Here is a 53,991-nt window from a genome sequence, read left to right as displayed (position 1 = left end):
CGACCCGGATCGGGCTCGAACCGACGACCCCCAGCGTGACAGGCTGGTGCTCTAACCAACTGAGCTACCGGGCCATATGGTGGAAGTTAACGGGCTCGAACCGCTGACCCTCTGCTTGTAAGGCAGATGCTCTCCCAGCTGAGCTAAACTTCCACATATGGAGCGGCCGACGAGGCTCGAACTCGCTACCTCCACCTTGGCAAGGTGGCGCTCTACCAGATGAGCTACGGCCGCACATTCCATTTGTTTGTACCGGGCTTTCGTCCGGCGACGTTGGTTATTATACCGCACACTCCGGCAGTTGTCAACCACAAATTTACATTTTTTCAAAAAAGAATGTCTTTTTGCTCTGATACGTTCTTTTTTATCTTGCGTGCGGCGAGGACTCCGCCCTTTTCACCCTGTTTCGCACGGCTGTGTGCACGAATAAAATACAGTTGCTTTCTATTTTACAAACTATTATAATAAAGAGGACGCTTTGTCAAACGGAAAATGCACCCGCGCGGGTGCAGCTTCCATTTATAGAAAAGAAAAAGGAATTGCCAGCAAAAAGGAGCTAACGCAATGTATAAGATCACTGAAAAGGTCGCGCTGAACCCCACCGTGACAAAGATGGTCATCGAAGCCCCGCTGATCGCCAAAAAGGCAAAGCCGGGTCAGTTCATCATTGTACGTCCGTTTGAGGACAGCGAGCGCATCCCCCTGACTGTGGCCGGTTACGACCGCGAAAAGGGCACTGTAGATATCATCTTCCAGATCGTGGGCGGTACCACCATGGAGCTGAACAGCCTGAACGCAGGCGATTGTGTCCACGATTTTGTCGGCCCGCTGGGCCGCGCCACCGAGACCGAGGGTCTGAAGAAGGTGTGCGTTGTGGGCGGCGGCGTGGGCTGCGCCATTGCACTGCCCATTGCCAAGGAACTGCACGATCAGGGCTGTGTGGTGCACAGCGTGATCGGCTTCCGCAATAAGGATCTGCTGATCCTTGAGGACGAGTTCAACGCCTGCAGCGACGAGCTGCGCATCATGACCGACGACGGCAGCTACGGCACAAAGGGTGTGGTCACCGCTGCGCTGGACGAGCTGGTAGCTGCCGGCAACCAGTACGATCTGGTCATCACCATCGGCCCGCTGATCATGATGAAGTTTGTGGTCAAGACCTGCCAGAAGCACGGCCTGAAGAGCATCGTTTCCATGAACCCCATCATGATCGACGGCACCGGTATGTGCGGCGGCTGCCGCCTGACCGTGGGCGGTCAGACCAAGTTTGCCTGCGTGGATGGCCCCGACTTTGACGGCGATCTGGTGGATTTTGACGAGGCAATGGCACGCGGCACCATGTACCGCCCGTTTGAGGCACACGCCCGTGAGGCAGCCTGCAACCTGTTCAAGACTCAGGAGGGAATGTAAAATGGCTTTCAATATGGACCCCAAAAAGTGCCCCATGCCCACGCAGGACCCCAACGTCCGCAACAAGAACTTTAAGGAAGTGGCTCTGGGCTACACCGCCGAGATGGCTGTGAACGAAGCCAAGCGCTGCATCGGCTGCAAGAACAAGCCCTGCCAGTCCGGCTGCCCCGTGGGTATCGACATCCCGGAGTTTATCGCTCACGTTGCAGAGGGCGACTTTGAAGCCGCCTATCAGGTGATCAACCGCTCCTCTTCCCTTCCTGCCGTCTGCGGCCGTGTCTGCCCGCAGGAGAGCCAGTGCGAGGGCAAGTGCACCCGCGGCATCAAGAACGAGCCGGTGGCTATCGGCCGTCTGGAGCGCTTTGTAGCCGACTGGCACCGCGAGAACGTGCACACCGCACCCATCGTACCCGAATGGAACGGCCATAAGGTGGCCATCATCGGCGCAGGCCCTGCCGGTCTGACCGCCGCCGGCGATCTGGCTAAGCTGGGCTATAAGGTGACTGTTTACGAAGCTCTGCACGTTGCAGGCGGTGTGCTGATGTACGGCATTCCCGAGTTCCGTCTGCCCAAGGCCATCGTCCAGCAGGAGATCGACGGCCTGAAGAAGATGGGCGTGGATTTTGAGTGCAACATGGTCATCGGCAAGGTGCTGACCATTGACGAGCTGATGGGCGAGTACGGCTACGAGGCCGTGTTCGTAGGCTCCGGTGCCGGTCTGCCCCGCTTTATGAACATCCCCGGCGAGAGCCTGAAGGGCGTATACTCTGCCAACGAGTTCCTGACCCGTTCCAACCTGATGAAGGCTTACCTGCCCACCAGCAAGACCCCCATCCGTACCGGCAAGAAGGTTGCCGTTGTGGGCGGCGGCAACGTGGCTATGGACGCTGCCCGCAGCGCCCTGCGTCTGGGTGCCGAGAGCGTGTATATCGTATACCGCCGCGGCATGGCTGAGCTGCCCGCCCGTAAGGAAGAGGTGGAGCACGCTGAGGAAGAGGGCATCATCTTCAAGACCCTGTGCAACCCCGTTGCCATCCACCCGGACGAGGACGGCTTTGTGCACTCCATGACCTGCATTGAGATGGAGCTGGGTGAGCCGGATGCTTCCGGCCGCCGCCGTCCCATTGAAAAGCAGGGCAGCGAGTTTGAGCTGGCCGTGGATACTGTGATCATGAGTCTGGGCACCAGCCCCAACCCGCTGATCCGTTCCACCACCCCGGGTCTGGAGACCAACAAGCATGGCTGCATCGTGACCGAGGGCGACGAGGGCAAGACCAGCCGTGACGGCGTGTACGCCGGCGGCGACGCCGTGACCGGTGCTGCTACCGTCATCAAGGCCATGGGTGCCGGTAAGGCAGCTGCAAAGGCCATGGACGAGTACATCCGCAACAAGTAACAAATAGCAATAAGGGCGCTGCACATTTACTGTGCAGCGCCCTTTTTCAGCGCAGATCTTGTTATGAACAGAGTAGGCCCGGAAAGTCTGCGGACTTTCCGGGCCTACATTTTCACGGGATGGACACTGCCGAAAACGGCATCTGTTTTAATGTACGCCAGCCAGTTCCTTTACGGGGCGGCCGGTACGGGTCATTTCGATCTTGCGGGATTTATCGTAGCAGTAGCGGATGATGGCCTGCCGCCGCACGATACCGATAAAGCTGCCCCGGTCATCCACCACCGGGACAAAGTTCTGGTTCATGGCGGCTTCCACCAGCTCATCCATGCTGGTGGTCACCGTGACGGCCTTGTAGTCCCGCTTATGCGCAAACTCTGAGATGGGGATGTCCTCGGCGGCTTCCAGATCCAGACCATGGTATTTTTTCAGTCCCCACAGGATATCGCCTTCGGTCAGCGTGCCCACATATTCGCCCTTGCGGTTCAGCACCGGAATGGAGGCGTAGCGGTTGTTTTCCCACTTTTCCAACGTCTGCCGGAGGGTAAAGTCATCGTAAACGTACATCAGATCCTGCTTTGGGGAAAGAAAAAAGAGAATGTTCATGCCAACAACTCCTATCGCATTTTTTGCAGGCAATACCTGTTGGAACGGTCAGCCTGCGCTATGTAATGTGCCGTGCGTCCGGCGTATTCCGGGAAGTATCATGGGAAAAGGGGGCTGGCAGCCCCTTTTCTTCTTTGTTTCTATTTTAGCACTTTTTCATAGACAAAGAAAGCCAGGCAAGGAAGCTTTTATAATTTATTCACAGATTGTTTTTCTTTATTTGTCATACTTTCCGTCCTGGTGGGTTCTGCACAGCCTGCCTTCAGCATACCACGTCCGCTGCGCAAAGCAGCGCGAGGGCTGTCGAGGGCAGTTCTCCCTTTTTTCTTTACAAAAATGATGCAAAAGAAGCGCAAAAAGCAGTAAATCCAACAATTTGAACTGTACAACCACGGTGCAAAGTTGTATAATAGGGTGGGTGTTTATCTGAGGCAAGCTTCGTTTTGCGCAGCCAATGCCCCCGACCCTTGCGTGTATTTTTATGAAAAATAACATAAAGGAGCAGAGCGACTATGATCACTTCCCGTTTCCCGCTTGGGAATGTCAGCTTTACTGATGGGTATTTTTCCACTCTGGTGGGTGAAGCCACCAAACAGTGCTACGGCGTTGCTGCCATGGCTCCCCGTGATATGACTGACGCTGTGAAAAGCATGGTATACGGTTCCGATTACCCGGAAAAGGGTGTGCGCGTGACCCAGCAGAATGGGCGTCTGGTCATCGAGCTGCACATTGCCGTCAGCTACGGTCTGAACATTTCCACCGCCGCCCGCAGCATCTCCCACCGCGTTAAGGACGAGGTGGAGCAGGCCACCGGGCTGAAGGTCGCCCGCGTGGTGGTGTCCGTGGATGACGTCATCGCCTGATTTGTCTGCAAACCCGAGCCGGGATTTTCCGGCCAGTTACTAAGGAGTAAGAACAATGATTTCTGGTAAGATCCTGCGCGACGCCATCATTTCCGGCGCCAACAACATTAACAACCAGCGTTCCCGCGTGGACGAGCTGAACGTTTTCCCCGTGCCGGATGGCGACACCGGCACCAACATGGGCATGACCGTGGGCGCTGCCGTGCGTGAGCTGGAAGCTCTGGACGACAGCTGCACCGTGGGCGAAGCTGCCAAGACCGCCGCTTCTGCCATGCTGCGCGGTGCGCGCGGCAACTCCGGTGTTATCACCAGCCTGCTGTTCCGCGGCTTCTCTAAGGCTTTGGAGGGCAAAAAAGAGGCTGACGCTGCCGATATCGTGGCTGCCCTGCAGAAGGGCGTTGAGGGTGCCTACAAGGCCGTGATGAAGCCCACCGAGGGCACTATCCTGACCGTTGCCCGCGTTGCTTCTGAGGAAGCCGCTGCCAGTGATGCCGCAGATGTGCCCGCCCTGTGGGACGTGGTGCTGACTGCCGGTCAGAAGGCACTGGAGGACACCCCCAACCTGCTGCCCGTGCTGAAGAAGGCCGGCGTTGTGGACGCAGGCGGTCAGGGCATTATGGTCATCTTTGAGGGCATGGGCAAGGTGTTCCATGGCGAGGCCATTATTGCCGGCGGCGAAGCTGCCCCCAACAAGGCAAAGCTGTCCACCGAGAATGCCGGTAAGGGCGTGTTCACCGACGACCTGATGAAGGTGGAGGACATTACCAACGGCTACTGCACCCAGTTCCTCATCAACAAGAACGAGGGTGCCAGCGCCGCCAAGATGCGTGCCTTTGCAGAGTCCAACGGCGACAGCGTGGTGTGCATTGAGGATGATGACGTCATCAACCTGCACGTTCACACTGCCGACCCCGGCAAGATCCTGAGCGAGGCCATCAAGTACGGCTACCTGACCAACTTCAAGATCGAGAATATGCACGAGCAGTTCCTCGCCCGCCAGAAGCAGGGCAAGAGCCTTGAAAAGCAGGCTTCTGCCGAGAAGGCTCCCTCTCAGGCCAGCGAGTTCATCTACGCCGCCGTGGATCCCAGCCGCGACTACGGCTTTGTGGCTGTTGCCGCCGGTGAGGGTCTGAAGGCTGTGTTCACCGATCTGGCAGCAGACGCTGTGGTGTCCGGCGGTCAGACCATGAACCCCTCCACCGAGGATATTCTGGCAGCCATCCAGAGCGTGCCTGCCAAGACCGTGTTCGTGCTACCCAACAACAAGAACATCATCATGGCTGCCGAGCAGGCACAGAAGCTGGCTGACCGTCAGGTGGTGGTGCTGCCCACCCGCACCGTGCCCATGGGCATTACCGCACTGCTGAACTTTGACCCCTCTGTGAACGCTGAGACCAACACCATCAACATGATGGCTGCTGCCGACAAGGTGTCCACCGGTCTGATCACCTACGCCGCCCGCGACAGCGAGTACGACGGCAAGCGCATCCGCAAGGGCGAGATCATGGCGCTGGAGAACGGCAAGATCGTTTCCACCTCCACCGATATCACCAAGGCCACCTACCGTCTGGCACGCAATATGTGCAAGAAGGATTCCAGCTTCGTCACCATCATTTCCGGCTGTGATGTAAGCGATGAGGACGCCGAGAAGGTTACCGAGATCGTAAAGGCAAAGTGCCCCAACCATGTGGAAGTAAGCCACATCCGCGGCGGCCAGCCCGTTTACTACTATATGATCAGCGTGGAGTAAGCATTCCCCTGCCCTGATTTGACATTATCACAAAACACAAAGAGACTGCTGCATGGTACTCCGTGCGGCAGTCTCTTTTTCTGGCGAAAAAGCAAGTCGGGAAGTTCCGCAGAACTTCCCGACTTGGAAATTATAAAAAATTCTTCCGCTGAAAATGCCCAAAGCGCACGCGGCGGGCATTCAAAATCGTCCAGACCTGATAAAAGGCCGCTGCACAAAATCTGTGCAACGGCCTTTGTTTCTCAGAAAAAGCTTACCTGACTGCTCTCGGGCAGGTCGCCCAGTGCGCCCACCTGACGCAGACGGTCCAGAATGCCGCTGCCCACGCCGGAGGCCTGCTGCAGCTCTTCCACCGAGATATATTCCTCTCCGTGGATGGTCACCCGCTCCAGAGCCTCGGCAGCGGCACCGCCGAGGCCCTTCAGGGCGCTGAAGGGCAGGCGCACCTTGTCGTCCTCCACCACATACTTGGAGCCGCGGCTCTTGCCCAGCTCGATGGGCAAAAACTCGTACCCACGGCTCAGCATCTCGTTGACCAGCTGCAAGCTGACCAGCACATCCTCGTCCTTGGCATTCTTTTCCTCTTTCAGGCGGCGCTTGACCGCTTCCATGTGGGCGCGCGCCACGGCAGCGCCGCCGATGGCGGCTTCGTAGTCGATATCATCGCCGCGCACGGTAAAATACACCGCATAGAACGCCTGCGGCTTGTAGATCTTGTACCACATCAGACGGATAGCACTCATCAGGTAGGCCACAGCGTGAGCCTTGGGGAACATATACTTGATCTTGCGGCAGCTCTCGATGTACCAGTCCGGTACCTCGTGCTCCCGCATGGCTTCCTCCCAGCCCGGCTGGAAGCCGCCCTTGGCCACCTTGCCCTTACGCACGGCCTCCATGATATCAAAGGCCATCTTGGGCTCCAGCCCCTTGCGCAGCAGGTACAGCATGATGCTGTCACGGCAGCCGATGACCTCTGCAATGGTGCAGGTTCCGCTGCGGATCAGTTCGTCCGCGTTGCCCGTCCACACGTCCGTGCCATGGGACAGACCGGAGATCTGGATCAGCTCCGAGAAATTTTTAGGCCGTGCTTCTACCAGCATTCCGCGCACGAAATTCGTGCCCATTTCCGGGATGCCGAAGGTACCGGTTTGGCTGTCGATCTGCTCCGGGGTCACGCCAAGCGCTTCCGGGCTGGTCAGCAGGCTGTACACCTTGGGGTCGTTCATGGGGATGCTGTCCACCGGGATGCCGGTGTATTCCTCAAAATACTTGTAGAAAGTGGGCATATCGTGGCCCAGCTCGTCCAGCTTGAGCAGGGTGTCGTGCAGGTACTTGAACTCGAAATGGGTGGTCAGCAGACCGCCCGCCACGTCATCCGCCGGGTGCTGGATGGGGCAGAAATCGTAGATCTCATAGGTGTCCGGCACAACGACCATGCCGCCGGGGTGCTGGCCGGTGGTACGCTTGACGCCGGTACAGCCCAGCGTCAGGCGGTTCTCCTCGGCGTGGTTCACGGTGCGCTGCCGCTCGTCCAGATACTTTTTAACGTAACCATAAGCGGTTTTATCCTGAATACCGGACACCGTGCCGGCCTTGAACACATTGGCCTTGCCGAACAGCTCCTCGGTGTAGCGGTGCACGTTGGATTGGTACTCGCCGGAGAAGTTCAGGTCGATATCCGGTTCCTTATCGCCGTAGAAGCCCAGGAAGGTCTCGAAGGGAATGTCGTGGCCGTCCACCAGCATCCGGGTGCCGCAGTGGGGACAGTTTTTATCCGGCAGGTCAAAGCCATCGTCCACGCTGCCATCGGTGATGAACTCGCTGTGCTTGCACTTGGGGCAGCGGTAGTGGGGCGGCAGACTGTTCACCTCCGAGATGCCGGAAAAGTGCGCCACGGCAGAGGAGCCGACCGAGCCACGGCTGCCCACCTGATAGCCGCCCGCATTGGAGTAGGCCACCAGCTTGACCGCAATGACGTACAGAACCGCGTAGCCGTGGCCGCAGATGGAATCCAGCTCCTTTTGCAGCCGCTTTTCCACGATCTCGGGCAGGGGATCGCCGTAATCCCGCTTGGCGTGCTCCCATGTGGCATCGCGCAGCTGCTGCTCTGCACCCTCGATGCTGGGCGGGTAGGTGCCCCGGGGGATGGCGCGCACGTTGTTGTCGATCATGGCGGCGATCTTGCGGGGGTTCTTCACCACCACCTCGTAGGCTTTTTCCTTGGGCAGATAGTAGAACTGCGCCAGCATATCCTGCGTGGTGCGGAAGAACAGTGGCGGCTGGTTGTCGGCATCCTTAAAGCCGTTGCCTGCCTGCAATACGGCGCGGTAGATCGCATCCTCCGGCTCGGTAAAGTGCACGTCGCCGGTAGCAATGACCGGCTTGTGCAGATCCTCGCCCAGCCTGATGACGGTACGGTTGAACTCCTTGATCCGCTCCTCGCTGTCCACCTTGCCATCCCGCACCATATAGGCGTTGTTGCCCAGCGGCTGGATCTCAAGGATATCGTAATAGGCGGCGATTTTTTTCAGTTCTTCGTAGCTGGTGCCGTCCACGATGGCGCGGTACAGCTCGCCCGCTTCACAGGCGCTGGTGAGCAGCAGGCCGTCCCGGTACTTGTTCAGCAGGCTGCGGGGCACGCGGGGCTTTTTGAAGAAGTAGTTGACGTGTGCTTCACTGACGATCTTGTACAAGTTTTTCAGGCCCATCTGGTTTTTGACCAGAATGATGAGGTGATAGTATTTCTTTTTCAGCACCTCGCGGTTGCCGCCAAGGCCGGTGTTGATCTCACTGACCTTCGTCACCTCTTTTTCCGCAAGGTCGTTCAGCATCACGCAGAAGATACGTCCCAGCGCAGCGGAGTCCTCGCAGGCGCGGTGCGCTTCGTAGGCAGGCAGTTCCAGATGCTTATTGATGGTTCCCTGTTTATAGTTGTGCAGACCCGGGTACATGGTCTGTGCCATGGTCAGAGTGTCGATATAGGTAGGTTCCAACTTGACGCCGCTGCGCTTGGCAGCTGCCCGTAAAAAGCGCATATCAAAGGCATGGACGTTGTGCCCCACCAGAATGCGGTCGCCCGCAAAGGCAAGAAAGGCTTCCAGCGCTTCCTTTTCACCGGGCGCATCCGCCACCATCTCGTTGGTGATGCCGGTCAACTCGGTGATCTTGGGGGTGATGGGCTTGCCGGGCTTGACGAAGGTGTCGAACTCCTCCACCACCTCGCCGTTGCGGATGATGACCGCGCCGATCTCGGTAAGGTACTCCACCCCAGGATCAAGACCGGTGGTCTCGGTGTCGAACACGCAGAACTCGCCGTCCAGCGGCTGATCCTTTACGCCGTAGACGCAGGGCACCATGTCGTCCACAAAGTAGGCTTCGCACCCGTAGATGAGCTTGAAATCCGGGTCTTTTTTGTGGATGTCATCGGCTGCCAGCATGGCTTCCGGGTAGCCCTGACACACGCCGTGGTCGGTGATGGCAATGGCGGGGTGTCCCATGCGGTGCGCCAGCTTGACGATGCCGCCGGGGTCGCAAAAGCCGTCCATGCTGGAAAGCTTGGTGTGCAAATGCAGCTCCACCCGCTTTTCCGGGGCAGTATCCTCCCGCTTTTTGCGCTCCACGATCAGCACATCGTAGGGGTATACGATGTAGTCGTGCTCGTATTTATCGTAGGAGCAGTCGCCCCGCACGATGACTGTGCTGCCCTTGCTGATGCCCTCCCACTTGGAGCAGTCCTCCCCTTCCTGTGCGCGGACCTTCAGGTTGATAGAACCGGTGTAGTCGGTGATGGACACGGTGTAGATCTTGCGGTAGTTGCCCTTGACCTCGGTAAAGAACACATCGCCCCAGATCATGCACTTGCCGCCCTCGCCGCCCAGATCCTTGAGAGGCGTAAGGTTTTTGGGGGTAAACATTTTGCCGTGGAAGATGGTGACAGGCTTGTCCGTAAGGTTGAGTCCCTCCACCTTGATGGACGGTGCGGTATTTTTTTTCTCAAACTTGACCACCGGCGGTGCGATCTTGCGCTCCAGCTTTTCTTCCATTTGCTGCTGCTCAGCCGCAGTCACCGCGCTTTGCAGCGTCACCTTGGGGGTAACGCCGGTATGCTCAGCAATGCGCTTGGCAAGCAGCTCCTCAAAGCCCATCTCCTGCAAAAACTTTGTGCCGTGGCACACCCCCACCGTGATGTTCTGCCCGGTAATGGAGATGCTGCTCCTGTCCAGAAAGCCGTTGATGGGCACGCCGTCCCGCTTCATGTCCTCCAGCAGGGTGCGCAGGGCGTGCTCGTCCAGCATGGCATAGCCGAACAGGTTTTTGATCTTCAGCTCAAAGCCCTCATAGTCCGGCTGCAGGGAAGCCAGCAGGCGGGCGCAGAGGTTCTGATCCAGCGGGGCGGCGCTGCGCAGAGTAAACTCGACCTGCCGGTCCTGCCGCAGCATCCGGGCGTGCTCCACGATCACCTGCCCGAAGCAGGCCGCAAAATCCGGGTCCGCCATAAACTGCGGCCACAGCTGGGAAACAAGTGGTTTCACAAATGGTACTCCTTTTTGGTGGGTTCTTTACAGCACAAACTGCCGCACCCGTTTTTGCAGGTGTGGCAGTAGGGAAAAGAATACTTACAATTTATAGATCTCGTCCATGAACTGATCCAGAATGTTATCGCCGGTCAGCTTTTTGATGGGCTTGCCGTGGATGAACAGCACGGCCTCGCCCTTGCCGCCAGCAATGCCGATATCGGCTTCGCGCGCTTCGCCGGGGCCGTTGACAACGCAGCCCATCACGGCTACCTTGATGGACTTTTTGTAGCCCTGCAGCCGCTTTTCCACCTCGTTGGCGATTTCAGTGCAGGGGTACTGGGTGCGTCCGCAGGTGGGACAGGTGATGACCTCCGGCCCGGTGACCGGGAAGCCCACAGCGCGCAGGATGTTAAAGCCTGCTTCCACCTCTTTTTCCGGCTCGGCAGCCAGCGACACACGGATGGTGTCGCCGATGCCCTCCAGCAGCATCCCGCCGATGCCCATGCCGCTTTTCAGCAGACCCATCTGGTAGGTGCCGGCTTCGGTGACGCCCACATGGAGCGGGTAGTCGGTGACGGCGCTGAGCTGGCGGTAGGCTTCCATCATGCGGGGCACGTTAGAGTTCTTGATGGAGATGACGATGTTGTTAAAATCGAACTTTTCCAGCAGCCGCACATGGTACAAAGCGCTTTCCACCATGGCCTCCGGGGTGGGTGCACCGTAACGGGCAAGAATGTGCTTTTCCAGACTGCCGCCGTTGACACCAATACGGATAGGGATGTTCTTCTGCTGGCAGGCATCCACCACTGCCTTTACCCGGTCGTCGTCACCGATGTTGCCCGGGTTGATGCGGATCTTGTCCACACCCACGTCCGCGCAGGCCAGCGCTGCCTTGTAGTCAAAGTGGATATCCGCCACGATGGGGATGTTCACCGCGTTCTTGACGGCTTCGATGCACTTTGCATCCGCCGGGCTGGGGCAGGTCACCCGCAGGATCTGGCAGCCTGCAGCTTCGCACCGCTTAGCCTGTGCCACATTGCCTTCGATGTCCTCCACCGGCACATTGAGCATGGTCTGCACCGCAATAGGGTTGCTGCCGCCGATGGTCACATTGCCGATCTTCACTTCACGTTTTTTCTGCCGCATAAGGGTTCCCCTTTCTTATACTGTCCCGGTGATGAGCCGGAGAATATCGTTGTAGGTTGCAAAGAGCATCAGCCCGAACAGCAGCCCGAAGGTTGCAAGGGTGAGCACGCTTTGCAGCTTTTCCGGCACTGTATGGCCGGTGACGCCTTCAATGACCAAAAATACTACCTTACCGCCGTCCAGCGCCGGGAATGGCAGCAGGTTGAGGATGCCAAGGTTGACGGTGATGAGCGCCAGCATCTCCAGCAGATCCTGCCAGCCGTAGCTGGCGGCCTGCCCGATGGCCGATACGATGCCCACCGGGCCGGAGAGGTTGTTGATGCTCTCCCGCCCGCGCACTAAGTCCACAAGGGAGGTGAACACGATGCGCCCATAGTACAGCACGCTGTTGCCTGCCTCCCGCAGCACGTTGCCGGGGGTCTTTTCCAGCCCGTAGACGGAAAAGCCGATGCTCATGTGGGTCTCGCCCTTTTCGTCCTGCCATGTGTCAAACTGTACCCTCGGCAGATGCACCTTTTGGCCGTTCCGCAGCACGGTGAAATCCGCACTGTAGGACTGGGTGCGCACCAGCTCATACAAGATGTCGTTTGCCACAAAGCAGCGGCGGCCGTTCACCGCCAGAACCTTGTCCCCCGCCTGCAGGCCGGTCTGCCCGCAGAGGGCACCGTCCTGAATGGCGTAGATGGTCTTGCTGGTGATGGGCTCATTCTGGGCGGCGATCAAAACCACCAGCACCACAAAGCCCAGCACAAAATTCATGACCGCACCGGCTACCATGACCAGTGCCCGCTGCCATACCGGCGCTTCATTCAGGGGGACGCCGGTGGGCTGCACAGATGCTTCCGTCTCCGGGGCGGGCTGCTCCTGCACAGTATGGGCAGCTTCTGCCTGCTGGCTTTCGGGGCTTTCCTCCCCTTCCAGCGCTACAAAGCCGCCCACAGGCAGGGCGCGCAGGCTGTACTGGGTACCCTTGCGGTTCTTTTTCCAGAGCACCGGCCCCATGCCGATGGAAAACTCGTTGACCTGAATGCCGCAGAGCTTTGCCACCGCAAAATGCCCGAACTCGTGGATGGCGATCACCGCACTGAACACGAGCAGCGCGGCAAGGATGGTGATAATAAATGACATTCGTTCTCCCATATCGCCCCGGAGCCGTTACAGAAACAGCGCCGGGACGTATATTGCTGATAAAGCGTTACAGGTGTGCCTGCACGAATGCGCGCGCCATGCGGTCGCACTCGTACACGTCTGCCAGCGTATAGTCGCCGCCAAAGCTGTCGCTATCCACAACAGCCTCCACCAAGCGGCCGATATCCAAAAAGCCGATCTTGTCCTCAAGGAACAGCTTAACGGCTTCCTCGTTGGCACCGTTGGCGGCGCAGGGGCCAAGACCGCCCTTGCGAATGGCCTTTTTGCAGGCGGCAAGGCAGCGGAAGGTCTCTTCGTCAGCCACATCGAAGGTGAGCAGCTTCAGGGTGGTAAAGTCCAGCTCCGGCACTACGCCCGGCACACGCTTGGGGTAGGTCAGGGCGTACTGGATGGGGATGCGCATATCCGGCACACCCAGCTGGGCAATGATCGAATTATCGCTGAACTGCACCGCAGAGTGGACGATGCTCTGGCGCTGCACCACGATCTGGATCTTTTCCGGCGGCAGACCGAAGAGCCATACGGCCTCGATGAGCTCCAGACCCTTGTTCATCAGGGTGGCAGAGTCGATGGTGATCTTAGCGCCCATGTTCCAGTTGGGGTGCTTGAGGGCGTCTGCACGGGTCTTGCCGCGCAGCTGCTCGGTGGTCATGCCGAAGAAGGGGCCGCCGGAGGCCGTGAGCAGAATTTTGGTCAGGCTGGGAGCGCTCTCCTTATCCTGCAGGCACTGGAAGATGGCGGAGTGCTCGCTGTCCACAGGCAGCAGCTGTACCCCGTGCTTTTCCACAGCCTGCGTGACCAGATGACCGCCGGTGACAAGGCTTTCCTTGTTGGCCAGCGCCAAATCATGGCCGCTCTCGATGGCGCACAGGCTGGCACCAAGACCGGCAATGCCCACCACGCTGTTCAGCACCACATCCGGGCCGTCCAGCGCAGCCAGTTCCTTCAGCCCCTCCGGGCCGGTGAGCAGCTTGGGTGCATTTGCCCGGCCGGCCAGCGCGGCGTCCAGCTTTGCGGCGGCATCCGGGTCGGTCATGCAGACATATTTCGGGTGGAACTCCTCGATCTGCTGCAAGATCTTTTCCACATGGCTGTGGGCAGAAAGGCCGTAGACCTCGTACCCTTGGGCGCGGATGACATCCAGACTCTGGGTACCGATGGAGCCGGTAGAACCCAACAGCGTTATTTTTTTAGACATGATAGTTTCCTCCTCTGTATCAGACGTAGAACACGGCGGTGATGACCATGGTCACGAAGGGCGCAATGAACATCACACTATCGAAGCGGTCCAGAATACCGCCGTGACCCGGGAAGATGGTGCCATAGTCCTTGATGCCGCACTGACGCTTGACCACACTGGCAAACAGGTCGCCGTAGATGCCCAGCACTGCAGCGATGCAGCCCAGCAGCGCGATGATGACATACATGGAGACCCCGATATTAGAGCGGGTAAAGGCTTCCATGCGGTTAGCCGCCATGGAGTAGATGATGGTAGCGACCACGCCGAACACCATGGTGCCCAGCACGCCGCCGATGGCACCCTCCACCGTCTTTTTGGGGCTGACCACCGGGCACAGCTTGTGCTTGCCAAAGGCGCGGCCTGCAAAGTAGGCGCAGGTGTCGCCGCCCCATGCAAAGCAGAGGATGAGCAGAATAAAGAAAACCGCGTCATAGCCGAATTTTTCCACCGGCAGACGCTCCTTGAGCAGGATAAAGGAGTAGAAGCAGAAGATCACGATGCCCGAAAACACCAAAAGACCGCTGGCCTTCTGGTAGCTGATTGTGCCGTTGCGCACCACCAGATAGATGGCAAAAAAGGTGACCAGCACAAAGGACATAGGCATGACCAGCTTGCGCATGGCACTGTAAGTGGAAAGCATGACCAGCAATGTGTAGGGTACCAGCACTGCGTACATGAGCCAGTCCTTTTTTTCAAAGCCGAGGGCGTTGTAAATTTCGTGGACGGCGATCAGGGTGATGGCAGCGATCACCAGATTGAACACCATGGTGTTAAAGGTAAACATCACGCCAATGAGCACCAGAATGCCCACGATCGCAGTAATAATGCGTGTTTTCATAGGTTTCGATCTCCTTTGTTCTTCCGGCAGCAGCCCCTTGCGGGGCAGCGCGCTCCGACCCGAGGAAGTACCGGGTCTGCCGGGTCTGCACCATGGGCGCAGGGTTTGCAATACGGATACTGCGCCGCTCAGATGCCGCCGAACCGGCGGCTGCGGTGGTTGAATTCTTCAATGGCGGTATCCAGATCGGCACGGGTAAAGTCCGGCCAGAGCACATCCATCTCCACCAGCTCCGAATAGGCGGCCTGCCAGAGCATGAAGTTGGACAGCCGCTTTTCTCCGCTGGGACGCAGGATAAAGTCCGGATCCTTCTGTCCGGCGGTGTACATGGCATCGCTCATCATCTGCTCGTTGATATCCTCGGGGCGGATCTCGCCTGCCGCAGCCTTTGCAGCCAGCTGCTGTGCTGCGCGCACGATCTCCGGGCGGCCGCCGTAGTTGATGGCGATGTTCAGGGTCATGCCGGTCTTGCAGGCAGAGTCCCCTTCCAGCTCGTTCATCATCTTTTGCAGTTTGGGATCCAGCGCGGTGCGGTCGCCTAAGAACTTAATACGGATATTGCGGTTCTTGTAGTCAAAGCCCTCGATGAGGTACTGGGCGAACAGCTTCATGATGGCTCCCACCTCTTCCAGCGGGCGCTTCCAGTTCTCGGTGGAGAACGCGTAGAAATACACCGATGCTACGCCAAGTTCATCGCAGTAGTTGGCAATATCCTTAAACACCTCCGCACCCTTTTTGTGTCCTGCGGTGCGGGGCAGGCCGCGGTTTTTCGCCCAGCGGCCATTGCCGTCCATAATGATGCCGATGGAAAGCCCTTCAGCAAATTCTTTGGGGTGTGTCATTTATACCTCCCGGCAGCAAGGCTGCCTGCAAAAAGTGCCGCGCACCTTCCACCAGCGCACGGCACCTCCCAATCGTTATTGTGTGCTGCGGATCAGACGGCCATGATCTCCTTCTGCTTTTCTTCCACGGCAGCATCAATGTTCTTGATATACTTATCGGTCAGCTTCTGGACATCCTCTTCCATGGTCTTCTGGGTGTCCTCGGTCAGTTCGCCGGCCTTCTTCATAGCCTTGGCCTTATCCATAGCATCGCGGCGCACGTTACGCACGGCAACCTTGGCGTCCTCGCCCAGCTTGGAGACTTCCTTAGCCAGCTGCTTGCGGCGCTCCTCGTTGGGTGCGGGGAAGTTCAGGCGGATGGTAACGCCGTCATCAATGGGGGTAATGCCCACATCGCTGGCCATGATCGCCTTGCTGATGGGACGCAGCAGAGTGCGGTCCCAAGGGGTGATGGTGAGAGTGCGAGCCTCAGAAACGGCCACAGCTGCCAACTGCTGGATGGGGGTGGGTGCACCGTAGTAATCCACGACCACCTTATCCAGCACGGCGGGGTTTGCACGGCCTGCGCGCACCGCAGCCAGCTCGCGGCTCAGGTGCTCCACAGAGCTCTTCATCTTATCTTCGAAAACCTTGGTGTTGCTGCTCATTGTCGTTGTTCTCCTGTTTCTTTATTCTATTGATCCATGCAGGCAGCGCACTGCGCCGCTGCTGCTCTATCCAATCGTATGCAGTTGCACCGGGGCGCTATGCTCAGCCCTCGTAGACCAGAGTGCCCACGTTTTCGCCCTGCACAGCCCGTGCGATGTTGTCCGGGTCGGCCAGATCAAACACCAGAATGGGCAGCTTGTTGTCGCGGCACAGGGTAGCTGCGGTGCCGTCCATAACGGCCAGCTGATCCTCCAGCACCTTGGTAAAGGTAAGGGTATCGTACTTTTTGGCATCCGGGTACTTGTGGGGGTCCTTATCGTAAACGCCGTCCACCATCGTCGCCTTGAACATTACATCGGCGCTCACCTCTACGGCGCGCAGGGCGGTAGCCGTATCGGTAGAGAAGAAGGGGTTGCCGGTGCCGCCGCCGAACACAGCGATCTTGCCCTCGTCCATGGCGCGCAGAGCATCCTTGCGGGTAAAGGCAGGGGCCACCTGCGGCATGGTGATCGAGGTAAACACCTCGGTGGGCACGCCCAGCTGCTCCAGCTTATCAGAGACAGCCAGTGCGTTCATCACCGTAGCCAGCATACCGATCTTATCGGCCAGCGTGCGCTCCATCTTACCGCTGGAGCGGCCGCGCCAGAAGTTGCCGCCGCCTACCACGATGCCGATCTGCACGCCAAGCTCGTGCGCCTTTTTCACGCCGCCGCAAATGGCGTCCATGGTGGGCTCGTCAAAGCCCATGCCCTTTTCGCCGCCCAGCGCCTCGCCGCTGATCTTTAAAAGGATACGCTTATATTTCAATGCCATAATCCAAACACCACCTGTTTTATCTTTCGCCGGATAGCCCGGCATTTTTACTATACTATATTTTACAATAAAACTCCCACAATGTAAACAGTCAAACGTGCCGTTCTTCGCAAAGCTTTTGTGAACGAATGCGCAGTGCCCGCAAAGCCTGCTTTTGTTCCGGGGGGATGCGGTAGCTTTCCACCGCTTTCTGAATGGTCTTGTTGTGCGTCCACACGTCCAGCCGCTTTTCGGTCAGCCACGGCAGTGCCGCTGCCGGCTGCTTTGCCAGTGCAGTGGCAAAATACCACGCCCGCATCATATTGACATAGTATTCCTCGCTGTGCACCGCCGCCGCCCAAGCCAGATATTCCGGCCGGAAGGCATCGTCCAGATAATACCGCATCAGCATCCCGATCCCGTAGCGCACGGTATACACTTGGTCAGAGCCCAGCCAGCGCCGGATAGCGGTCAGCAGTTCCGGCTTATGCTGCGCAAACACCTTGGGGCTGAAGCTATCGCAGACTGCCCAGTTATCCACATAGGGCAAAAAGCGCTCAGTTGCCGCCAGCGCTGTGCCGAAATCCCGGACAGACTCCAGCAGAAAGGCGTGGAGAGCGTTTTCTTCATAATAAAAATGCGGCAGATCTTGCACAAACACCTCCGCTTCCGGGGTATCTGTCAGCTGCTTTGCCAGCTTACGCAGCAGCGGCACTCGCACCCCAATCACCGTTTCTGGTGGCAGGGTGGGCATCAGGCGGCTGTTAAAGATCTGATATTCCTTGTCTTGCAGCGCAAACAGCTGCGCACGGATCGCATCCACTTCCTGCATTTTGTCACTTCCCTTCTGCACCATTGTACCAGATGGGAAGGAAAATGCAAAGAGAAAAGGCTTCACCTTTCTCAGATGAAGCCTTTGGAGCATCCCGTGCTTTCTATAATAGTATCCCCGTTTCTGTTTTTCCTGCTTGTTTACCCCACCCTCTGCCGTTTATCCAGCCGCATCTTATCGGCTATCATCGCGATAAACTCCGAGTTGGTGGGTTTGCCGCGCAGGTTATGGATGGTATAGCCGAAGTAGCTATTGAGGGTATCCACGTCTCCCCTGTCCCACGCCACCTCGATAGCGTGGCGGATGGCGCGTTCCACCCGGCTGGCGGTAGTGCCGTTTTTCTTGGCGATTTCCGGGTACAGGCGCTTGGTCACAGCGTTGATGTACTCCGGCTCGTTCATGGTGAGCAGAATGGCATCCCGCAGGAACTGGTAGCCCTTGATGTGGGCAGGCACGCCGATCTGGTGCAATATCTCGGTGACGGTCAGCTCGTCGCTGTCCACACTGGTGTGGAGCAGGTGCTTTTCCTGTCCACTGGCTGCCTTGAGCACCCGGGCGGCAAGGACGCTTTCGTCGAAGGGCTTGACAAAATAGTAGGCAAAGCCCTCGTCCAGCAGTTCCTGTACCATTTCCTCGCTCTGGAACGCGCCGGTGACGAAAAACGAGGTGTGGCGCTCGCCGGCGGCATTGTAGCGCTGCTTGACCGCCAGTGCATCCAGCCCGGGCATAAAGGCATCCAGCAGCACCACCTGCGGGCGAACGGCCAGCATCTTCTGTAAAACCTTATTTCCATCCTTTTCCACAACGGTCACTTCCACGCCCTTTTGCTCCAGCGCCTCGCGGCAGGCTTCTGTGATCTGAGCACCGGTATCCGACATCAAGAATCTCACTTTATCCATGGTTGTTTCCTCCAATGTGTGCAGTTCCTTTAATACCATGGATTTTACCATAATTTTCCAGACAGTTCAACGGTTTATTTTGGGAAATTATGGAAATTCCGCTCGAATGTCCTACTTTTTTATGCTGCCGCATCCGTTCCGGACACGGAATGTGCCTGTTCCAGCATGGTTTGCGCAAAAATGCCGTAGCCTCGTGTCGGGTCATTGACCAGCACATGGGTCACCGCACCCACCAGCCGCCCGTTTTGCAGGATGGGACTGCCGCTCATCCCCTGCACGATGCCGCCGGTCTGCGCCAGCAGTGCCGGGTCGGTAACACGCAGCACCATATTGCGGCGCGGGTCGGCATCGTTCACCTTTTCAATATAGACGCGGTAGCTGCGGGGCGTTTCGCCGCTGGTGGTGGTCAATATCTCTGCCGCGCCGGGCAGCACCTCCTGCGCAAAGGCAAGCTCCGTCTGCTGCCCGGCAATGGCGGTGCTTACCGTGCCGTAGACGCCGTTTTCGCCGTTGATGCAGATCCTGCCAAGGGCGTGGTCGCTGATAAATTTGCCCTTCAGCTCCCCGGGGCTGCCGGCGGTGCCGCCGGTGCAGCCCACGATCTGGCAGGCCACGATCTCGCCGCTGCGCAGGGCGACCTGCTCGCCGGTGTCACTGTCGCTGATGGGGTGACCCAGCCCGGCAAACACCCCGGCCTGCGCGTCCACAAAGGTCAGCGTACCCACCCCGGCGGAGGAATCCCGCACCCACATCCCTGCCCGCCACTGGGCGTTCTGGGTATCCCACACCGGCAAAAGGGTGGTCTGCCGCTGCTCGCCCTTGCGGACGTAGACCACCTCCACCGCCGCACCGGCAGCGGCTTCCAGCGCGGCATGGACCTGCTCGTTGGTCTCGGTGACGGTGTTCCCCATGCGGATGACCCGGTCGCCCAGCCGCAGCCCCGCCTGCTTTGCAGGGTTCACCGTACCGGCGGCGGTATGCACCTCGGAAAAGCCCACGACAAGCGCCCCCTCTGAGAACATCTTCACCCCAAAAGGCGTGCCGCATACCGTAACCGTAGGGCGCTGCATCACGGTGGCGCGGATGGTCTTGACCGGCAGCCAGCCGCCCAGCGCCAGCGTAGTCTGATAGCTGCCCGCTGCCCGGGTGCTGGCCACATTGCGGCTGCCGTGCCCGCGCAGCGGTTCCACCCAGCCAAAGCGCGGCAGCATGAGCGGCTGTTCCGGTTCCAGATAAACCTGCTCCGGCAGGGCGCACCACAGCCAGCCCAGCGCCGCCACGGCTGCCACCAGCAGATAAGCCACTATAATCTTTATCCACCTGACGATGCTGTGCTTGGACATTTTACGGCCTCCCTGCGCATTTTTCGGATTTATTATGCGCAGAAAAGGGCGAAAATAACAGGGCTTTCGCAGATGCCGCTTTCCGCTTCAGTCCCTTCCCGTAAAAATGGAAGCCCGGAAGATCCGCAGACCTTCCGGGCTTGCTCTATCTGTCACAAACGATTTTTCCGCAGCGCAAAGGCGTGGCACGGCGGCGGTGCGCCTTATTTTTCATCGTGCAAAGTGCCGGTGCCGCCCTCCACCACGCCGTCATGCTTGAGCACGGCGGTAATGGTGCCAAAGAAGCACTTTACATCCAGCCCAAAGCTGATATGCTCCACATACCAGCCGTCCAGCTTTGCCTTTTCGGCAATTTCCAGTTCGTCCCGGCCGTGGATCTGCGCCCATCCGGTCAGCCCCGGGCGCACATCGTTTGCGCCGTACTTGTCCCGCTCAGCCAACAGGTCGTACTGGTTCCACAGCGCCGGGCGCGGCCCGATGACTGCCATATCCCCCACAAGGATGTTCCACAGCTGGGGCAGCTCGTCCAGACTGGTCTTGCGCAGAAAGCGCCCCATGCGGGTGATATACTGCTCCGGGTCGTGCAGCAGATGGGTAGGCATATCGTGCGGGGTGTCGATGCGCATGGTGCGGAACTTGAGGATCTGGAAATGCCGCTTGCCGATGCCTACCCGCTTCTGCCGGAAAAACACCGGCCCGGGCGAGTCCAGCTTGATGGCAACAGCCAGAAGCAGCAGCAGCCACGAAAGGCACAGGATGCCGCAGGCCGACAGCAAAATATCCAGCAGCCGTTTGATCCGATTTCGATACATAAATAAAACTTCCTCCGTTTTCTACGGGTGTACCGCTTTATTATAGCAGTATGGGCAGCATTTTTCAATTGCAGGCTGTGCCTGGCGGCTGATATTTGGCGATTTTGGAGGAAATGGACGCTTTACCTCTTGTTTTTTACCTAATATCGCGCTATAATAGGCAATTGCTATGTCAATTCAGGTTTATTATAGGAGGTAGATAACTCATGGCTACGACCAGCCGTTCCGCAGACCTGACCAGCGGGCCCATGCTGCAAAAGATCGTTTTGTTTTCCGTGCCGCTGGCGGCATCCAGCATTCTGCAATTGCTGTTCAACGCCGCCGACGTTGTGGTGGTGGGGCGCTTTGCGGGCAGCACGGCGCTGGCCGCTGTTGGCTCCAACGGTGCGCTGATCAATCTGCTGGTCAACCTGTTCGTCGGGCTTTCGCTGGGTGCCAACGTGGTGGCAGCCCGGTGCTTTGGTGCCCGGGACGAAAAAGGCGTGCAGGATACGGTACATACCGCCGTGGCGCTGGGCTTGGTCAGCGGCGTGCTGCTGGCGGTGGTGGGCTTTTGCACCGCGCGCGGCCTGCTGGAGCTGATGAGCTGCCCGGAGGATGTGATCGGTCTTTCCGCCCTGTACCTGAAGATCTATTTTATCGGAATGCCCATGACCATGCTGTACAACTTCAGCAGTGCGCTGCTGCGGGCCGTAGGCGACACCAAGCGCCCGCTGTACTGTCTGGCCGCTGCCGGCGTCATCAACGTGGTGCTGAATCTTGTCTTTGTCATCGGCTTTTCCATGAGCGTGGCAGGCGTAGCACTGGCCACCATCATCAGCCAGACCGTGTCCGCGCTGCTGGTGACCGGGATGCTCGTCCGGGAGGAGGGTGCGCTGCGGCTGGACCTGCGGCGGCTGGCCTTCCACGCCGGGACGCTGAAGCAGATCTTGCTCATCGGTCTGCCTGCCGGGCTGCAAAGCACGGTGTTTAGCCTTTCCAACGTGGTCATCCAGTCCTCCATCAACTCCTTCGGCTCCATGGTGGTGGCGGGCAACTCTGCCTCCTCCAATCTGGAGGGCTTTGTGTATACCGCCATGAACGCCTTTGCGCAGGCCGCTGTCACCTTTACCAGCCAGAACATCGGCGCACGCAAGTACCACAACCTTGACCGGGTGATCCGCAATTGTCTGCTGTGTGTCGTGGTGACCGGCCTTGTGCTGGGCGGCGGCGCAGCGCTGGCAGGGAACCAGCTGCTGCGCTTCTACTCCTCGGACACCGCGGTCATTGCTACCGGCATCGAGCGGTTAAGGATCATCTGCGGCTCCTATCTGCTGTGCGGCATCATGGACGTGCTGGCCAGCAGCCTGCGCGGGCTGGGTTACAGCGTGCTGCCCATGGTGGTAAGCCTTGTGGGCGTATGCGCACTGCGGCTGGTATGGATCGCCACCATTTTCCAGCTGAACCGCACCCCCTTTATGCTGTACATCAGCTACCCCATCAGCTGGACGCTGACCGCACTGGTGCATCTCGGCTGTCTGCTGGTAGTGCGGCGGCATCTGCGTCAGAACCAGCAGCAGACACAGGCGGCATAATCAATTTCGAACAAAGCAACGCCCTTTCGGTTATAACTCTTCCCGTGAAAAAGCAGTTCCGAAACGCCCGCAGGCGTTTCGGAACTGCAAATAAAAAATATTTTTCCTCTGACGTTACCCAAAGCAAAGCGGAGGGCATTTGAAATCTTCTCACCAAAAAGGACTGCTGCGTCAAACGATGCAGCAGTCCTTTTTTCACAGGGCCACATCCAGTGCCATCATCAGCGCAAACCCCAGCACGATGCTGATGACACCGGCCACTTCATCCGGTTCCACCGCCTCAGGAATCATCTCCTGTGCGGTCACACACACCATACAGCCCGCCGCCGCACTCATGAGCCACGGCAGCGCTGCACCTACCCACTCGGCCAGCACAAAGGCCAGCACCGCACCCAAGGGCTCCACCAGCCCGGACGCCGCCCCGGCGGCAAAGGATTGCCCACGGGTGCGCCCGCTCTGGGTCAGCGGCAGACTGACCGCCGCACCCTCCGGGATATTCTGCAAGCCGATTCCGAGGCTCAGCGCCAGCGCTCCGCTTACGGAGTCTGCGTCCCCGTGCAGCGCCAGTGCCGCAGCAAGCCCCACCACCATGCCCTCCGGCAGGTTGTGCAGGGTGACCGCCAGCACCATGCGCCCGCAATGCCCGGGGCCGCCCGCCAGCAGCTGCCCGGCGGCATCCTCCAGTCGCAAAAGCCCCACAGCACCTAAAATAAGCCCCAGCGCCGGGGGTACCCATGCCACCCTGCCCTGCGACCGGGCTATGGCCGGCAGCAGCAGGCTCCACACGCTGGCCGCCAGCATGATACCCGCCGCCATTCCGCACAAAATGCGCCGGGTAGCCGGTCTTGCCTGCCTGCGCAGCAAAAACACCCCTGCTGCTCCCAGCGCGGTACACGCCGCCGGAAACAGCCAGACCCCAAGTATGAAAACGATCCGGTTCAAACCGCATTCCCCCTTTGCCCTTTGTATGCACAAACGGGCAAAAAGGTGCGGTTTCAGAATGCGATAGCGTCCTCTTCGCTGCCATAGGGCAGGCCGGTGTCGGGGTTCATGGGCGGCACGGCCGCTGCGGCGTCTGCCTTTATCTTGCAGATCACGGCATCGCACAGGATGTACTTCACCTTTGCCACAGCGGTGTTGCCGATCTTATCGTACAGACGGCCTGCACTGTAGCAGTCCCCCTTTACGGTATGGGTGCTGTTGGCCACATAGCCCACCTTGCCCAGCCCCGGCAGCTCTGCCCGGATGGCTTCGCGGTCGGCCTGATTCTCCGGCTCCTTGACCAGACGCACCTTCTGCCCTACTGCAAAGGGCATCGTGCCGTAGCGGTAGTTCAGGCCGGTCAGTGTTACATAATACTTCATGGTTTTACCTCCTTAGAAATCCTCTTCGCTGCTGTCGCAGCTGTCTGCATCGCAGTCTGTGTCATCGGACGCAAAGCTGTCGGTGCTGTCCGTGCTGAAATTGCGCTCGAATGCGGTCATGTACTGGGCATAGCCCTCATCGCCGGTGCCGAAGTAGCCAAAATCAAAATCTTTCATCGTATTATCCTCCGCAAATGTTCTTGTCGTTCAAGCCTTCCGGGGGATGTCCGTCCCTCGTTATGCTTCTATTATCCACATTTACAGTCCAATAAAAAGGATTTTCGGCAGAACATTTCAAGTTTTTTCTACTTTGTGTTCCCCGCCCGGCGGTGCAGGCTTTGCTCTGTACCCACAGCATACCACACTCTGCCGGGTAGGAGGTCAACTGCCGGGCGACATTCTGCAAAAGCGGGTTCTACAGCAGATAGCAGCCCGTCTTTTTGCGGTTTTATTTTTGCCAAAAAGTCTTTGACTTTTGGCGAAATTTTATGACAACTATGTAGATTCTTTACATAGATTATAACTTTCGACCAAAAACCTCTTGATTTTTTTCAAAAACGGATTAGAATATAGCATCGCAGTGAGGTGCTACCGAAGGCCCGCTGCGAAACACACACAGGAAAAACAAGGAGATCATTGATATGAAACTCAAGAATATTTGCATCGCTGTTGTTGCTCTGGCTCTGGCTGCTGGCATGACCGCTTGCGGTGGCTCTGCTTCTACCGCTGCTTCCTCTACCTCTGAGGCTGCTTCTGCAAGCACCGCTGTTTCCGAGGCTGCTTCTTCTGAGGCTGCTTCCAGCGAGGCTGCTTCCTCTGAGGCTGCATCTTCCGAGGCCGCTTCCTCTGAGGCTGCTGTCAGCGAGGCTGCTTCTTCTGAGGCTGCTTCCACCACTGCCGCCTAAGTTTAACGCGCACAGCGTACATAACAGGATAGCAAAAGGCCGCTGCACATTGTTTTGTGCAGCGGCCTTTTTGGTTGCGCAGAAAGATTTTAAATGCCCTCCGCGTGCGCTATGGGCATAACCAGCGGAATGATTTTTTCTTTTTCGGGATACCGGGGCGTCCGCGGACGCCCCGGTATCCCATTTTATGAGAAAAGACCGCCGCACAAAGCCATGTACAGCAGTCTCCTCGCGTTTGAGAAGTAAGCTTCCCAGTATCATTTTTCAAGGATCGCACGAATCTGGGCAAGGTCGGCGGCAAAGGTGATATTCCGCTGTCGCGCCGGGGTGGAAAGCCCCATGGCGATCATCTGCTGCAAAAGCTGGTGCAGGGGCTGGTAGTAGCCGTTCAGGTCGTAGAGGATGCAGGGTGCGTCCAGCTGTCCCAGAGACAGCTTGCTGATGACCTCGGTGATCTCCTCCAGCGTGCCGGTGCCGCCGGGAAACGCGATAAAGGCATCGCCCAGTTCGATCATTCTGGTCTTGCGGGCGGGGATATCCTCGGTCACGATCAACTCAGTCAGTCCCTCGTGCTGCAGCTCTGCGTCCAGAAAGCACTTGGGCTCTACGCCGGTCACCCTGCCGCCTGCGGCCAGTACACTGTCGGCTAAAAGCCCCATCAGGCCGCTTTTGCTGCCGCCGTACACCAGCGCGTTGCCGCTTTCGCCAATCCAGCGCCCCAGCTGCTGCACAGCCTGTGGCAGTGCAGGGTCGTTGCCAAGGTTTGCGCCCAGATACACAGTAATGTTCATTGCAGTATCCTTTCTTGCCGGGTCAGATGCTCCACAGCACTGCGCCCAGCACCGCAGAAAGCAGGATCATCCCGATGGGGGACGGTGCTTTCTGCGTTTTCTTTTTATAGGCAAAATGCAGAATACTCAAAAGGGCAAACACCGCCAGCGCACGCACATCCGGGGCAAAGCCGCCGGAAACAGTGGTAAAGCCCCCCAGCGTGGAAAGCCCCATGGTGCAGGCGGTGGCCAGGATCATAGCCACCACGCAGGGGCGCACCCCGGCCAGAAAGGCGTTGACCCCGGCGTACTTCATCAGGCTGTGCAGCGCCGCCGCAATGAGCAGGATGATGACAAAAGAAGGCAGCACCACCCCCACCGTTGCCGCAAAGGAGCCTGCCAGTCCCGCCTGCGAAGCGCCGATAAAGGTAGCCATGTTCACCGCCAGCGGGCCGGGGGTGGACTCTGACACCGCGATAAAGCTGAGAAATTCGCTCTCGGTCAGCCAGCCGTGCCCCAGCACTGTTTCCCGCACCAGCGAAATCATACCGTAGCCGCCGCCAAAGGACACCGCACCGATGACAAGGAAGTTCCAGAACAATTGCAGCAGGATCATTTTGTGCCGCCTTTCTTCCCCTGCCCTACCGCATAGGCCAGCACCCCGGCTGCGCCGCAAAGCAAAATGCAGCAGATGGAGGAAAACTTTACCGCCAGCACAGAGCAGCCCACCATGGCCGCCAGCACCACCGCCACCACTGCCGTGTTGAAGGGTGTGCGCTGCAGGTTTTTGAGCATCTTGATTCCTGCGGATAAAATCAGGTAGATGACGCAGGCCTGTATGCCTTTAAAGGCATTTGCTACCACCGTCAGCTGCAAAAAACGGTCGAAGAAGAGTGAAATAAGATAGATGACCCCGAAAGACGGCAGACACACTGCCAGAGTGGAAGCCGCCGCACCAGCGGCACCTGCCAGCTTATAACCGATATAGGTGGCGCTGTTCACCGCCACAGGGCCGGGGGTGGACTCGGCAATTGCGACCATATCCAGAAACTCCTCCCGGGTGAGCCAGCGCTTTTCCTCTACAAATTCGTGCTCCAGCAGCGCCACCATGGCGTAGCCGCCGCCAAAGGTAAAGGCACCGATCTTGAAAAAGGTGCAAAAAAGTTCCTTGGTCTTGGACATAGGCATTTTCCTCCGGGCACTTACTGTTTGACCGGCTCCAGTTCCAGATAGCACTCGAAAGCCGTTTTGTCCGCGCGCTTGGCAATAAAGTACCAGCCATCATCCGAAGGCGCGTAGAACACCTCCACCTGCTGCCCCATGGGGACTTCGCGGTGATAGTTGATGGAAGCGAACTTTACAACGTGATCGCGCATGATCTCCAGCGGCAGCGCGTCACAGACGATATCCAGATAAAAAGCGTTGTTGATGTGATAGTGCAAATCGCACTGGGAGTAGCGCGCCGTAAACAGGCCGGCGCTGGTCAGGCTGTCCCGGTGCTTATGCAGCAAAAGGGGCAGCTCCTCTTTCACCGTCTCGTTCCAGTATCCCTCTACCGTCCAGCCCGGCTGGCGCAGGATGTGTCCATTCTCAAGGCTGGACATGATCCAGCGGCTGTCCACCATGGCTACTTCCTGCCCGGCTTCGTCCGTAAGGGTGGTGACGCGCTTGATAGAGCCGCGGAGAGCCTTTTCTGAGCGGGAGCAAAGGGTCAAAGTCTCGCCACGGCGGGGCACGCGGCTGAACCGCAGCGCCTGCTTGCCCACCAGAAACGCTACGCCGTGATCCTCAAAGAACTTATCGTCCATGCCAAAGTGGCGGGCGTGCATGGTGGAGATCTGCTCCACATAGCGCAGCAGCGCACTGGCCTTGAGCAGGCTGTGGCAGTCTGCATCGGCATTTTCTACCACGGCGGTGCCTTCATAATAAAACTGTTCCATAGTCTTTCCCTCCTATCGGAAAAAGGCCGCCGCACCACGTCCGGGACGGCAGCCTTGGTTGAACGATCAATACTGATTGCGGGTCTTTCTGCGCACCTTGCGCCAGATATTGAAGCAGGCCAGCGCCAGCATGGCCAGCAGCAACAGCAAAAACAGGTAGCTGCCGCCGCCTTCATCGTAGCTCTTCATCTCGCTCCACTTCAGGTCCAGTTCGCTGTTCACCTCGTCGCTCAGGGCGGTGAACACCTTCTCGCGGGCGGCGTCCTCTTCAGACGGGTAGGCGATCTCGCTGGTTTTCAGTTCCTCGTCCAGCACCTCCCATACATCGTGCATGGGGGTGGTGTAGCCGATATACTCGCTGTTAGCCTTGCCGATGTCGGTCTCGCACATGAAGTTGATGAACATCTCGGCGGCTTCCTTGTGCTCGCTGGCGGCGGGCACAGCCATGCAGTCCACCGAAAGCACACTGCCCTCCTCCGGGAATACCCACGCAAGATCCGGGTTATCATCGATCATGGTGATGGCATCGCCGGAGTAGTACACGCCGATAGCAGCCTCGCCGCCGATCATCTTATCAAAGATCTCGTCCATGACGTAGGCCTGCACCAGCGGCTTCTGCGCCTTGAGCTCTTCCACCACCTCGTCCACCTCTTCCGGGGTGGCGGGGTTGATGCTGTGGCCGCTCTTAAATGCAGCGATAGCGTAGGCATCGCGGCTGTTGTTGAACATCAGGATGTTGCCCGCATACTGCTCATCCCACAGGTCTGCCCAGCAGGTGGGGGCTTCGTCTACCATGGTGGTATTGTAGATGATGCCGGTGGTGCACAGCATATAGGGCACGGTGTAGGCGTTCTGCGGGTCGTAATCCGGGTTGCGGTAGCCTGCATCGATCTTTTGGAAATTGGGAATATTGTCGTAGTCAAGGGGCGCAAGCATCCCCTCGTTGATCATCTTTGCCACCATGTAGTCGGATGGGATGATCACATCGTAGTTGGCTGCGCCGGACTTGAGCTTGGCGTACAGGGACTCGTTGGAGTCGAAGGTAGTGTAGTTCACCTTGATGCCGGTCAGCTTTTCAAAGGCGCCCACAACATCCACGCTGTCATCCGAGCCGTTGGAGATGTACTCGCCCCAGTTATAGACGTTCAGGGTGACGTTCTGCCCCTTGAAGCGGGTCCAGTCGTAAGCATCCGACACCGAGACGTCCTCAGTGACCTCGATGGTACCGGCGGCAAGCACCGGCAGTGCAGCGCACAGCGCCACAGCCAGCGTCAGCAGCAATGCAGCAATGCGTTTCATCATGCGCCCTCCTCTCGCAGCGTTTTCTGATCCTTGCGGTAGCTGCGGCTCTCCATGGCATTGGACACCAGAATGACGCTGAGGATGACCACGAACATGATGGTGGACAGCGCGTAGATCTCCGGGCTGACCTTTTTGCGGGTCATGGAGTAGATGGCAATGGGCAGGGTCTCTACCGTGCCGCAGTTGAAGTAGGAGATCATAAAGTCATCGATGGAATAGGTCAGGCAGATGAGGAAGGCCGACAGGATAGCGGGACTGATCTCCGGCAGAATGACCTTGAAGAAAGCCTGTCTGGGATCACAGCCAAGATCCAGCGCTGCTTCGTACAGTTTGATATCCAGCTGCTTGAGCTTGGGACTTACGTTGAAGATAACGTAGGGCACGTTGAACGCGATATGCGCAATGAGCAGCGTAGGCAGACCCATGATGTTGTCCGGCAGCCATGCGGACTGCGCGGCAAAGCGCTGGTAAGCCACAAACAGCAGCATCAGGGAGATGCCGGTGATGATCTCCGGGTTGACCACCGGGATATAGGTGATGTTGGTCACCAGCAGGCGGCTTTTACGGCTCATGGAGGCAATGCCAAGGCTGGCAGCCGTACCCAGCACCGTGGCAATGATGGCGGACAGCACTGCCACCTCAACGGACACCCACAGTGCATGGAGGATGGACGCATTCGTGAACAGGCTGCGGTACCATTTAAAAGTAAAGCCGGTAAACAGCGAATAGCCCTTGCTCTGGTTGAAGCTGAACACGATCATGTAGGCAATGGGCAGGTACATGAAGCAGAAGAACAGGATGATGTAGACCCGCTGCATCAGGCGCAGATGTTTTGTTTTCATCAGGATACGCCCTCCATTTCATCCTCGTCAAAGCTGGACGTAAAGCTCATGCACAGCAGTACGATGATCATCAGCACCAAGCTCATGGCAGAGCCGACGTTCAGGTTGTAGCTGTTGCCCAGAAACTGCATCTCGATCAGGTCACCGATCAGCAGGTTGGAGCCGCCGCCCAGCATACGGCTGATGACAAAGGTAGACACCGCCGGCACGAACACCATGGTGATGCCGGTGCTGATGCCCGGCACGCTCATGGGGATAAGCACCCGCACAAGGGTCTTGGTGGTGTTGGCGCCAAGATCCTGCGCAGCTTCCACAAGGCTCTGGTCGATCTTGGTCATGCTGGTGTACAGCGGCAAAATCATGTAGGGCACATAGTTATACACCATGCCCAGCACCACCGCACCGGAGGTGTTGAGCATGGTATAGGGGCCAAGACCGATAAAGCCCAGCAGGGTGTTCACCGGGCCGTTGACGCTGAGCAGACCCATCCATGCGTAGGTGCGCAGCAAAAAGTTCATCCACATGGGCAGCATGACCAGCATAAGCATGATGTGCTGCTTGTTCACCCGCAGGCGGGACAAAAAATATCCCACCGGAAAGGCGATGATAAGGCAGATGACCGTGGCGATCAGCGCCAGCAGCAGACTGCGGGCAAACACCGAGCCGTAGCCGCTGATGGAGGTAAGGTTATTCAGGGTAAAGTTGCCCTCGGCGTCCGTCATGGCGTAGTACACCACAATGAACAGGGGCACAACGGTAAAGAGCACCATCCATACAAAGTACGGATAGGCCAGCTTTTTATCATAGATCTTCATGGCACATCACCCCTCGCTCCGCGCCATGATATGGATCTCGTTGGGGCCGATGCGCATACCAATGGTCTCGCCGGGGGTGCAGGCACGGGTGGAGTGGATCAGCCACTCGCGGCCTTCGCACTCCACGTGCATCTCAAAGTGCACGCCCTTGAAGATGACATCGTTCACCACACCCACAAGCTGGCCCTCCACCGGGGATACCACCTCGATATCCTCCGGGCGCACCACCACCTGCACGCTCTGTTCCCGGGCAAAGCCGCGGTCCACGCAGGGGAAGTCCACACCGGAGAAGGACACCAGAAAGTCCCTGTGCATCACGCCGTCCACGATGTTGGAATCGCCGATAAAGTCTGCCACAAAGGCGTTTTTCGGCTCGTTGTAGATATCCTCCGGGGTGCCGATCTGCTGCACCTTGCCGCCGTTCATGACCACGACGGTATCGGACATGGTAAGCGCTTCCTCCTGATCGTGGGTGACATAGATAAAGGTGATGTTCATCTCGCGCTGCAGCCGCTTGAGTTCCAGCTGCATCTCCTTGCGCAGCTTCAGGTCCAGTGCACCCAGCGGCTCGTCCAGCAGCAAGATTTCCGGCTCGTTGACCAGACTGCGGGCAATGGCCACGCGCTGCTGCTGACCACCGGACATCTGGCTGATGCTGCGGCGCTCGAAGCCCTTTAAGCCCACGACCTCCAGCATATCGCGCACCTTGCGGCGGATGGTGTCCTCGTCCAGCTTTTTGAGCCGCAGACCAAAGGCCACGTTCTCGAACACATTCAGGTGCGGGAACAGCGCGTATTTCTGGAACACGGTATTCACCGGGCGCTTGTAGGGCGGCACACCGGTAATGTCCTCCCCTTTCAGCAGCACCTTGCCGGCGTTTGGCTCCAGAAAACCTGCGATCAGGCGCAGGGTGGTAGTTTTGCCGCAGCCGGAGGAACCGAGCAGCGTCACGAACTCCTTATCATGGATATCCAGATTCAGCCCATCCAGAATGCGCTGTCCATCAAATTCCACTACGATATCCCGCAGTGAAACGACCACAGAGTTGTCCATTTTATATGTTATCCTCCTTGTTCTCAGATACGAAAAAAGACAGGGAACCTGCCCCATCTTTTTTGCGTATAGGGGCTGCTCCGCTCCGCGCAGCAGCATGATCTTGCGCGGCGGACTTACCCTGTCACGGTTTATAATAAACAATCCCAGTCGGATTGTCAATCACTCTGCCGATGTTTGCCGCAACTTTATAAAAAGCTGCAAAAAAATATACGCTGCACCCTGGTTTCGGTGCAGCGTATCAAAGCAATTATTCCTGCGTTTTCAGGTCGTTTTCGGTCAGCAGAAGCGCCTGTACAGTGCTTGTGTCCACCGTGTATGCCGAGGTATCCCCTTCCACTTGCAGATACCACCCGTCCGTACCGCAGGCGTAGGCCAGCTGCACGGTGGAGCCATCCTCGCTGGTAACGGCTGCGGTGAATACCGGTGCATCAAAACCGCAGGCAGAAAGGTCGGCGTCCGTTATCTGAGCGGTGGCATAGGTGCACAGGGCAGACAGCAGACTTTGCACCTTGTCCTGTGCAAGGCTGGCAATGGGGTCAGAAGCCAGCCGCCACACTGTCTCGTAGGCAGTAGAAGAAGCGCTGTCCGCGTCCGTGCTGTCGGCGCTGTCGGTCGGCTCGCTGACGGCGTTCAGGGTGACAGAGCTGCCATCGACCAGCGTATAGGCCACCTGCGTAATGGCAGAAGCCGTAAGCCCTGTGGGGCAGAAGCTGCCGAAGAGCCCGGCCTTATCCAGCTGGAAACAGGCAGCTTTGTTGCCGCTGACGGTGTAGATGGCATCGTCCCCGGCTTTTTGCGCATAGAGATCCCCGGTTACCGGGTTTTCTGCCCCGAAGGTCAGGGTAGTGCTCTGCCCTGCCGCTGTTACCGTGACGGTGAGCTGCGGGCTGTCCAGACCGTAGTCCTCCCCTGCCTGCGGCGTCAGGCTGCGCTTGGCATTCAGTGCCATCAGGGCAGTGCGCATGGTGTTGCAGGCGCTTTCGTCCAGATGATAGGCAGGGTCCTGTGCCAGCAGCCAGCTGCCGCCGGAATATTGCAGAGTGTAGGTCTCGCCGTTATAGGTGTACTCGATCTGCTCCAAGTCCTCAGCGGCAAAGCTGGAAAGGGGGATGCTGCCCTCGGCGGCGGCACTGGCAGACTGCTCAGCCTTGGCGTTGCTGCGGATCACCGCCCACAGCGCCGCGCCCAGCAGCACTGCCGCTGCCAGCAGCGCCAGCAGGGCACGCTGTTTTGTTTTCATAGCGGTCTCCTTATCTGCGGCGGCGCAGCAGCACCACTACTGCCCCGGCAATGAGCACCGCCGCCGGGAGCACGAACACAAAGGTCAGCCCCAGTGCAGCGGCGGTAGAGCCTGCCACCGTGATGGGCTCGGCTTCCAGCGCCTTGGTGTCCACAAGGACATCCTGCCCTACCAGCGAAGCGGCGCAGCCCTGCAAAAAGGTCAGGTTGCCGGGCATGGACTGATAAAGCTGCTCGTTATCCATGTTGGGGCAGCCGATCCAGAGGACCTCGGCACCGGTATCCTCGTTCCGTGCCCAGACAGCCAGTGCAAAGGGGCCGTCTGTGTCCCCGTCCTCCCGCTCCATGGTGGTAAGGTCGTCGATATCAGCCTTGGCATAGGCAGCGGAGGAGCTGTTCAGCAGCGGCTCGGCGGTGACATCCTCGGTCTCGGTGACCGTGATGCCCTGTGCCACTGACAACATGACATGGGTATTGGTGTTCACGCCGTTCAGCGCGGTGCTCTCGGTGGGCGTGCCGTAGTCCGGCAGCAGCGACCATGCAGAGTTATACAGCGCCTTGCTGCTGTCGCCCTCCACCACCATGCCCTCTGCACGGGCAAGGCCGAACTGCGCCAGCACGGCGTCCAGCTGCGGAGTCTGGGCGTAGACACTGCTGGTCAGCAGCAGTTTTCCGCCCGCCGCCAGATAATTTTCCAGCTGGCTGATCTCATCCACAAGGCCGTCCCCTGCGGTAAAATCGCTGGTGGGCGCGTTGATGATAAGCAGATTGCAGTCCTCCGGGATGGTGCTTGTAAGCAGATCCAGCGGCTGGGCGTCGATATTCTGGGCGTCCAGTGCATCGGTCAGGGAGTCGGTCAGGGACTGCTCGCCGTGGTTGGTGGTATAGTAGGCGTGGTTCTGTCCGGCTGCGGTGAGCTTATAGATGGCAGAGGTGATCTGCTTTTCGCCGCCAAAGGTCACGCTGGCAGAGCCGGTGGTGTAGTAATCGGTGTAATCGTATTCGTACAGGTCGGCGGCATCCAGTACGGTGCTGTTCTCCCCGCAGGTGACGATCAGACTGCCGGTGGAAACATTCTCCGCACCGTACTTTGCGGCAAAGGTGGGGTACAGGGTGGGGTCCTTCTGTTCCCAGCTCAGGTGCCCGCTCTCGGCGGCGTAGTGATCCAGCAGCTTTGTGATGATGGCATCCTCGCTGCCGGTTTCGCAGAGGTAATAGATGTGCACATCCTTTTCCAGCCCCTCCACCAGCGCTTTGGTGCTGTCGCTCAGGGTGTACATTTTGGCTTCGGAGAGGTCGAACTCGGTATATTTTGTGGGGATCGCCCGCACCAGCAGGTTGAGCAGTACCGCCAGCACCAGCACTGCTGCCAGCATGGCGGTGGACAGCAGTCCGCTGCGGAATACCCTGCCTTTCTGAGAGGACGCGTTCTTGTTCCATTTCATCATTGCGGCCTCCTCTCAGTTCCAGCGGCGCTTTTCCAGCCCCTGCGCGGTGAAGAACAGGAACACCGCCGCTACGGTCAGGTAGTAGACCAGTGTGGGGATGGAAAAGCTGCTGTTGACAAATTCTTCAAAGGGGGTAAACAGGCACAGGGCGCTGAGCACCGCGCTGAAAGCTTCGGTCAGCCAGCTGCTCTTGAGCAGGAACAGCGCCGTAAGCGCCACGCAGCACCCCGCAAAGGAAAGACAGCCCAGCGTAAAGCTTTTGCTGCGCAGCCCCGCCACCACGCTGAGCACGGCGGCAATGGCGGTAAACAGCGCCAGTGCCACCGCGCTGCCGGTGGTAAACATGGTGCGCAGGCTGGGCATCATATAGGCCAGCAGCAGCGCTGCCACACCGGATACGGCGGCGATGATCTGGTTTTCAGTCAGGCTGGAAAGGAATACCCCAATGGCAATGGCGGCGCAGCCCATGAGGTAATAGCACAGTAGCGCAGAGAAATTGGCCAGCGTGCTGGTGCCGGTAGCGCCCAGCACCTTCAGCACAAGGATCATGCCCGCATCCACAAGGCAGGGCAGCGCAAAAATGACGCAAAGGGCAAAATATTTGCCCAGCACGATGCCGCCCACCGACACCGGGCTTGTGAGCAGCAGCTGGTCGGTGCGGCTGTGGCGTTCCTCCGCAAAGGAGCGCATGGTGAGCACCGGGATGTAGAGCAGCAGCACAAAAATGGTGCGGTACAGCGTGTAGTAGCCAAAATCCGGCAGACCGTAGCCCAGATTCAGCGCCACAAAGTAGATGGCCGTAGCCGCCAGCATAAAGGCGGTAAGCACCGCACCGATCATGCCGTGAAAGCAGCTGCGGAGCTCTCGTTTAAAGATAGCAGCCATCTCAGTTTCCCTCCCCTTCTGCCGGGGCTTCCTGCTCCGGCGTTTTTTCGGTCAGCGCAAGGAATACCTCCTCAAGGCTGCGGTTCTCGGCAGCAAGCGCCAGCACGGTGCAGCCGGCCTCGGTCAGTGCCCGGGACACGGCAGCGCGGCGGTCGGCGGCATCCTCGCTCTCGGCGGTAAAGGTGACCTGACCGTCTGCGGCGCTTTCCAGCGCTACCCGGCAGATACCCGGCACGCTGCGCACTGCGGCAAGCACGGTATCGGTTTCGCCCTGCGCGGTGGCGCGCAGGCGGCTGCCGGGGTTCAAAGTCTCGCCCAGTTCCTCCGGGCTGCCCACAGCCACCAGACGTCCCTTGGAGAGGATGAGCACCTGCTGACACACGGCCTGCACCTCGCTGAGGATGTGGCTGGACAGAATGACCGTGTGCGCCTTGCCCAGCTCCCGAATGAGGTTGCGGATCTCGATGACCTGCGCGGGGTCCAGCCCCACGGTGGGCTCATCCAGAATGATGAGCTGCGGGCTGCCCAGCAGCGCCTGCGCAATGCCCACGCGCTGACGGTAGCCCTTGGACAGGCTGCGGATGACCCGGGGCAGCACTTCTTCCAGCCCGGTGCGGCGGGCAGCAGCCAGCACCTGTTGCTTGCGCTGCGCACGCTTGACCCCCTTGAGCTCTGCCACAAAGTCCAGATACTCCTGCACGGTCATTTCCGGGTAGAGCGGCGGTTGCTCCGGCAGGTAGCCTACACAGGCTTTGGCCTGCTGTGCCTGCTCCGGCAGACGGAACCCGGCTACCTTCACCTCGCCCTCGGTGGGTGCCAGATAGCCGGTGAGGATATTCATAATGGTGGATTTGCCCGCGCCGTTGGGCCCCAGCAGGCCGTAGATCTGGCCGTCCGGCACCGTAAACGAGAGATCCTGCACGGCAGGGCGGCTGCCGTAGGATTTGCTCAGGTGAGAAACTTCGATCACAGCAAACTCTCCTTTTATTCAGAAGCTGTTTTGCGGAAAGCGGCATGGACGCAGCGCTTTCCGGTTTGGAACTGCTATAGTTTAGACGGAAAATGTGTTTAAATTAAGACAATCCTGTGTGGGAAAACGAAATATTTGCCCGTGCAAAAAGCAAAAATGCCGCCTCCCGAAGGAAGCGGCATGAGATAGCCTATAATTACTTACGGCCGAAACGCTTGTTGAAGCGCTCAACACGTCCGCCGGTGTCAACCAGCTTCTGCTTGCCAGTGTAGAAAGGATGGCACTTGGAGCAAACTTCGACGTGGATCTCGGGCTTGGTGGAACGAGTGTTGATGACATTACCGCAAGCGCAGGTAATGGTGCAGTCAACGTAGTTCGGATGGATACCCTGTTTCATTCTTTTCACCTCAATTCTGGTTCTGACGTATTGGGGCCATATTTAATGTATGTGCCCATCACAACCTTCAATATCGGCTACCCCGTCGAGCGGCCTTGGAAACGATTGCCTTACTATTATAGCACGAATCGGCCGGAATGCAAGAGGGAATTTTAACTTTTTTACAGCTTTTGCAGCAAAGCATAAAAACCGCCCCCGAAGCAGCACGGTCTTGTGCGCTGCTTCGGGGGCAGTCTGCTTTTGTTCTATTATAAGGTTACTGCTTTGCGCTTTCCGGGGCGACCTCAAAGTCGATCTTGCCCAGATTTACGTCTGCACGCACGATGGTGATCATCATGGTATCGCCCAGATTCCAGTTCTTGCCGGAAACAGGGTCGGAAAGGCGGACGCCCTCGGTGAGCATAGTGCCGGTGGCGGTCAGGCTGGAAGCGGGCACAAAGCCCTCCACGCCGTTTTCCAGTTCGATGAACAGGCCGCGCTGGGTCACGCCGGAGATGCGGCCCTCGTAGCACTCGCCCAGATGGCGGCGGGCATACTCGGCCTTGTAGCAGTCCTCGGCCTTGCGCTCGATCTGCATGGCGATCACCTCGCGCTCGCTGGCCTGCTTGCTGACATCCTCGGCAAACTCGCTGTAACGCAGGATCATGGTGTCCTTATCGGTGCCCTTGAGCTGCGCCGTCATGATACGGTGGATAGCCAGGTCCGGGTAGCGGCGGATGGGGCTGGTGAAGTGGGCATAGTCCTGCAGAACCAGACCGTAGTGACCCTTGGGCTTTTCCTCATACACGGCCTTGGACATACAGCGCAGCATACCGGTGTTGATGATCTGCTCATAGGCAGTGCCGCGCACGCCCTCCAGAATAGCGCTCAACTCCTTGGGGGTGGGCACGTCCTTGGCAAAGTGGTCGTTGACGCCGCAGGCCTGCAGCAGACCGTGCAGACGCTCCAGCTTTTCGGCGTTGGGCTCCTCATGCACGCGGTACACAAAGGGGATCTGCTTCACCCGGGCAAAGTGGGCGGCGCACTGGTTTGCCAGCAGCATGAACTCCTCGATCATGGCTTCGCTCTCGCCGGAGGTGCGCTTTTTCACATCGATGCAGTGGCCGTCCTCATCGAGGATCAGCTTTACCTCGCCGCTTTCGATATCCATGCAGCCGCGCTCCTTGCGCAGGCGGGCACGGTGGCCGTACAGCTCCTTCATGGCAGGCAGCTGTGCCAGTACCTCGTGGTACTTGCCGGTCAGCTCGTCATCGGCGTTGCCGGCCAGCAGGGCGTTGATCTCGGAGTACACGCCCTTGACCCGGCTGCGGATGACGGACTTGACAAAGCGGTAATCGGTCAGGTTGCCGTCCTTATCCAGCCGCATCAGGCAGGAGAAAGCCAGCCGCAGCACACCCTCGTTCAGGCTGCAGATGCCGTTGGACAGCTGCTTGGGCAGCATGGGCACCACCTGATCGGCGTAGTAGACGCTGGTAGCGCGGCTGAAGGCTTCGTTGTCCAGTTCGGTGCCGGGCTTGACGTAGTTGGAAACATCCGCGATATGCACGCCCAGCTCAAAGCCGCCGTCCGGGGTCTTGGTCAGGCTGATAGCATCGTCGATATCCTTGGTCTCGGCGCTGTCGATGGTAAAGATGGGCAGAGCGCGCAGATCCATGCGGCCCTCGCAGTCCGCAGCAGACACCTCGGCGTTGTCCAGCTTTTTGGCTTCGTCCCGCACCTTGTCCGGGAAGCGGCTGCGGATATCCTGCGCGTAGAGCAGTGCCTTTGCGCAGCGCTTGGCTTCGTCACAGCTGCCAAAGCGCATGGCCACGCCTACACGGTGATCCTCCTGACGGTTGCCGCGCAGCAGGATCTCCACTGCCACCTTGTCGCCGTCCTTGGCGCTGCCTTCGCAGTCCCGCATGACCTGCATGGAGATAGCGGGGCAATCGTCCGGTACGAACTTCAGGCGGCCCTCCATGCGGTGCATGGTACCCACCAGCGCGTTCTTCTCTTCCAGAACAGCAAGGATCTCGCCCTCATCGCTGCCCTCTACCCGGGGGTGTGCAAACTTTTCCACCAGCACCTTGTCGCCGGGCATTGCGCCGCGGGTGAACCGGCCGGGGATAAAGATATCGCTGGTGCCGTCCTCCAGCATGACAAAGGCAAAGTTTTTGCCCAGCTTTACCACCTTGCACAGCAGTGCCTTGTCGGCACGGCCGCTGCGCACGGTGAAGAACACGCCCTGACGCTGGCAGATGACGGCCTCGTGCACCAGCTGGTCCACGGCCTCCATCACCTTGCGGTCTGCGCCGCGATCCCCGCCGAACTTATTTTTCAGATCCTTTACGGTGCACGGCTGATTCTGGATCGCGTGCTCAATTTTATCGCGCATTGCCATAAAATATTTTCTCCTTCACTTCCGTGGCCGTGCATCTCCTGCGGAGCACAGCCCTGCCTTGGGACGGGCGCTTTCCCCTGTCCCCTCTTTGCGGCAGCCCGCAGAACCGGCTGCCCGCACTTTTTTCTGCACAGAAAAACAGCCCCGTCCGTTCACGGGGCTGCAACGCCTTCTCAGCCTGCCAGACGGCCTGCGAACAGGCAGGCCAGAATAGCGACCACAAAGAACACCACGCCTGCAATGCGGGTGACCTTAGCCAGCATCTGATCCGCCGGGGTCAGACGTGCATTGTTGGCACCGCCCACGCTGCCGTTGATGGCACCGGACAGACCCTGACCGTGGGTGTGCTGCATGAGGGTGAGGAAAACGATGACCAGCGAAGCCACCAGCAGAATGGCACCGCCAACAATTTCGATAACAGACATGAATCGTAACGCTCCTTTTATTTGTAAATACGGAAATCCACGCAAAAACACAACTATATAGTAGCATAACAAAGCCAAAATTGCAAGCGGAATCCGCGCATTTATCCCGCCGCTTCCAGCGCGGCGCACACCTGCGCAAAGATGGCTGCACCGGAATACGCCGTATGCACCGCGCCGTCCTGCAGCACCACAATGGTGTAGCGGGGCTTTTCTGCCGGCCAGAACCCCGCAAACCACAGGTTGCAGCGCTCGGTGCCCTCCGGGGTGAACTGCCCGGTCTGAGCAGTGCCGGTCTTGCCGCCCGCCCCGCCGGAAACCCCGGCGGCATCCTGCGCGGTGCCCTGCTGCACCACCTGCACTAACATAGTGCGCAAGAGCGCTGCGCTCTGCGCCGGGAGCACCCGCCGTCCCCGAGGGTGGCTAAGGGGCTCCACCGGCTGCCCTGTGGTCTCGTCCAGCGTGGCTTGCAGCACATAGGGCGCGCGGTATACGCCGTCCGCTGCAAGGGTGTTGAACAGCGCCGCAACCTGCATGGGTGTCGCCAGCAGACTGCCCTGCCCAAAGCTGAAATTGGCCAGCTGTCCGCTTTGCACCAGCTCCTGCGGGGCAGGCAGCTGGCCGGCTTCGGCGGCAAGCCCTTCTGCCAGCGGCAGGCTCTGTCCAAAGCCGAACGCCTGGGCGGCGTCCAACAGTTTTTCCGCGCCCAGCTGCTGCCCCAGGCAGATAAAATAGCCGTTGCAGCTTTTTTCCAGCGCAGCGGCAAGGTCTACCTGCCCATGCGGCACCCCGCCCGCGCAGCGGAAGATCTGCCCATCCACCACCACCGCGCCGGTGCACTCGAAAACCGGCTGCAAGCCCGCTTCCAGTGCAGCCGCCGCCAGCACCGGCTTGAACACCGACCCCACCGCATAGCTTTGCAGCGCCCGGTTCAGGAAGGGGCTGTTCGCCGCCTGCAAACTGTCGGCAAGGTGCTCCGGGTCGTAGCCCGGCACACTGACGCTGGCGCGCACCGCCGCCGTGGCGGTATCCAGCACCAGAATGCAGCCGCTTTGCATAGTGGTGGACGCCACCGCTTCCACTGCCCGCTGCACCGGACGGGAGATGGTCAGCTGCACACCCAGCGCCCCGCTGTCGGCTTGCAAAAGTTTGGGCGTCTCGCCGGTGCGCAGCGTACCCTGCGCTGTGACGGCGCAGACAAGGCTGCTGTGCTCCCCTGTGCCGGAAAGCACGGCGTCCAATGCCTTTTCCAGCCCCGCAGCGCCGTGACCTGTGCCATCCAGATAGCCCAGCAGATGCTGACACAGCGGCACCGCCGCGTACCGCCGGGCGGTGGGGTAACCGGTCAGTCCAAGGCGGGCGGGGTCGCAGTTCACCTCCAGCAAAAACGGCGCAGCGCGGCTGCGGCTGCGGTACAAAAGCGCCTGCCCGGCGGCGTCCGTGCAGGCATACAGCCGGTCGTAATTGCTCTGCCCGGGAAAACACACCACCTGCCAGCGCTCCTCTAACCCGGTGAGCAGCTGCCCCTGTGCATCGTAAAAGCTGCCCCGCCGGGCGGGCAGCTGCAGGGTGACCGTGCTCTGCGCCGCCGCCCGCGCGGCATAGGCGGGGTGCTGCGCCAGCAGATACAACCGGCACAGCACCACCATAAACCCCAGCAGCAAGGCAGCATACACCGCCAATACCCGTTTGCCGGACATCCCCGCGCCCCCTTTCCGTATGGTTAGGGTGGGCAGCAGGGGTGCAGGGTATACATAAAAAGAGGTGGAACCTCTCCGAAGAGAAATTCCACCTCTCTGGCGTATCTTATTAAGAAAGACTGGTACGGATTAGTACATGCCGCCCATGTCACCGCCGGCAGGTGCGGCGGGAGCCGGGGGTTCCGGCAGGTCGGCAACAAGGCTCTCGGTGGTCAGCACCATCTCAGCAACGGAAGCTGCGTTCTCCAGAGCGGAACGGGTGACCTTGGTCGGGTCCACGATGCCAGCGGCGATCATATCCTCGACAAAGACCTCGTTCTGGGCATCGAAGCCGTAGTTGGGCTTGTTGGCAGAAACGATCTTGTCGATGATGACGCTGCCCTCCAGACCGGCGTTCTTGGCGATCTGGCGCAGAGGAGCTTCCAGAGCCTTCAGCACGATCTTGGCACCGGTGCGCTCGTCGCCTTCCAGCGTGTCGCACAGAGCGCGCACAGCGGGGATGGCGTTGATGGGAGCGGTACCGCCGCCGGCCACAACACCCTCCTGCACAGCTGCCTTGGTAGCGTTCAGAGCATCCTCGATGCGCAGCTTCTTGTCCTTCATCTCAACTTCGGTAGCAGCACCGACCTTGATGACAGCCACGCCGCCGGCCAGCTTAGCCAGACGCTCCTGCAGCTTCTCGCGGTCAAAGTCGCTGGTAGCGGCCTCGATCTGGCTGCGGATCTGAGCAATGCGGGCTGCAATAGCGTCCTTGTCGCCTGCGCCGCCCACGATGGTGGTGTTCTCCTTGGTCACCTTGACCTGACGGGCATGACCCAGCAGCTGGACGGTAGCGTCCTTCAGCTCGTAGCCCAGATCAGAGGAGATCACGGTGCCGCCGGTCAGGGTAGCGATATCCTGCAGCATCTCCTTGCGGCGGTCGCCGAAGCCGGGAGCCTTGACGGCCACAACGTTCAGGGTGCCGCGCAGACGGTTGACGATCAGGGTGGACAGAGCCTCGCCCTCGATATCCTCAGCCACGATCAGCAGCTTCATACCGTTCTGCATCACCTGCTCCAGCAGGGGAACCAGATCCTGAATGACGCTGATCTTCTTATCGGTGATCAGGATCGCGGCGTTGTCCAGATCGGCCACCATCTTGTCGGTATCAGTGACCATATAGGGGGTCAGGTAGCCGCGGTCGAACTGCATACCTTCCACGATCTCGTTGTAGGTCTCGGCAGTGGTCTTGTTCTCCTCGATGGTGATAACGCCGTCAGAGGTGACCTTCTCCATAGCCTCGGCGATCAAACGGCCGATCTCGGGGTCGCCGGCAGAGATGGTGCCGACGCGGGCGATATCGTTGCTGTCCTTCACCTTCTGGCTGTGTGCCTTGATGGTCTCCACAGCGGTGGCAACGGCCTTGCTCATGCCGCGGCGGATATCCATGGGATTTGCACCGGCGGTAACGTTCTTCATGCCCTCATTGACCATAGCCTGTGCCAGCACGGTAGCGGTGGTAGTACCATCGCCTGCGGCATCGTTGGTCTTGGTTGCGACCTCACGCACCAGCTGTGCGCCCATGTTCTCGAACTCGTCCTTCAGCTCGATTTCCTTCGCAATGGTCACGCCATCGTTGGTGATGACCGGTGCGCCGAACTTTTTGCCCAGCACCACGTTGCGGCCCTTGGGGCCGAGGGTGATCTTAACGGTGTTAGCCAGGGTGTCAATACCGGCACACAGTGCCTTGCGAGCGTCCTCGCCCTGCTTGATCTGCTTTGCCATAATACATCGCTCCTTTATAATACAAGCTCAATTGAAAAGGGAAAATTCAGTTTCAGTCTTCCACAACAGCCAGAATGTCGCTCTGGCGCACGATGGTGCACTCTTCGCCGTCCACCTTGACCTCGGTGCCGGAGTACTTGCTGGTGAGGACCTTGTCGCCGACCTTAACGGTCATCTTGACTTCCTTACCGTCCACGACACCGCCGGGGCCCACCGCGATGACCTGTGCGACCTGCGGCTTCTCTTTTGCGCTGCCGGTCAGGATCAGGCCGCCCTTGGTGGTCTCCTCAACTTCAACAGTCTTAATGACAACACGGTCTGCAAGAGGAATGATCTTCATAATTCTTGCCCTCCAATTATATTGAATTTATTTGAAACTTTGTTGCGTCCTGCGGGGGCTTCGTGTGTGCCCCGCAGTGGTTTAGCACTCCTTTTCTCTGAGTGCTAAGTGTATTGTACTCATCTTGCCCTGAAAAATCAAGGGGTTTTGCGATTTTTCTTTGTTAAGAATTTATGACGCCCAAAAATCGTACTCTGCCACGCAAAAAAGGCGGCGCATCCTTGACAGGACGCGCCGCCTTTTTTATACTTATAGCGCATTATAGCAGTTTGCGTTTTTAATGCACAAGCAACAGCCGCAAACTGCATATCGCAAATAAGCCGTCTTGATAGGCACTATTTTTGAAAATTGCGATAGAAAAACACAGCTGCCGCGCTTTGCGGCAGAACGGAGGATACCGTGACAGACAAAAAACTGATCTCATCTTTACAAGGACTGCGGGCAGTCGCATTTTTGTGCGTGGTCATCTCCCATTGCGGGGCGCCGTGGCTTGGTCCGTGGGCGATTTCAGTATTTGTAGCGCTGTCCGGTTTTCTGATGGTCTGCAACTATTACGACCGCCCTCGCACAGCACCGGGGCTGCAGTCTGCCATAGCTTTCTCCTTTAAAAAAATACGCCGGCTGTATCCGCTGCACCTTATTATGATGGCTGCCGCCCTGTTATTTGTACTGAAGGGGCTTCTGGCGCAGCCCTCTGCCCGCGGGGTTCTCTCCTGTGCGGCGCAGCTTGCGGTAAGCATTTTCCTGTTGCAAACATGGATCCCGTCCAGCCGTTTCTGGTTCTGCCTGAATGGAGTGGCTTGGTATCTTTCGGTGCAGGCTTTTCTGTATGCCATCTTTCCCACGCTTCTCGCCGTGCTGAAAAAGGCCGATGCCCGCAAACTGCGCTGCATTGCCGCAGCAATTTTCTGCGTACAGTGCCTTTTCTCCCTTGCGGTCTGGAAAGCCGGGCTCAGCGGAAAGGCCGCATTCTACCTGACCTATCTGTGTCCGCTGTTCCGGGCAGGCGATTTTACTATCAGCTGCTGCGCGGGCTGTCTTTACCACAGCCGCAAACAGGAGAGCACACTGCCGCGCAGTGCTTTCTCCCTATTGGAACTGGGTGCTGTACTGCTTGCGGGCGGCTGCCTTTTTATCGCCGCCAAGCAGACAGGGGTTCTGGGCGCAGTGGCCTTCCGGTACAATGTGCTGTTCACTCCCTCTGCGGTGCTGCTGGTCTGGCTGCTCGCCATGGGCAAAGGGTTCATTTCCCGGCTGCTATCCGCAAAGCCGTTTTTGTGGCTGGCACAGCTCTCCCCTTACGGCTTTCTGATCCATCAGGTACTGATCCGGTATATGGAGCGGGTTGCAGACAAGCTTGACATTACAGTGCAGCCTGTGGTCTGGACCCTGACCGTATTTTTGCTCACGCTCTGCCTGAGCTGGTTTTATAAGGCGCTGGAACGCCGGGTGCGGCAGCGTCATGCAAAGGTTGCTGCACAGTAAACAAAAAGACAGCTTCAGTCTCTCTACACTGCGCCAAGTTATGTCATGGATTTTAGTTGCGTATGAGAGGTTTTTCTTTCGTAAAAAACCTCTCGCCCCTCCAGCGTTCCCGGAAAATGGAACAAAAAGAAAACCCCAGAATCATTCGAATTAGAGAATAATTCTGGGGTTTTTAATACTGTCGGCGGGGGCAAACCCGTACTCTGTCTCCAGAAAGGGATTTTAAGTCCCTCGTGTCTGCCAGCCTTCGGCAAAGTCCATTTTCGTTCGTTGTATCGTTTTATTTCTCATCGCGAGAGAGATTTTCCCTTCGTGAGCGAGAGGGATTCGCACTTTTTTGATAAGATGATAGTATCACATTTTCCGCCCTATGTCAATCATGTAAAATTGTTTCATCTTGTCGTGCTTGATCTTCGGAGCGTCCGGGGCCCGGGGCGTTCGCCCTGCCCAGATGCGCTCCTCAGGGTGGGGTGTGGTGAGGGGTGGATGATAGTTTGATTGGTGTACTGATGGTCTGGCTTGGACGATGCAGTATTTCTGATTTTTGAAGAGTACTTTTGAAGTGACTGAATTTATTTTGATGTGCTGATTGCTTTGATTATTTCTTATCCTTGTTGTTCATTGCTGTTTATTTGCTCAGTAACTACTTTGCCTGTGCTCTCCCCTGCTGTTCTTTTGCTGAAATTTCACCGGAAGTGATTTTGAGGAATGGAATGAAAAACGTGTATATTTGTTCGATATAAAACAATCGTTCTATTATAAAACCGTATGGATGGGATTTTGTAACCACACCCACACGGTCTGAGGTCTAAAAGATTATTTTAGTTTTTCGAGTATCTCGTCTGCACTCACGCCGCTGGCCAGCAGCTTTTTCAGCACGTCCTCTGCTTCAGCTTTCTTTGCGGATTCTGCTGCCTTAGCATCTGCCTTTACCTTCTTCGCTTCCAGGGATGCCACTTCTTTTTCGGCCTTCTTCAGAGCAGTCTTCTTCTCTTTCAGGTCAGCTTTCAAAGTGTCAATGTTGGCGGTGATGGAAGTGATTTCAAAAGTCAGGGAAGCGATGAATCCCTTCTTCTCTGCAATCTGGGATGCAAAGTTGTTGGTAACTTTCGGTTTGTTCTTACTACCTTTGGTTCTGGGCATAAGATATCCGCCTTTCTATTATGTATTATGGTTTTAGTATAGCACTGTAGAATGGCAAAAACAACGCTTCAATCCCAAAACTCTCTTGTCTGCATATATGTCACTTCATATTTCCCTTCAATGCCTTCTTCCTGCATTGCTTTACTTAATGCCGCCAGGGCTTTGTTATCATAATAATATACGTGCCACTTTGTATCATCTTTGATTGACTTTTGAATTTTTCTCAGATACGGCCAATCAGCTTTTCCTGCTGCCCAACCAACAACTACAACCGCATCAATATCACTAAGTTTCTCCCAAAATGACTCCGATAAACTGATTATCGAGTTAGTATCTTTGTATATTGACCGAAGATAGTTTGCAATCGCCCGATGAATGCTGGCTTCTCCTTCATTAAGTACCTCATCGGCCTCTCCTGCCAATCTACGATGCTCCTCAATATCCTGATAATTACAGTGTCCCATAATGGGATCAATATCAGATACTGAACTGACTCCACCATGAATATGGAGAACATCCTCTATCTTGTAAACAGTCTCTAGAGTATCCGTATAATTAAAATTCAAAAAGTAGTCTGTACTCTCCACCAATGCCATTCTTTTCGGCTCAATGTCCGTTGTATCTATGGTTTCAATCCATTCTTTTACATACTGCTCAAACTTATTAATATATCCATACTGCTCTTGCCAGTACGAATTCATAGTGCTTTCGATTCCAACAAGCCCACTGTCTAAGTCCATATCATTTAAAACAGACTCTGAACGATCCATCATCTCATAAATGTTTGGACAGCCCATAACATTTTCCAATTCATACCACAGCTTGACTTTTGTTCTTTCTTCCCATTGCTGACGTGCATTTGCCGAAAGCCTAGGGCTCGAGAAATCAACTCGGCCAACATTATACCAGTACTCAAAGTTTTCGAGGAACTGAGGATAGTTGTCAAATAAAAAAGACCTAAAATCCCAATATGCTGTATCTAAACCGTGAGCAATGTCGAATCCGTTTCCAATAATATACAGCTTCTTCATAGGAACACTCCTCTTAAGTTCCAAGAGCTTATCCTTTGCATTCTTAGCCGCCTTATCAGCGTTGCCTGCTGCTCACCACGGAGAGGTGTGCAAAGTTTCGAGCAGCAATGGGAGCTCACGCTCCCATAAATACTATTTACTATTCAGCTTCGCATCGTCCATTTTAAATTTCTCCTCCATCGGAATAAGATTTTCGTACATCACGGGTTCAAGCCGCATCATCTTCTGCAACTCGTGCATTGCATAATCAAAGTTACTAAGTTTGGCTACAAGTTTAGCCTTTACATCTCTAGTCTGCTCATCAAAATTGTTAAGCATGTAGTCACATACGACGCTTTCTAGGTTTTTATCAGTCATACGAATCTCGACATGATCTGAATACGCAACAAGTTTATCCCTATATTTTTCCTCAAGGCAGTCAAAAAAGCTGTAGTTATGGTTTTTCATATGTTCGAAAATCTGATTTTTTGCGATTTCTAAAATATCTTCTGCCGCATCTTTTACACGCGTTGCATACTGCATTTCTTTTACAGCTAAATATTCGCTTCCCTTTTCCAACGCTTCATCGACCGGCGGTGCAACTATTAAAACCAGTTCTGCAACCGCGTGCAGACGATTTGAAATCTCTCCCGTTTTCTGAAAGCTCAAATAATAGCAAGCATCTTTATTGTATTTTTCATATTTGCCATGACTCGAACAATTTATATATTCCTCATAAGAACTGACTATATGCAGGTAATAGTTAAGAACAACAAATCTCTTTCTATTATGCCTATAATTATTGCACATTTCCAAGGTAAGGGACACCAATCCAGAGGCAATGACACCTGTCACGATTGCCATTGCAATCGCATACCTTGTGCTGCTACTCTCACTGTTTATAAGAATCAGCACACATGGAATTGCAACTAATAGCGTAAGTACAGTACATATCAGTAGCGTTTCTGCTGGACGAAAAGCCATCATTGCGTACCGAAGAAAGTTAGCCAGTGTCATTCCAATGTCTTCAAGTTCTGCCGTATCCGTATAATTATGATACCTATAGCCCATCTTATATTTTTCCTTATTATTTTTTCTCTGCATTCTTAGCCACAGTATCGTATTGCTGTGTTGCCTGCTACTCACCACGAAGAGGCGTGCAAAGTTTCGAGCAGCGTAGGGAACTATTGTTCCCAGTATATCACAAGTCTGAAAACAAATCAGCCTTGTACACACCATCCGCCAACATTTTCTTGAAGCTGTCCTTTACTGCTGCGACATCTTCATGGTAGGTCATGCCGTACCAGGTGTCGTTGGTCTTCAGAACCTTCACAGACATCCTACCTTCATTCAGCAGTTCACCGATGAAGATTGGGATCAGATACTCGGCTTTCTGAGGATTGCTCGGTACTTCTTTCTCGAAAAACTCTTTGAAGCCATCTTCCAACACATCCAGAAAATCAGGAGTCAGTCCCCACATATTCATGGAAACAAGAGAATTCACATCAACAGCCACACCGTCGGCCTCTGCTCCATCTGCAGTCTTCACGATGTTCTTGGTTTCCACAACCTCAGTCAAGTTTCCATTCTCGTCCATCTTGCAGATGCCGCGAGTCACACCACCGTTATCAGACAGCGTGTTCTTCAGAACAAAACCAGCCATGCAGGACTTGCCGCCATTCATCAGATACTCATGAACAGCCTTGAAACCTTCCTTACCGTAGTAATCGTCTGCATTGATCACAATGAACGGGGTATCAATCACATTTTTAGCAGCAAGCACGGCCTGACCGGTTCCCCACGGTTTTGTACGGCCTTCCGGAAGTTCTCCTGGAATATCGTCGATATCCTGGAAAGCGTAGTCTACTGTTACGTTATGAGAAGAGCAAATGGAGGCAATGCGATCACCGATAACCTCTTTGAACACTTTCTCGATATCCTTACGGATGATAAATACTACATGATTGAAGCCAGCCTCAATCGCATCATGGATTGAGTAGTCCATGATGATATGATTAGCATCATCGACCGGCTCCAACTGTTTTATTCCTGTTCCAAATCGGCTACCGATTCCGGCCGCCATGATAAGTAATGTTGTGTTCATTTAGACTTTTTCTCTCTTTTCATTAAAAACAATTATGTAATAACTCTATAGTTGAATTTTTTAATTCTTATATGTCATATCATACATATCAATTTTTATCTCTACTGCCCCCCCCCCGGATGATTTTTGCTTTATGAAGAATATATTTCAACCGACGGATATAATACATTTTCGGGTGACACCGTGAGATAGCATAATAAAATCCCTTATCTATGTTTTTGAAAAATATCTTTCTCTCAGTTGGCATTTTTGACGGGTAGCTCAACTGATGATTAGCCTTTACAGCTTTATTCAAATTTACATCTCTTAATTCAATTTTCGTATTTTTCAATAATTCTTTTCCTTTTTCCGTTTGACACAGAATTAATGAAATTCCCTTTTTTTGCTCTTCTGCCTCTAATTCGCTTCCCCATGAATCTCCCAATGTAATATCTGAAACTCTGTCCAAAGTCGCATATCGACATGAATAACAATTTTCAGTATAATCAAGCGATGTCAGAAATGCAAAAGTATACAGATCTGAACCATCATCAAAAGATATTCTTTTATATCCAGACCTTAGTCCAAATCCATCTTTATTCCTAAAATTCAAATCTTTAATTTTTCTTATGTCAACATAATTCTCAGCTAGATATTTTTCCAAAATAATTGGAGATGGGGAGCCATGACAGATAAGATCAACAGTATACAGATTTTTCTTATCTTTTATGTAGTTATTCAGTGCTGCCACTTGACAAGGCAGACCAATAAACAACACCCTATCTCCCTGTTTTAATCTCTCATAGATTTTTGAATAAATATTTTTGGGGTTGCTTTTAACATATTTTGATCCTGCAAACTTCCTTGCATAATCCAAATCATTCGTTATATCAAATACAAATTCACCATCTTTGAAAAGACAAGCCGCAACATAACCACCGTTTTGTATGAAGTTCTGCGTCAAACCAGCCGCCACCCCACCAGAAGAAGATTGTTCTCTTGTTTTACATACCCAACCCTGATACCATTTTTGAGGTTGCACCTTATCAACAGGATTATTATTTGGACATACTTTCTCACACATTTTGCAATTAACACATTTAACTTCATCAATCACTGCATTCATTGCAGAAAGTGAATCCTTGATAAAAATCGCGTCTTTTTTACATACATTAACGCAGACCCTGCATCCAGTACATCGCCCTCTATCACATACCGTTCTCATTTATAGCATTCCTCCCTGTAAGCGCGTATCTGAATTCATCATTAAAAATCATTCAGTTCATTTTTTTAGTTATTTTTCAAGATGGAACATCCTTGCAATAAGATATAACGCATCAGAAAACTCTTTCATCCTGCAAAGCAGAATAACCATAACGAAAACAGATGAAGCAGCACACACAATTGCCTTAATTATTAAACCGATCCCCCCATTAATAGAAATAAGGCTTGTCAAAACATATGCGGCTGTTGATGCTAAGACTGTTGAAAAAACATAATAAACTATTTTCACAACATAGCTAACTGGATTCTTTTTAAATATTAATTTGAAAATATTTGAGGTTATCCATGGTGCGCTAACGATTGCCATACTAACTATAGTTGATAGGACAATGCCATATAATCCAATAAATCTTACTGTCGCCAAATTCAAGGCGAGATTTACAACACCTGATATCAATGGTCTAAATCGGTCTTGATGCCAAATTCCTCCAGCATCCTTATAAACACTGGCCATCATAATGTATTCATATATCCAGAAATACACACACAATAAAACCACAAGTGAAAAAGGCAGAAGCAGATTTTCTCCCATCCACAATGTCATAAAGGGCTGATAGAGGCATAAAAAACAAGCACAACAAATTCCACTCACAACGGAAACGAGTAAAGAAAAAACACAATACTCTCTGTAGTTCTGGTCAACTGACTTCGTAATCATACTGTTTCCAACTCCGGCAGTAATGGAAGCATATATGATTGACATAAACCCGATGATAGAACTCATAATGTAATAATAATTCTGGTACTGTGCCAGTACTGTCAAGCCTAAAAATGCTGAGATAACAATGGTATCTGCCGAACTGACAATCGTATATCCCAATTTAGAAGTGAACAAATCCCGGATTTTTCCATTGATCTGTTTAATTTCATTCTGGGCCAGTTTGCCTTCTGGATTATACTGAGGAAATACTCTTTTTGCTATTATCGCTGTTAATACATTGTTTAATGCCTGTGTCAGCAGGAGTACTATTACATAGCAATAATAATCATGAAGTACTACAAGTGCAGCAATCTGCAGAAGATATTTTACTGTGTCCGTGACAAGTGTGACCTTACTAATCAGATCGTTTCTTTGATGAGCCTGCAGAACACTGTTTCTGTAAGCAAAAAGCCAATAAGTTAATACCGTTGCCAATAAATTGAGCAGATACAGGAAATATATATTCATGTTCTCGGGTATTGGCCCCGATATCAATTTAGGCATAAATGGGGTTAATAGAAGACCCACTACAAGAATGATACCTCCAATCACTCTGTAGTATGTTCTATATAGCTTCATCAACGCACAAATAGTAATAGAATCATCTTCCGCAATTGGCTTGTACATACTAAATACCATTGCACTTCCAACACCTAATTCGGCCAGATTTAACACCTGAAGTACGGAAGTGAACAAGCTATTTAATCCAAGATATTCTACCCCTATTGTGTACATCATAACTGTACGCATAATAAACGGGAGAAGAATCTGGTACACTTTCAAGCTGACGCCAAAGACAATATTTCTTGAAGCATTTTTGGTCTTTTCCATTTTCATGATTTAGCTTCACCCCCAATTGCTTTATAGAGGAGTTCTATGCATTCCCCTGCTCTTTTCGCCTTCTTTTCAGTAACGATCTCGTAATCGATCTCTTGTTTCAGGTCATAAGTCTGCAGTTCACCCAACTTCATATAGCGGTCTTTAAGCCCAACAAGCGTTAGAATATTATTCAATCGTTCATCATTTGTGCGGTTGCTGACACAAACAAAAGGCTTCTCAAATATTAAGGAGAAGGCAGTCCCATGAAATGATTCCGTTACAATATAAGACGCATATTTAAAGAAATTTAGGAAATCAGATGGCGATGTTCTGACTGTATCTACCAATATTCCACTTTTCTTCAGTAGGTTTATCTCCTTTACATTTGATGCTGTCATAATAGTATAAACAGGCATATTCAACTTTTCGGACAGAAACTTTGCAGCCTGAATACCCGCTTCACTCGTCCAGACGTTGTATAAGAAAATATATTTTCCATCTACAATTCGATCATTTAACAAACTGTCATACTCTGAGCTATTACACAGGAGCGTCGGATCTAATAATGTGTAAACTTTTTTCTGTTTTGCAATGAATTGTTCAAGTTTATTTTTTCCTGATTCCTCTCTTATGGAAATAAAATCAAAATCACAAATTTCACTTGCCAGGTTTGACGGAAGATTCTTTTCGGTATAGTCTGTATCATTTATGCTACAGGCATAAGAAACTTTGTTTCCCGAATAATTGAATGGAAGAAAAAAGATAGGATCGCAATCTTTGGCACGAATATTCCATACCTGATCACTTCCTACAACGATTCCCTTATATTCTTCTTTTATATCACAACCGTTGTTATAATTATATTTCTTTCTGCTTAACGGTAGTTGCTCGTCTCTGAATTTTTTGAACCGTTGCCGTTGATTATTTAATGCTGAAGATAATGGCATTCTTTTTAGATTGTATTTTATGTTATTCCAGCTGTTCCATTGCCGGTAATTTGCATAGAGAAATTCGTAATTCTGAGGTTCATAATCAATAATTTCTACAACAAATCTCTTCGAAATAACTCTTGAAAGAGCCCACGATTGCAAGACAGAGCCATAATTAATTGATTTATGAAATGTTAATATGCCAATCTTTTCGTTCATCTTATTTTTCCTACCATTCTAATTCTTAACTCTTATGCTTTCTGTAAGCAATTTCATACATCTTCGGTGTTTTTAATATCAAATACATTTCTATCTTAGCCTTCTGTGACGAATTTAGCTTCAGATAGGAATCTTTATTCTTCAGTATCATATTTCGGAAAAAGATCAAGATGTCCTCGTTTGGCACATCTTGTCTTAAAACTTCCTTATATCTTTCGATTGCATGACGAACCATCCTCGCCTTAGAAGATTCATCAAGAGTCTCACTTATCGGGGCGACAAGTGTGTTGATCTTTTGCCATGCCGTAAACTCAGACAGTCTCTTTTCATTATAAATGCCGTGTGAAACTGATTGATCATATATAAAGTAGTAATACAATTTATTTGAGATATACGAAACACTGTCACACTGAGCTAAAGCGTTTGCAAAGAACAGCGAATCCTCTCCCACTGAAATTTCTGTGTCAAACATCAGATCCGTTAAAAGATTTTTCTTAAACAATGCTCCCCAAACTGTAGCATGAGACCATGCTTCCATAAAATTATAATCCGGAACCTTTATAACTCTTGGTCTGAGGGTTTCAATCGGATACTGTTTATATTCATTTTCACTGCAATAAAAAGCCTCGCACGTTGAAATCCTCGTTTTTGTTGACAAGGCACAATATAGAAGTATTTCTATATACTGCTTTGAAACCATGTCATCTGCATCGATAAATGCAACATAATCGCCCTGTACCCATTTTAATCCAGTATTTCGAGCCGCGGATGCTCCCGCATTTTCTTGATGAACTACATTTACACGTGAATCCTGTGATTCATATTCATCACATATGTTTGGCGAGTTATCTATTGATCCGTCATCTATGAGAATCAATTGGATATTAGAATAAGACTGGCTAAGTACACAGTCAATTGTTCGTCTTAGTAAATTCTCGCAATTGTATACTGGGATTATAATACTGACCTTTATGGTCTGATCATCCAAATAATTCATCGACTTTCAGCCACCTCTCTAACACCCAAAACTTGCCTCGTCCTTATGTTATTTATATCCTTTGATTTTTTCTTTCACTCTCAAATATGGATCATAAAGATGTAAGAGGATCAAAGAAGCAATCATCTT

50 protein-coding genes and 3 tRNA genes (1 of these 53 running past the window's edge) are annotated in these 53,991 nt (G+C 55.2%); 7 read left to right on the top strand and 46 right to left on the bottom strand.

Annotated elements, in window-relative coordinates:
- The 3 genes from C4N24_RS08905 to C4N24_RS08895 all read right to left on the bottom strand — a co-directional run bounded on the left by C4N24_RS08905 (position 1) and on the right by C4N24_RS08895 (position 234).
- A tRNA-Asp gene (locus C4N24_RS08905) sits at positions 1-74 on the bottom strand.
- A gap of 3 nt (positions 75-77) precedes the next feature.
- Positions 78-153 (bottom strand) — tRNA-Val (locus C4N24_RS08900).
- 5 nt (positions 154-158) lie between these two features.
- Positions 159-234, bottom strand: a tRNA-Gly gene (locus C4N24_RS08895).
- 330 nt (positions 235-564) lie between these two features.
- Here C4N24_RS08895 and C4N24_RS08890 point away from each other — a divergent pair.
- Both C4N24_RS08890 and gltA read left to right on the top strand, forming a co-directional pair.
- Complete coding sequence (locus C4N24_RS08890; RefSeq protein ID WP_097779766.1) at positions 565-1,410, top strand: sulfide/dihydroorotate dehydrogenase-like FAD/NAD-binding protein; 846 nt, start codon at positions 565-567, stop codon at positions 1,408-1,410.
- Between the two features lies 1 nt (position 1,411).
- Positions 1,412-2,806 carry an NADPH-dependent glutamate synthase gene (gene gltA / locus C4N24_RS08885; protein WP_112091113.1) on the top strand — a complete coding sequence of 465 codons (1,395 nt, stop codon included), beginning with the start codon at positions 1,412-1,414 and terminating at the stop codon, positions 2,804-2,806.
- Positions 2,807-2,953: 147 nt separating this feature from the next.
- Here the strand turns inward: gltA and C4N24_RS08880 are convergent, their stop codons facing one another.
- Positions 2,954-3,409, bottom strand: coding sequence for a CBS domain-containing protein (locus C4N24_RS08880; RefSeq protein WP_112091112.1), 456 nt, complete (start codon positions 3,407-3,409; stop codon positions 2,954-2,956).
- Positions 3,410-3,921: 512 nt separating this feature from the next.
- Between C4N24_RS08880 and C4N24_RS08875 the strand changes: the two genes are divergently transcribed.
- Positions 3,922-4,272, top strand: coding sequence for an Asp23/Gls24 family envelope stress response protein (locus C4N24_RS08875; RefSeq protein ID WP_005923940.1), 351 nt, complete (start codon positions 3,922-3,924; stop codon positions 4,270-4,272).
- 55 nt (positions 4,273-4,327) lie between these two features.
- Positions 4,328-6,022, top strand: coding sequence for a DAK2 domain-containing protein (locus C4N24_RS08870; protein ID WP_112091111.1), 1,695 nt, complete (start codon positions 4,328-4,330; stop codon positions 6,020-6,022).
- Between the two features lie 242 nt (positions 6,023-6,264).
- Here the strand turns inward: C4N24_RS08870 and C4N24_RS08865 are convergent, their stop codons facing one another.
- The 12 genes from C4N24_RS08865 to C4N24_RS08810 all read right to left on the bottom strand — a co-directional run bounded on the left by C4N24_RS08865 (position 6,265) and on the right by C4N24_RS08810 (position 21,080).
- Positions 6,265-10,518 carry a PolC-type DNA polymerase III gene (locus tag C4N24_RS08865; protein ID WP_112091119.1) on the bottom strand — a complete coding sequence of 1,418 codons (4,254 nt, stop codon included), beginning with the start codon at positions 10,516-10,518 and terminating at the stop codon, positions 6,265-6,267.
- Positions 10,519-10,638: 120 nt separating this feature from the next.
- The gene (gene ispG, locus C4N24_RS08860; RefSeq protein WP_005923929.1) at positions 10,639-11,685 is read right to left on the bottom strand and encodes a flavodoxin-dependent (E)-4-hydroxy-3-methylbut-2-enyl-diphosphate synthase; all 1,047 of its coding nucleotides are present in this window, start codon (positions 11,683-11,685) and stop codon (positions 10,639-10,641) included.
- Positions 11,686-11,700: 15 nt separating this feature from the next.
- Entirely contained in the window at positions 11,701-12,813 is a 1,113-nt protein-coding gene (locus tag C4N24_RS08855) for a M50 family metallopeptidase (RefSeq protein ID WP_112091110.1), read from the bottom strand.
- Positions 12,814-12,880: 67 nt separating this feature from the next.
- On the bottom strand, positions 12,881-14,032 hold the full coding sequence (gene dxr, locus C4N24_RS08850; RefSeq protein WP_015538102.1) for a 1-deoxy-D-xylulose-5-phosphate reductoisomerase: 1,152 nt from the start codon (positions 14,030-14,032) through the stop codon (positions 12,881-12,883).
- Positions 14,033-14,051: 19 nt separating this feature from the next.
- On the bottom strand, positions 14,052-14,912 hold the full coding sequence (locus tag C4N24_RS08845; protein WP_112091109.1) for a phosphatidate cytidylyltransferase: 861 nt from the start codon (positions 14,910-14,912) through the stop codon (positions 14,052-14,054).
- 128 nt (positions 14,913-15,040) lie between these two features.
- Complete coding sequence (gene uppS, locus C4N24_RS08840; protein ID WP_112091108.1) at positions 15,041-15,754, bottom strand: polyprenyl diphosphate synthase; 714 nt, start codon at positions 15,752-15,754, stop codon at positions 15,041-15,043.
- A 92-nt stretch (positions 15,755-15,846) separates the two neighbouring features.
- Complete coding sequence (gene frr, locus C4N24_RS08835; RefSeq protein WP_055185167.1) at positions 15,847-16,401, bottom strand: ribosome recycling factor; 555 nt, start codon at positions 16,399-16,401, stop codon at positions 15,847-15,849.
- A gap of 103 nt (positions 16,402-16,504) precedes the next feature.
- Positions 16,505-17,215: a UMP kinase gene (gene pyrH, locus C4N24_RS08830; RefSeq protein WP_005923912.1), complete on the bottom strand. Its 711-nt coding sequence runs from the start codon at positions 17,213-17,215 to the stop codon at positions 16,505-16,507.
- Positions 17,216-17,306: 91 nt separating this feature from the next.
- A complete protein-coding gene (locus tag C4N24_RS08825) occupies positions 17,307-18,026 on the bottom strand; it encodes a DNA alkylation repair protein (protein WP_112091107.1) in 720 nt (239 codons plus the stop codon).
- Positions 18,027-18,166: 140 nt separating this feature from the next.
- On the bottom strand, positions 18,167-18,925 hold the full coding sequence (spo0A, locus tag C4N24_RS08820) for a sporulation transcription factor Spo0A (RefSeq protein ID WP_015538099.1): 759 nt from the start codon (positions 18,923-18,925) through the stop codon (positions 18,167-18,169).
- A gap of 119 nt (positions 18,926-19,044) precedes the next feature.
- Positions 19,045-20,268 carry a SpoIVB peptidase gene (gene spoIVB / locus C4N24_RS08815; protein WP_112091105.1) on the bottom strand — a complete coding sequence of 408 codons (1,224 nt, stop codon included), beginning with the start codon at positions 20,266-20,268 and terminating at the stop codon, positions 19,045-19,047.
- A gap of 203 nt (positions 20,269-20,471) precedes the next feature.
- Positions 20,472-21,080: a sugar transferase gene (locus tag C4N24_RS08810; RefSeq protein ID WP_112091104.1), complete on the bottom strand. Its 609-nt coding sequence runs from the start codon at positions 21,078-21,080 to the stop codon at positions 20,472-20,474.
- A gap of 206 nt (positions 21,081-21,286) precedes the next feature.
- Here C4N24_RS08810 and C4N24_RS08805 point away from each other — a divergent pair, with 206 nt between their 5' ends.
- Positions 21,287-22,654 carry an MATE family efflux transporter gene (locus C4N24_RS08805; protein WP_112091103.1) on the top strand — a complete coding sequence of 456 codons (1,368 nt, stop codon included), beginning with the start codon at positions 21,287-21,289 and terminating at the stop codon, positions 22,652-22,654.
- Between the two features lie 195 nt (positions 22,655-22,849).
- On the opposite strand, the gene C4N24_RS08800 is transcribed toward C4N24_RS08805, so the two are convergent.
- The 3 genes from C4N24_RS08800 to C4N24_RS15355 all read right to left on the bottom strand — a co-directional run bounded on the left by C4N24_RS08800 (position 22,850) and on the right by C4N24_RS15355 (position 24,195).
- Positions 22,850-23,470 carry a ZIP family metal transporter gene (locus C4N24_RS08800; protein WP_112091102.1) on the bottom strand — a complete coding sequence of 207 codons (621 nt, stop codon included), beginning with the start codon at positions 23,468-23,470 and terminating at the stop codon, positions 22,850-22,852.
- Between the two features lie 179 nt (positions 23,471-23,649).
- Positions 23,650-24,018 (bottom strand): HIRAN domain-containing protein, encoded by a 369-nt coding sequence (locus tag C4N24_RS08795; RefSeq protein ID WP_112091101.1) that lies wholly within the window; start codon positions 24,016-24,018, stop codon positions 23,650-23,652.
- Between the two features lie 12 nt (positions 24,019-24,030).
- Positions 24,031-24,195 carry a hypothetical protein gene (locus C4N24_RS15355; protein WP_181573068.1) on the bottom strand — a complete coding sequence of 55 codons (165 nt, stop codon included), beginning with the start codon at positions 24,193-24,195 and terminating at the stop codon, positions 24,031-24,033.
- Positions 24,196-24,659: 464 nt separating this feature from the next.
- Here C4N24_RS15355 and C4N24_RS08790 point away from each other — a divergent pair, with 464 nt between their 5' ends.
- The gene (locus tag C4N24_RS08790) at positions 24,660-24,923 is read left to right on the top strand and encodes a hypothetical protein (protein ID WP_112091100.1); all 264 of its coding nucleotides are present in this window, start codon (positions 24,660-24,662) and stop codon (positions 24,921-24,923) included.
- 257 nt (positions 24,924-25,180) lie between these two features.
- Here C4N24_RS08790 and C4N24_RS08785 read toward each other — a convergent pair whose 3' ends face one another.
- The 18 genes from C4N24_RS08785 to C4N24_RS08700 form a co-directional block, all read right to left on the bottom strand.
- Positions 25,181-25,714 (bottom strand): TIGR00730 family Rossman fold protein, encoded by a 534-nt coding sequence (locus tag C4N24_RS08785; protein ID WP_112091099.1) that lies wholly within the window; start codon positions 25,712-25,714, stop codon positions 25,181-25,183.
- A 22-nt stretch (positions 25,715-25,736) separates the two neighbouring features.
- Positions 25,737-26,309, bottom strand: coding sequence for a chromate transporter (locus C4N24_RS08780; RefSeq protein ID WP_112091098.1), 573 nt, complete (start codon positions 26,307-26,309; stop codon positions 25,737-25,739).
- On the bottom strand, positions 26,306-26,875 hold the full coding sequence (locus C4N24_RS08775; protein ID WP_112091097.1) for a chromate transporter: 570 nt from the start codon (positions 26,873-26,875) through the stop codon (positions 26,306-26,308). The genes C4N24_RS08780 and C4N24_RS08775 overlap by 4 nt, the downstream gene beginning before the upstream one ends.
- Before the next feature lie 20 nt (positions 26,876-26,895).
- Complete coding sequence (locus C4N24_RS08770) at positions 26,896-27,633, bottom strand: acyl-[acyl-carrier-protein] thioesterase (RefSeq protein ID WP_112091096.1); 738 nt, start codon at positions 27,631-27,633, stop codon at positions 26,896-26,898.
- A gap of 66 nt (positions 27,634-27,699) precedes the next feature.
- Complete coding sequence (locus C4N24_RS08765; protein WP_112091095.1) at positions 27,700-28,932, bottom strand: ABC transporter substrate-binding protein; 1,233 nt, start codon at positions 28,930-28,932, stop codon at positions 27,700-27,702.
- Positions 28,932-29,777, bottom strand: coding sequence for an ABC transporter permease (locus C4N24_RS08760; protein WP_112091094.1), 846 nt, complete (start codon positions 29,775-29,777; stop codon positions 28,932-28,934). The genes C4N24_RS08765 and C4N24_RS08760 overlap by 1 nt, the downstream gene beginning before the upstream one ends.
- Complete coding sequence (locus C4N24_RS08755) at positions 29,777-30,592, bottom strand: ABC transporter permease (protein ID WP_112091093.1); 816 nt, start codon at positions 30,590-30,592, stop codon at positions 29,777-29,779. The genes C4N24_RS08760 and C4N24_RS08755 overlap by 1 nt, the downstream gene beginning before the upstream one ends.
- A 6-nt stretch (positions 30,593-30,598) precedes the next feature.
- Positions 30,599-31,645, bottom strand: coding sequence for a spermidine/putrescine ABC transporter ATP-binding protein (potA, locus tag C4N24_RS08750; RefSeq protein WP_112091092.1), 1,047 nt, complete (start codon positions 31,643-31,645; stop codon positions 30,599-30,601).
- A 250-nt stretch (positions 31,646-31,895) separates the two neighbouring features.
- Complete coding sequence (locus tag C4N24_RS08745; RefSeq protein WP_112091091.1) at positions 31,896-32,888, bottom strand: DUF4340 domain-containing protein; 993 nt, start codon at positions 32,886-32,888, stop codon at positions 31,896-31,898.
- Positions 32,889-32,898: 10 nt separating this feature from the next.
- Positions 32,899-34,335 (bottom strand): Gldg family protein, encoded by a 1,437-nt coding sequence (locus C4N24_RS08740; RefSeq protein ID WP_242983222.1) that lies wholly within the window; start codon positions 34,333-34,335, stop codon positions 32,899-32,901.
- Positions 34,336-34,347: 12 nt separating this feature from the next.
- Complete coding sequence (locus C4N24_RS08735; RefSeq protein ID WP_112091089.1) at positions 34,348-35,220, bottom strand: ABC transporter permease; 873 nt, start codon at positions 35,218-35,220, stop codon at positions 34,348-34,350.
- 1 nt (position 35,221) lies between these two features.
- On the bottom strand, positions 35,222-36,190 hold the full coding sequence (locus C4N24_RS08730) for an ABC transporter ATP-binding protein (RefSeq protein WP_112091088.1): 969 nt from the start codon (positions 36,188-36,190) through the stop codon (positions 35,222-35,224).
- Positions 36,191-36,386: 196 nt separating this feature from the next.
- Positions 36,387-36,587, bottom strand: a complete 201-nt coding sequence (rpmE, locus tag C4N24_RS08725; RefSeq protein WP_112091087.1) for a 50S ribosomal protein L31 — start codon at positions 36,585-36,587, stop codon at positions 36,387-36,389.
- A gap of 256 nt (positions 36,588-36,843) precedes the next feature.
- Positions 36,844-38,967 (bottom strand): ribonuclease R, encoded by a 2,124-nt coding sequence (gene rnr, locus C4N24_RS08720; protein ID WP_112091086.1) that lies wholly within the window; start codon positions 38,965-38,967, stop codon positions 36,844-36,846.
- A gap of 173 nt (positions 38,968-39,140) precedes the next feature.
- Complete coding sequence (secG, locus tag C4N24_RS08715; RefSeq protein ID WP_005923602.1) at positions 39,141-39,392, bottom strand: preprotein translocase subunit SecG; 252 nt, start codon at positions 39,390-39,392, stop codon at positions 39,141-39,143.
- Between the two features lie 101 nt (positions 39,393-39,493).
- A complete protein-coding gene (locus C4N24_RS08710) occupies positions 39,494-41,089 on the bottom strand; it encodes a penicillin-binding transpeptidase domain-containing protein (RefSeq protein WP_112091085.1) in 1,596 nt (531 codons plus the stop codon).
- Between the two features lie 129 nt (positions 41,090-41,218).
- Complete coding sequence (gene groL, locus C4N24_RS08705; RefSeq protein WP_112091084.1) at positions 41,219-42,853, bottom strand: chaperonin GroEL; 1,635 nt, start codon at positions 42,851-42,853, stop codon at positions 41,219-41,221.
- A 52-nt stretch (positions 42,854-42,905) separates the two neighbouring features.
- Positions 42,906-43,193 (bottom strand): co-chaperone GroES, encoded by a 288-nt coding sequence (locus C4N24_RS08700; protein WP_005923585.1) that lies wholly within the window; start codon positions 43,191-43,193, stop codon positions 42,906-42,908.
- 399 nt (positions 43,194-43,592) lie between these two features.
- Between C4N24_RS08700 and C4N24_RS08695 the strand changes: the two genes are divergently transcribed.
- Positions 43,593-44,678, top strand: coding sequence for an acyltransferase family protein (locus C4N24_RS08695; RefSeq protein WP_112091083.1), 1,086 nt, complete (start codon positions 43,593-43,595; stop codon positions 44,676-44,678).
- A gap of 816 nt (positions 44,679-45,494) precedes the next feature.
- Here the strand turns inward: C4N24_RS08695 and C4N24_RS08690 are convergent.
- The 9 genes from C4N24_RS08690 to C4N24_RS08650 all read right to left on the bottom strand — a co-directional run.
- Positions 45,495-45,821, bottom strand: a complete 327-nt coding sequence (locus C4N24_RS08690) for a hypothetical protein (protein ID WP_112091082.1) — start codon at positions 45,819-45,821, stop codon at positions 45,495-45,497.
- A gap of 68 nt (positions 45,822-45,889) precedes the next feature.
- The gene (locus tag C4N24_RS08685) at positions 45,890-46,852 is read right to left on the bottom strand and encodes a bacteriophage abortive infection AbiH family protein (protein WP_112091081.1); all 963 of its coding nucleotides are present in this window, start codon (positions 46,850-46,852) and stop codon (positions 45,890-45,892) included.
- A 132-nt stretch (positions 46,853-46,984) separates the two neighbouring features.
- On the bottom strand, positions 46,985-47,902 hold the full coding sequence (locus C4N24_RS08680) for a hypothetical protein (protein WP_112091080.1): 918 nt from the start codon (positions 47,900-47,902) through the stop codon (positions 46,985-46,987).
- Between the two features lie 130 nt (positions 47,903-48,032).
- On the bottom strand, positions 48,033-48,935 hold the full coding sequence (locus tag C4N24_RS08675; RefSeq protein ID WP_112091079.1) for a sugar phosphate nucleotidyltransferase: 903 nt from the start codon (positions 48,933-48,935) through the stop codon (positions 48,033-48,035).
- Positions 48,936-49,023: 88 nt separating this feature from the next.
- Positions 49,024-50,139 carry a Coenzyme F420 hydrogenase/dehydrogenase, beta subunit C-terminal domain gene (locus C4N24_RS08670; RefSeq protein WP_112091078.1) on the bottom strand — a complete coding sequence of 372 codons (1,116 nt, stop codon included), beginning with the start codon at positions 50,137-50,139 and terminating at the stop codon, positions 49,024-49,026.
- Between the two features lie 69 nt (positions 50,140-50,208).
- Positions 50,209-51,735, bottom strand: coding sequence for an oligosaccharide flippase family protein (locus C4N24_RS08665; RefSeq protein WP_112091077.1), 1,527 nt, complete (start codon positions 51,733-51,735; stop codon positions 50,209-50,211).
- A complete protein-coding gene (locus C4N24_RS08660) occupies positions 51,732-52,865 on the bottom strand; it encodes a polysaccharide pyruvyl transferase family protein (protein ID WP_112091076.1) in 1,134 nt (377 codons plus the stop codon). The genes C4N24_RS08665 and C4N24_RS08660 overlap by 4 nt, the downstream gene beginning before the upstream one ends.
- Before the next feature lie 25 nt (positions 52,866-52,890).
- Positions 52,891-53,862, bottom strand: coding sequence for a glycosyltransferase (locus tag C4N24_RS08655; protein ID WP_112091075.1), 972 nt, complete (start codon positions 53,860-53,862; stop codon positions 52,891-52,893).
- A gap of 48 nt (positions 53,863-53,910) precedes the next feature.
- Positions 53,911-53,991, bottom strand: partial view of a glycosyltransferase family 2 protein gene (locus C4N24_RS08650; RefSeq protein ID WP_112091074.1) — the final stretch only. The gene runs 894 nt beyond the window's last position; 81 of the gene's 975 nt are visible here — the last part of the coding sequence; its start codon lies beyond the right edge, outside the window; it ends in the stop codon at positions 53,911-53,913.

This window comes from Faecalibacterium prausnitzii (assembly GCF_003287405.1).
GTDB lineage: Bacteria > Bacillota > Clostridia > Oscillospirales > Ruminococcaceae > Faecalibacterium > Faecalibacterium intestinale.
Note: the sequence above shows the minus strand (reverse complement) of the source record. Positions and strands in the feature narration are given on the sequence as shown.

Bases quoted from the DNA above. Each gene is read 5' to 3' on its own strand.
- C4N24_RS08660 (WP_112091076.1), bottom strand. From the start codon at position 52,865: ATGAACGAAAAGATTGGCATATTAACATTTCATAAATCAATTAATTAT.
- secG (WP_005923602.1), bottom strand. From the start codon at position 39,392: ATGTCTGTTATCGAAATTGTTGGCGGTGCCATTCTGCTGGTGGCTTCG.
- ispG (WP_005923929.1), bottom strand. From the start codon at position 11,685: ATGCGGCAGAAAAAACGTGAAGTGAAGATCGGCAATGTGACCATCGGC.
- C4N24_RS08700 (WP_005923585.1), bottom strand. From the start codon at position 43,193: ATGAAGATCATTCCTCTTGCAGACCGTGTTGTCATTAAGACTGTTGAA.
- C4N24_RS08710 (WP_112091085.1), bottom strand. From the start codon at position 41,089: ATGTCCGGCAAACGGGTATTGGCGGTGTATGCTGCCTTGCTGCTGGGG.
- C4N24_RS08755 (WP_112091093.1), bottom strand. From the start codon at position 30,592: ATGAAGATCTATGATAAAAAGCTGGCCTATCCGTACTTTGTATGGATG.
- C4N24_RS08810 (WP_112091104.1), bottom strand. From the start codon at position 21,080: ATGTATCGAAATCGGATCAAACGGCTGCTGGATATTTTGCTGTCGGCC.
- C4N24_RS15355 (WP_181573068.1), bottom strand. From the start codon at position 24,195: ATGAAAGATTTTGATTTTGGCTACTTCGGCACCGGCGATGAGGGCTAT.
- C4N24_RS08655 (WP_112091075.1), bottom strand. From the start codon at position 53,862: ATGAATTATTTGGATGATCAGACCATAAAGGTCAGTATTATAATCCCA.
- C4N24_RS08825 (WP_112091107.1), bottom strand. From the start codon at position 18,026: ATGCAGGAAGTGGATGCGATCCGTGCGCAGCTGTTTGCGCTGCAAGAC.
- C4N24_RS08805 (WP_112091103.1), top strand. From the start codon at position 21,287: ATGGCTACGACCAGCCGTTCCGCAGACCTGACCAGCGGGCCCATGCTG.
- C4N24_RS08770 (WP_112091096.1), bottom strand. From the start codon at position 27,633: ATGGAACAGTTTTATTATGAAGGCACCGCCGTGGTAGAAAATGCCGAT.
- C4N24_RS08680 (WP_112091080.1), bottom strand. From the start codon at position 47,902: ATGGGCTATAGGTATCATAATTATACGGATACGGCAGAACTTGAAGAC.
- C4N24_RS08735 (WP_112091089.1), bottom strand. From the start codon at position 35,220: ATGGCTGCTATCTTTAAACGAGAGCTCCGCAGCTGCTTTCACGGCATG.
- C4N24_RS08760 (WP_112091094.1), bottom strand. From the start codon at position 29,777: ATGAAAACAAAACATCTGCGCCTGATGCAGCGGGTCTACATCATCCTG.
- dxr (WP_015538102.1), bottom strand. From the start codon at position 14,032: ATGTCTAAAAAAATAACGCTGTTGGGTTCTACCGGCTCCATCGGTACC.
- C4N24_RS08855 (WP_112091110.1), bottom strand. From the start codon at position 12,813: ATGTCATTTATTATCACCATCCTTGCCGCGCTGCTCGTGTTCAGTGCG.
- C4N24_RS08875 (WP_005923940.1), top strand. From the start codon at position 3,922: ATGATCACTTCCCGTTTCCCGCTTGGGAATGTCAGCTTTACTGATGGG.
- C4N24_RS08740 (WP_242983222.1), bottom strand. From the start codon at position 34,335: ATGATGAAATGGAACAAGAACGCGTCCTCTCAGAAAGGCAGGGTATTC.
- C4N24_RS08880 (WP_112091112.1), bottom strand. From the start codon at position 3,409: ATGAACATTCTCTTTTTTCTTTCCCCAAAGCAGGATCTGATGTACGTT.
- spoIVB (WP_112091105.1), bottom strand. From the start codon at position 20,268: ATGTCCAAGCACAGCATCGTCAGGTGGATAAAGATTATAGTGGCTTAT.
- C4N24_RS08790 (WP_112091100.1), top strand. From the start codon at position 24,660: ATGAAACTCAAGAATATTTGCATCGCTGTTGTTGCTCTGGCTCTGGCT.
- uppS (WP_112091108.1), bottom strand. From the start codon at position 15,754: ATGACACACCCCAAAGAATTTGCTGAAGGGCTTTCCATCGGCATCATT.
- C4N24_RS08800 (WP_112091102.1), bottom strand. From the start codon at position 23,470: ATGGCGGCGGGTATCATGCTGGCGGCCAGCGTGTGGAGCCTGCTGCTG.
- frr (WP_055185167.1), bottom strand. From the start codon at position 16,401: ATGAGCAGCAACACCAAGGTTTTCGAAGATAAGATGAAGAGCTCTGTG.
- C4N24_RS08675 (WP_112091079.1), bottom strand. From the start codon at position 48,935: ATGAACACAACATTACTTATCATGGCGGCCGGAATCGGTAGCCGATTT.
- groL (WP_112091084.1), bottom strand. From the start codon at position 42,853: ATGGCAAAGCAGATCAAGCAGGGCGAGGACGCTCGCAAGGCACTGTGT.
- C4N24_RS08795 (WP_112091101.1), bottom strand. From the start codon at position 24,018: ATGAAGTATTATGTAACACTGACCGGCCTGAACTACCGCTACGGCACG.
- potA (WP_112091092.1), bottom strand. From the start codon at position 31,645: ATGGACAACTCTGTGGTCGTTTCACTGCGGGATATCGTAGTGGAATTT.
- C4N24_RS08780 (WP_112091098.1), bottom strand. From the start codon at position 26,309: ATGATCCTGCTGCAATTGTTCTGGAACTTCCTTGTCATCGGTGCGGTG.
- C4N24_RS08775 (WP_112091097.1), bottom strand. From the start codon at position 26,875: ATGTCCAAGACCAAGGAACTTTTTTGCACCTTTTTCAAGATCGGTGCC.
- C4N24_RS08870 (WP_112091111.1), top strand. From the start codon at position 4,328: ATGATTTCTGGTAAGATCCTGCGCGACGCCATCATTTCCGGCGCCAAC.
- C4N24_RS08890 (WP_097779766.1), top strand. From the start codon at position 565: ATGTATAAGATCACTGAAAAGGTCGCGCTGAACCCCACCGTGACAAAG.
- C4N24_RS08865 (WP_112091119.1), bottom strand. From the start codon at position 10,518: ATGGCGGACCCGGATTTTGCGGCCTGCTTCGGGCAGGTGATCGTGGAG.
- C4N24_RS08685 (WP_112091081.1), bottom strand. From the start codon at position 46,852: ATGAAGAAGCTGTATATTATTGGAAACGGATTCGACATTGCTCACGGT.
- C4N24_RS08785 (WP_112091099.1), bottom strand. From the start codon at position 25,714: ATGAACATTACTGTGTATCTGGGCGCAAACCTTGGCAACGACCCTGCA.
- rpmE (WP_112091087.1), bottom strand. From the start codon at position 36,587: ATGAAACAGGGTATCCATCCGAACTACGTTGACTGCACCATTACCTGC.
- C4N24_RS08845 (WP_112091109.1), bottom strand. From the start codon at position 14,912: ATGAAAACACGCATTATTACTGCGATCGTGGGCATTCTGGTGCTCATT.
- C4N24_RS08765 (WP_112091095.1), bottom strand. From the start codon at position 28,932: ATGAAACGCATTGCTGCATTGCTGCTGACGCTGGCTGTGGCGCTGTGC.
- spo0A (WP_015538099.1), bottom strand. From the start codon at position 18,925: ATGGATAAAGTGAGATTCTTGATGTCGGATACCGGTGCTCAGATCACA.
- C4N24_RS08745 (WP_112091091.1), bottom strand. From the start codon at position 32,888: ATGAAAACAAAACAGCGTGCCCTGCTGGCGCTGCTGGCAGCGGCAGTG.
- C4N24_RS08690 (WP_112091082.1), bottom strand. From the start codon at position 45,821: ATGCCCAGAACCAAAGGTAGTAAGAACAAACCGAAAGTTACCAACAAC.
- C4N24_RS08665 (WP_112091077.1), bottom strand. From the start codon at position 51,735: ATGAAAATGGAAAAGACCAAAAATGCTTCAAGAAATATTGTCTTTGGC.
- pyrH (WP_005923912.1), bottom strand. From the start codon at position 17,215: ATGGCATTGAAATATAAGCGTATCCTTTTAAAGATCAGCGGCGAGGCG.
- C4N24_RS08670 (WP_112091078.1), bottom strand. From the start codon at position 50,139: ATGAGAACGGTATGTGATAGAGGGCGATGTACTGGATGCAGGGTCTGC.
- rnr (WP_112091086.1), bottom strand. From the start codon at position 38,967: ATGGCAATGCGCGATAAAATTGAGCACGCGATCCAGAATCAGCCGTGC.
- gltA (WP_112091113.1), top strand. From the start codon at position 1,412: ATGGCTTTCAATATGGACCCCAAAAAGTGCCCCATGCCCACGCAGGAC.